58 protein-coding genes (2 of these 58 running past the window's edge) are annotated in these 57,671 nt (G+C 37.8%); 28 read left to right on the top strand and 30 right to left on the bottom strand.

What is annotated here, in order from left to right:
• Window positions 1-250: the beginning of an FAD-binding oxidoreductase gene (locus ASC84_RS16555; RefSeq protein ID WP_056516795.1), read on the bottom strand. Its footprint begins 1,235 nt before the window's first position; the window shows 250 of its 1,485 coding nt (coding positions 1-250); the start codon lies at window positions 248-250; its stop codon lies beyond the left edge, outside the window.
• Between the two features lie 153 nt (window positions 251-403).
• Between ASC84_RS16555 and ASC84_RS16550 the strand changes: the two genes are divergently transcribed.
• A complete protein-coding gene (locus ASC84_RS16550) occupies window positions 404-922 on the top strand; it encodes a 3'-5' exoribonuclease (RefSeq protein ID WP_056516792.1) in 519 nt (172 codons plus the stop codon).
• A gap of 55 nt (window positions 923-977) precedes the next feature.
• On the opposite strand, the gene ASC84_RS16545 is transcribed toward ASC84_RS16550, so the two are convergent.
• Window positions 978-2,288 (bottom strand): tetratricopeptide repeat protein, encoded by a 1,311-nt coding sequence (locus ASC84_RS16545; RefSeq protein WP_056516789.1) that lies wholly within the window; start codon window positions 2,286-2,288, stop codon window positions 978-980.
• Between the two features lie 415 nt (window positions 2,289-2,703).
• Here ASC84_RS16545 and ASC84_RS16540 point away from each other — a divergent pair, with 415 nt between their 5' ends.
• From ASC84_RS16540 to ASC84_RS16515, 6 genes are all read left to right on the top strand, one after another.
• Entirely contained in the window at window positions 2,704-3,096 is a 393-nt protein-coding gene (locus ASC84_RS16540) for a hypothetical protein (RefSeq protein WP_056516786.1), read from the top strand.
• 106 nt (window positions 3,097-3,202) lie between these two features.
• The gene (gene glyQ, locus ASC84_RS16535) at window positions 3,203-4,180 is read left to right on the top strand and encodes a glycine--tRNA ligase subunit alpha (RefSeq protein ID WP_004718182.1); all 978 of its coding nucleotides are present in this window, start codon (window positions 3,203-3,205) and stop codon (window positions 4,178-4,180) included.
• Window positions 4,180-6,249, top strand: coding sequence for a glycine--tRNA ligase subunit beta (glyS, locus tag ASC84_RS16530; protein ID WP_056516783.1), 2,070 nt, complete (start codon window positions 4,180-4,182; stop codon window positions 6,247-6,249). Before glyQ ends, glyS begins: the two co-directional genes overlap by 1 nt.
• A 2-nt stretch (window positions 6,250-6,251) precedes the next feature.
• The gene (locus tag ASC84_RS16525) at window positions 6,252-6,845 is read left to right on the top strand and encodes a DUF6036 family nucleotidyltransferase (protein ID WP_004718185.1); all 594 of its coding nucleotides are present in this window, start codon (window positions 6,252-6,254) and stop codon (window positions 6,843-6,845) included.
• Between the two features lie 5 nt (window positions 6,846-6,850).
• Window positions 6,851-7,240 carry a hypothetical protein gene (locus ASC84_RS16520; RefSeq protein WP_004718187.1) on the top strand — a complete coding sequence of 130 codons (390 nt, stop codon included), beginning with the start codon at window positions 6,851-6,853 and terminating at the stop codon, window positions 7,238-7,240.
• 323 nt (window positions 7,241-7,563) lie between these two features.
• Window positions 7,564-7,947, top strand: coding sequence for a hypothetical protein (locus ASC84_RS16515; protein WP_056516780.1), 384 nt, complete (start codon window positions 7,564-7,566; stop codon window positions 7,945-7,947).
• A gap of 53 nt (window positions 7,948-8,000) precedes the next feature.
• On the opposite strand, the gene ASC84_RS16510 is transcribed toward ASC84_RS16515, so the two are convergent.
• Window positions 8,001-8,393 (bottom strand): hypothetical protein, encoded by a 393-nt coding sequence (locus ASC84_RS16510; RefSeq protein WP_056516777.1) that lies wholly within the window; start codon window positions 8,391-8,393, stop codon window positions 8,001-8,003.
• A gap of 313 nt (window positions 8,394-8,706) precedes the next feature.
• Between ASC84_RS16510 and ASC84_RS16505 the strand changes: the two genes are divergently transcribed.
• Window positions 8,707-9,420: a hypothetical protein gene (locus ASC84_RS16505; protein ID WP_056516775.1), complete on the top strand. Its 714-nt coding sequence runs from the start codon at window positions 8,707-8,709 to the stop codon at window positions 9,418-9,420.
• A 205-nt stretch (window positions 9,421-9,625) separates the two neighbouring features.
• Window positions 9,626-10,273: a hypothetical protein gene (locus ASC84_RS16500; protein ID WP_056516772.1), complete on the top strand. Its 648-nt coding sequence runs from the start codon at window positions 9,626-9,628 to the stop codon at window positions 10,271-10,273.
• Window positions 10,274-10,426: 153 nt separating this feature from the next.
• Here the strand turns inward: ASC84_RS16500 and ASC84_RS16495 are convergent, their stop codons facing one another.
• Together ASC84_RS16495 and ASC84_RS16490 are read right to left on the bottom strand one after the other, a co-directional pair.
• Window positions 10,427-11,383, bottom strand: coding sequence for a 2-hydroxyacid dehydrogenase (locus ASC84_RS16495; protein ID WP_056516770.1), 957 nt, complete (start codon window positions 11,381-11,383; stop codon window positions 10,427-10,429).
• A gap of 33 nt (window positions 11,384-11,416) precedes the next feature.
• Window positions 11,417-12,115 carry a TetR/AcrR family transcriptional regulator gene (locus tag ASC84_RS16490; protein WP_056516975.1) on the bottom strand — a complete coding sequence of 233 codons (699 nt, stop codon included), beginning with the start codon at window positions 12,113-12,115 and terminating at the stop codon, window positions 11,417-11,419.
• A gap of 82 nt (window positions 12,116-12,197) precedes the next feature.
• Between ASC84_RS16490 and ASC84_RS16485 the strand changes: the two genes are divergently transcribed.
• On the top strand, window positions 12,198-13,301 hold the full coding sequence (locus ASC84_RS16485) for a fatty acid desaturase (RefSeq protein WP_056516768.1): 1,104 nt from the start codon (window positions 12,198-12,200) through the stop codon (window positions 13,299-13,301).
• Between the two features lie 122 nt (window positions 13,302-13,423).
• Entirely contained in the window at window positions 13,424-13,867 is a 444-nt protein-coding gene (locus tag ASC84_RS16480; protein WP_056516765.1) for a hypothetical protein, read from the top strand.
• A gap of 77 nt (window positions 13,868-13,944) precedes the next feature.
• On the opposite strand, the gene ASC84_RS16475 is transcribed toward ASC84_RS16480, so the two are convergent.
• The gene (locus ASC84_RS16475; protein ID WP_004818705.1) at window positions 13,945-15,234 is read right to left on the bottom strand and encodes a hypothetical protein; all 1,290 of its coding nucleotides are present in this window, start codon (window positions 15,232-15,234) and stop codon (window positions 13,945-13,947) included.
• An 89-nt stretch (window positions 15,235-15,323) separates the two neighbouring features.
• On the opposite strand from ASC84_RS16475, the gene ASC84_RS16470 reads away from it, so the two are divergent.
• The gene (locus ASC84_RS16470) at window positions 15,324-16,100 is read left to right on the top strand and encodes a class I SAM-dependent methyltransferase (RefSeq protein ID WP_056516762.1); all 777 of its coding nucleotides are present in this window, start codon (window positions 15,324-15,326) and stop codon (window positions 16,098-16,100) included.
• A 29-nt stretch (window positions 16,101-16,129) separates the two neighbouring features.
• Window positions 16,130-16,687: a hypothetical protein gene (locus tag ASC84_RS16465; protein ID WP_004718211.1), complete on the top strand. Its 558-nt coding sequence runs from the start codon at window positions 16,130-16,132 to the stop codon at window positions 16,685-16,687.
• Window positions 16,688-16,781: 94 nt separating this feature from the next.
• Here ASC84_RS16465 and ASC84_RS16460 read toward each other — a convergent pair whose 3' ends face one another.
• Together ASC84_RS16460 and ASC84_RS16455 are read right to left on the bottom strand one after the other, a co-directional pair.
• Window positions 16,782-17,189: a protease inhibitor I42 family protein gene (locus tag ASC84_RS16460; RefSeq protein ID WP_056516760.1), complete on the bottom strand. Its 408-nt coding sequence runs from the start codon at window positions 17,187-17,189 to the stop codon at window positions 16,782-16,784.
• A 79-nt stretch (window positions 17,190-17,268) separates the two neighbouring features.
• On the bottom strand, window positions 17,269-17,859 hold the full coding sequence (locus tag ASC84_RS16455; protein WP_004818701.1) for a hypothetical protein: 591 nt from the start codon (window positions 17,857-17,859) through the stop codon (window positions 17,269-17,271).
• 183 nt (window positions 17,860-18,042) lie between these two features.
• On the opposite strand from ASC84_RS16455, the gene ASC84_RS16450 reads away from it, so the two are divergent.
• Complete coding sequence (locus tag ASC84_RS16450) at window positions 18,043-18,666, top strand: class I SAM-dependent methyltransferase (RefSeq protein WP_056516757.1); 624 nt, start codon at window positions 18,043-18,045, stop codon at window positions 18,664-18,666.
• Window positions 18,667-19,118: 452 nt separating this feature from the next.
• Here ASC84_RS16450 and ASC84_RS16445 read toward each other — a convergent pair whose 3' ends face one another.
• Window positions 19,119-19,586, bottom strand: a complete 468-nt coding sequence (locus tag ASC84_RS16445) for a Holliday junction resolvase-like protein (RefSeq protein WP_056516747.1) — start codon at window positions 19,584-19,586, stop codon at window positions 19,119-19,121.
• A gap of 129 nt (window positions 19,587-19,715) precedes the next feature.
• Here ASC84_RS16445 and ASC84_RS16440 point away from each other — a divergent pair, with 129 nt between their 5' ends.
• From ASC84_RS16440 to ASC84_RS16425, 4 genes are all read left to right on the top strand, one after another.
• Window positions 19,716-20,360 (top strand): ParA family protein, encoded by a 645-nt coding sequence (locus tag ASC84_RS16440; protein ID WP_056516742.1) that lies wholly within the window; start codon window positions 19,716-19,718, stop codon window positions 20,358-20,360.
• Between the two features lie 100 nt (window positions 20,361-20,460).
• Window positions 20,461-21,579, top strand: coding sequence for an AI-2E family transporter (locus ASC84_RS16435; protein WP_004718224.1), 1,119 nt, complete (start codon window positions 20,461-20,463; stop codon window positions 21,577-21,579).
• Between the two features lie 276 nt (window positions 21,580-21,855).
• On the top strand, window positions 21,856-22,410 hold the full coding sequence (sodC, locus tag ASC84_RS16430; RefSeq protein ID WP_004718225.1) for a superoxide dismutase family protein: 555 nt from the start codon (window positions 21,856-21,858) through the stop codon (window positions 22,408-22,410).
• A gap of 606 nt (window positions 22,411-23,016) precedes the next feature.
• Window positions 23,017-23,985 (top strand): omptin family outer membrane protease, encoded by a 969-nt coding sequence (locus tag ASC84_RS16425; RefSeq protein WP_056516739.1) that lies wholly within the window; start codon window positions 23,017-23,019, stop codon window positions 23,983-23,985.
• A 304-nt stretch (window positions 23,986-24,289) separates the two neighbouring features.
• Here ASC84_RS16425 and ASC84_RS16420 read toward each other — a convergent pair whose 3' ends face one another.
• Window positions 24,290-25,513: a DUF2252 family protein gene (locus ASC84_RS16420; protein WP_056516736.1), complete on the bottom strand. Its 1,224-nt coding sequence runs from the start codon at window positions 25,511-25,513 to the stop codon at window positions 24,290-24,292.
• Window positions 25,514-25,697: 184 nt separating this feature from the next.
• Between ASC84_RS16420 and yccS the strand changes: the two genes are divergently transcribed.
• The 3 genes from yccS to ASC84_RS16405 all read left to right on the top strand — a co-directional run bounded on the left by yccS (window position 25,698) and on the right by ASC84_RS16405 (window position 28,887).
• Complete coding sequence (gene yccS, locus ASC84_RS16415) at window positions 25,698-27,848, top strand: YccS family putative transporter (protein WP_056516733.1); 2,151 nt, start codon at window positions 25,698-25,700, stop codon at window positions 27,846-27,848.
• A 30-nt stretch (window positions 27,849-27,878) separates the two neighbouring features.
• On the top strand, window positions 27,879-28,433 hold the full coding sequence (locus tag ASC84_RS16410) for a hypothetical protein (protein WP_056516730.1): 555 nt from the start codon (window positions 27,879-27,881) through the stop codon (window positions 28,431-28,433).
• Between the two features lie 166 nt (window positions 28,434-28,599).
• Complete coding sequence (locus ASC84_RS16405) at window positions 28,600-28,887, top strand: DUF3817 domain-containing protein (protein WP_034615366.1); 288 nt, start codon at window positions 28,600-28,602, stop codon at window positions 28,885-28,887.
• A 63-nt stretch (window positions 28,888-28,950) separates the two neighbouring features.
• On the opposite strand, the gene ASC84_RS16400 is transcribed toward ASC84_RS16405, so the two are convergent.
• Window positions 28,951-30,192, bottom strand: a complete 1,242-nt coding sequence (locus tag ASC84_RS16400) for an MFS transporter (RefSeq protein ID WP_056516727.1) — start codon at window positions 30,190-30,192, stop codon at window positions 28,951-28,953.
• Between the two features lie 344 nt (window positions 30,193-30,536).
• Here ASC84_RS16400 and ASC84_RS16395 point away from each other — a divergent pair, with 344 nt between their 5' ends.
• Window positions 30,537-30,929 carry a hypothetical protein gene (locus ASC84_RS16395; protein ID WP_004718237.1) on the top strand — a complete coding sequence of 131 codons (393 nt, stop codon included), beginning with the start codon at window positions 30,537-30,539 and terminating at the stop codon, window positions 30,927-30,929.
• A 34-nt stretch (window positions 30,930-30,963) separates the two neighbouring features.
• On the opposite strand, the gene ASC84_RS16390 is transcribed toward ASC84_RS16395, so the two are convergent.
• From ASC84_RS16390 to ASC84_RS16365, 6 genes are all read right to left on the bottom strand, one after another.
• On the bottom strand, window positions 30,964-31,845 hold the full coding sequence (locus tag ASC84_RS16390) for a pirin family protein (RefSeq protein ID WP_056516971.1): 882 nt from the start codon (window positions 31,843-31,845) through the stop codon (window positions 30,964-30,966).
• 31 nt (window positions 31,846-31,876) lie between these two features.
• Window positions 31,877-32,641, bottom strand: a complete 765-nt coding sequence (locus ASC84_RS16385; protein WP_056516724.1) for a nucleotidyltransferase domain-containing protein — start codon at window positions 32,639-32,641, stop codon at window positions 31,877-31,879.
• Between the two features lie 343 nt (window positions 32,642-32,984).
• The gene (gene ddlA / locus ASC84_RS16380) at window positions 32,985-34,082 is read right to left on the bottom strand and encodes a D-alanine--D-alanine ligase (RefSeq protein ID WP_056516721.1); all 1,098 of its coding nucleotides are present in this window, start codon (window positions 34,080-34,082) and stop codon (window positions 32,985-32,987) included.
• Between the two features lie 57 nt (window positions 34,083-34,139).
• Entirely contained in the window at window positions 34,140-34,511 is a 372-nt protein-coding gene (locus ASC84_RS16375) for a hypothetical protein (RefSeq protein WP_056516717.1), read from the bottom strand.
• A gap of 77 nt (window positions 34,512-34,588) precedes the next feature.
• Window positions 34,589-35,404, bottom strand: coding sequence for a DUF4375 domain-containing protein (locus ASC84_RS16370; RefSeq protein WP_056516716.1), 816 nt, complete (start codon window positions 35,402-35,404; stop codon window positions 34,589-34,591).
• A gap of 152 nt (window positions 35,405-35,556) precedes the next feature.
• Window positions 35,557-36,966: an FAD-binding oxidoreductase gene (locus tag ASC84_RS16365; protein WP_004718247.1), complete on the bottom strand. Its 1,410-nt coding sequence runs from the start codon at window positions 36,964-36,966 to the stop codon at window positions 35,557-35,559.
• A gap of 372 nt (window positions 36,967-37,338) precedes the next feature.
• On the opposite strand from ASC84_RS16365, the gene serA reads away from it, so the two are divergent.
• A complete protein-coding gene (gene serA / locus ASC84_RS16360; protein ID WP_004718250.1) occupies window positions 37,339-38,571 on the top strand; it encodes a phosphoglycerate dehydrogenase in 1,233 nt (410 codons plus the stop codon).
• Window positions 38,572-38,844: 273 nt separating this feature from the next.
• On the top strand, window positions 38,845-39,717 hold the full coding sequence (locus tag ASC84_RS16355) for an EamA family transporter (RefSeq protein WP_056516712.1): 873 nt from the start codon (window positions 38,845-38,847) through the stop codon (window positions 39,715-39,717).
• Between the two features lie 44 nt (window positions 39,718-39,761).
• On the opposite strand, the gene ASC84_RS16350 is transcribed toward ASC84_RS16355, so the two are convergent.
• The 3 genes from ASC84_RS16350 to ASC84_RS16340 all read right to left on the bottom strand — a co-directional run bounded on the left by ASC84_RS16350 (window position 39,762) and on the right by ASC84_RS16340 (window position 44,365).
• Window positions 39,762-41,801 carry a PKD domain-containing protein gene (locus tag ASC84_RS16350; RefSeq protein ID WP_056516709.1) on the bottom strand — a complete coding sequence of 680 codons (2,040 nt, stop codon included), beginning with the start codon at window positions 41,799-41,801 and terminating at the stop codon, window positions 39,762-39,764.
• A gap of 399 nt (window positions 41,802-42,200) precedes the next feature.
• Window positions 42,201-42,920 (bottom strand): metallophosphoesterase, encoded by a 720-nt coding sequence (locus ASC84_RS16345; protein ID WP_056516706.1) that lies wholly within the window; start codon window positions 42,918-42,920, stop codon window positions 42,201-42,203.
• Window positions 42,921-42,934: 14 nt separating this feature from the next.
• Window positions 42,935-44,365: an SEL1-like repeat protein gene (locus tag ASC84_RS16340; RefSeq protein ID WP_056516704.1), complete on the bottom strand. Its 1,431-nt coding sequence runs from the start codon at window positions 44,363-44,365 to the stop codon at window positions 42,935-42,937.
• A gap of 169 nt (window positions 44,366-44,534) precedes the next feature.
• Here ASC84_RS16340 and ASC84_RS16335 point away from each other — a divergent pair, with 169 nt between their 5' ends.
• Entirely contained in the window at window positions 44,535-45,404 is an 870-nt protein-coding gene (locus ASC84_RS16335; RefSeq protein ID WP_056516700.1) for a DMT family transporter, read from the top strand.
• A gap of 232 nt (window positions 45,405-45,636) precedes the next feature.
• On the opposite strand, the gene ASC84_RS16330 is transcribed toward ASC84_RS16335, so the two are convergent.
• The 3 genes from ASC84_RS16330 to truB all read right to left on the bottom strand — a co-directional run bounded on the left by ASC84_RS16330 (window position 45,637) and on the right by truB (window position 48,051).
• Window positions 45,637-46,098, bottom strand: coding sequence for a hemerythrin domain-containing protein (locus tag ASC84_RS16330; RefSeq protein ID WP_056516695.1), 462 nt, complete (start codon window positions 46,096-46,098; stop codon window positions 45,637-45,639).
• A gap of 164 nt (window positions 46,099-46,262) precedes the next feature.
• Entirely contained in the window at window positions 46,263-47,030 is a 768-nt protein-coding gene (locus ASC84_RS16325) for a TSUP family transporter (protein ID WP_004718268.1), read from the bottom strand.
• 115 nt (window positions 47,031-47,145) lie between these two features.
• Window positions 47,146-48,051, bottom strand: coding sequence for a tRNA pseudouridine(55) synthase TruB (truB, locus tag ASC84_RS16320; RefSeq protein WP_056516693.1), 906 nt, complete (start codon window positions 48,049-48,051; stop codon window positions 47,146-47,148).
• Window positions 48,052-48,189: 138 nt separating this feature from the next.
• On the opposite strand from truB, the gene ASC84_RS16315 reads away from it, so the two are divergent.
• From ASC84_RS16315 to ASC84_RS16305, 3 genes are all read left to right on the top strand, one after another.
• Window positions 48,190-49,224: a lipase secretion chaperone gene (locus tag ASC84_RS16315; RefSeq protein WP_056516691.1), complete on the top strand. Its 1,035-nt coding sequence runs from the start codon at window positions 48,190-48,192 to the stop codon at window positions 49,222-49,224.
• A gap of 392 nt (window positions 49,225-49,616) precedes the next feature.
• Window positions 49,617-50,591, top strand: a complete 975-nt coding sequence (locus ASC84_RS16310) for a triacylglycerol lipase (protein ID WP_056516688.1) — start codon at window positions 49,617-49,619, stop codon at window positions 50,589-50,591.
• A 264-nt stretch (window positions 50,592-50,855) separates the two neighbouring features.
• Entirely contained in the window at window positions 50,856-51,824 is a 969-nt protein-coding gene (locus ASC84_RS16305) for a triacylglycerol lipase (RefSeq protein ID WP_056516686.1), read from the top strand.
• A 70-nt stretch (window positions 51,825-51,894) separates the two neighbouring features.
• Here the strand turns inward: ASC84_RS16305 and rplS are convergent, their stop codons facing one another.
• The 7 genes from rplS to ASC84_RS16270 form a co-directional block, all read right to left on the bottom strand.
• A complete protein-coding gene (gene rplS / locus ASC84_RS16300; protein ID WP_004718278.1) occupies window positions 51,895-52,266 on the bottom strand; it encodes a 50S ribosomal protein L19 in 372 nt (123 codons plus the stop codon).
• A 272-nt stretch (window positions 52,267-52,538) separates the two neighbouring features.
• The gene (trmD, locus tag ASC84_RS16295) at window positions 52,539-53,279 is read right to left on the bottom strand and encodes a tRNA (guanosine(37)-N1)-methyltransferase TrmD (protein WP_056516682.1); all 741 of its coding nucleotides are present in this window, start codon (window positions 53,277-53,279) and stop codon (window positions 52,539-52,541) included.
• Between the two features lie 42 nt (window positions 53,280-53,321).
• Entirely contained in the window at window positions 53,322-53,870 is a 549-nt protein-coding gene (gene rimM, locus ASC84_RS16290) for a ribosome maturation factor RimM (protein WP_004718282.1), read from the bottom strand.
• Window positions 53,871-53,897: 27 nt separating this feature from the next.
• A complete protein-coding gene (rpsP, locus tag ASC84_RS16285) occupies window positions 53,898-54,155 on the bottom strand; it encodes a 30S ribosomal protein S16 (RefSeq protein ID WP_004718284.1) in 258 nt (85 codons plus the stop codon).
• A 145-nt stretch (window positions 54,156-54,300) separates the two neighbouring features.
• On the bottom strand, window positions 54,301-54,765 hold the full coding sequence (locus ASC84_RS16280; RefSeq protein ID WP_056516679.1) for a type IV pilin protein: 465 nt from the start codon (window positions 54,763-54,765) through the stop codon (window positions 54,301-54,303).
• Complete coding sequence (locus ASC84_RS16275; RefSeq protein ID WP_081409381.1) at window positions 54,759-55,220, bottom strand: type IV pilin protein; 462 nt, start codon at window positions 55,218-55,220, stop codon at window positions 54,759-54,761. The genes ASC84_RS16280 and ASC84_RS16275 overlap by 7 nt, the downstream gene beginning before the upstream one ends.
• 9 nt (window positions 55,221-55,229) lie before the next feature.
• On the bottom strand, window positions 55,230-57,671 hold the 3' portion of the coding sequence (locus tag ASC84_RS16270; RefSeq protein ID WP_056516675.1) for a pilus assembly protein. 1,248 nt of this gene lie beyond the right edge of the window; the window shows 2,442 of its 3,690 coding nt (coding positions 1,249-3,690); its start codon lies beyond the right edge, outside the window — the gene reads right to left on this strand; the stop codon is at window positions 55,230-55,232.

The following is a 57,671-nucleotide window of genomic DNA, read 5'->3' as shown; positions in this document are numbered from 1 at the left end:
CAGCTGCATATTTAAGTAAAGTTTTAAGTTGTTGTTGAATCGCTTCGGGTGTACTTTCTACATCGACAATTTTATGCACTTTTGTCAAATTAAGATGACTGGCATCATCCCGATAACCTATAGGAATATGCTCAATTCCCTGTTGCTCATTGATTTTTGTTTTAAAAAGATGAATTGCAGGAATAGAAATAACTGCCAATAGAATAAGGAGAAGGCTTAGCCAAAGTTTGTTTTTCTGTATTTTTTGCATAAGGGATGATTTAAAAATGTTTTAAATTTATTCAATAATTTATAAGCTATAAATATTAAAAAAGCAAAATACCGATAAAGTTTGTCAGCGATCAGAATCATCATTTATAATGACTTCCAGCATAAAAACAATATCTTAAAATAAGGAGAATATATGGCTTATATTATGGTGGACATCGAAGCAGATGGTCCAATTCCCGGTGATTACTCAATGATTGCGCTAGGTGCAGTGTTGGTCGAAGATCATTTACATCAACAATTCTACGGTTTACTTAAACCAATTTCCGAGAATTATATTCCTCAAGCTCTCGCAGTTTCAGGCTTTAGTCGTGAAGAAACCCTAAGCTTTAACAATCCTGAGCATGTTATGAAAGACTTTGCCAAGTGGGTGAGCAAAGTCAGTAAAGATCGCCCTATTTTTATTAGCGATAACAATGGTTTTGACTGGATGTTTGTCTGTTGGTACTTTCATCATTTTACTGGCAGTAATCCCTTTGGATTTAGTTCACAAAATTTAGGCAGTTTGTATAAAGGACTGGTCAAAGATAGCTTTCAAAGTTTTAAGCATTTACGTAAAACAGCACATACCCATAACCCTGTTGACGATGCCAAAGGCAATGCAGAAGCTTTATTGGCAATGAAAAAGGATTATGGATTGAAGATTAAGTTTTAGATATCGCTAGATTAGCCAGTCATGACTCAAGACTAATCTTTGCTAAAGAAAGTTTTTAATACATTCGCTGCATTAATCGCAATTCTTCAGGTTTTGGAATCTCACCTGTTTGTCCTAAAGCATGATATTTTTTAGTTAAATCTTCACGAACTAACTTCGCTTTTTCAGGATTTTTAGCAATGCCTTTGGTTCCATTTTCCAAACGATCTAAAAAGTAGATACCCACTAATATATTGTCCTGTTCATAATATTTTTGATACAACTCCATCGCTCTTTTTGGATCTGCCTTGATCAAATTCCCTTGCTCATAATAGAGTGGTAGGTTCAACTGTGCGCGTTCATGCCCTGCTTCAGCTGCTTTTGCCAACCACTCCATTGAAAGTTGAGGATTGTAAATTTTCCACTGCTCCTGAGCATATAATTCTGACAAAGTAAAATAAGCAGATTTTGGGTCTTGATCATGCTTTGCGTTTTCAGTTTCTTCAAATAACTCTATTTCATAAGTCAGATCTTCAAACTTTTTATCCGTTTTTAATAATCTTACAATTGCCTGTTGTGCTGGAATGTTATTTTCATCTGCTCGGGTCGCAATTTTGTAATAATTCATAGCTTCACCCAAATGTGCTTTTAAATAAGGCTTTTGTTCTGCCATTTGTCCCATCATAAAACCGACAAAACCACCTGCATCAAATTGTAACGAATAGATACGCCAAGCTTTTTTCCAATATTTTAAAGCCTTTGCTTCATCCACCTCTGTGCCTACACCATACGCATAGGCATAACTTAAATATGCCCATATTGGAGTTGGATAATCATCATTATCCCCCATGTGTTTTTCGATGGTATGAAATATACGAACTGCTGTTTCTTTTCTATCTGGATCAGCACAATGCTGATTAAGTACAGGGTAGAAAATATAGGCTTCTGAATTTCTCTTTCCAACTGCATCAAGCAGCAACTCAAAAGCCTGTTGTTGATCAATAGTAACTTTATCGCCGTAATATAATTTTTGTGCTTTAACCATTAAGTTATAGGCTTCTAATTCTTCAGGCTCTACTTCAGATACATCTTTTTGGATCGGTTTCATCTGCTTTTTCTGTTCTTCTGAGAGCCCCAATTGACCAAATAAAGTCTCTAAAGTTTGATTAATCATTTTTGCATTTGGATAACCTTCTATGGGTGATTGAACATACAACTCCCACAATACTTTTTGATCAAATCCTTTATTTATTTGATAAAACTCTTTAAAAATAGGCGCTGTTTGTGGGGCGAAACAAGGGGCTTCTTCTATATTTACTGCATAACTTGATGTTGCAGATATAAAACCTAAAGTCGCTATGTACATAAAATAATTAAATTTTTTCATATTAAGATTGCTCATTTTGATATAAAAATTAAATTTATAAATTTTTAAAAAAGTATTTTTCAAATTATATATAAAATAATTCAATTAGTTAATTTTATTTTAAAACAAATTATTCAATATTTTGACAAGAACCGCTAACATTGAAAAACCCTGCAGTTTGAAAATTAAGTTTTAATTAGCCCTTTCTAATTTTGCTACAGTCCAATAATGATCTTGTGCATTTTATCATCCTCTAAATTCGCCCCTATGATTTCTAAATAATTCATTTACTTAACATTGAATGAAGCGTTGTGACATCGTCATAATGAACTTCCGACATTCAGCTTTTGAAGCGCCCTCTACCTTTAAAAAGTTTATAAATATAAATTTTCCATGTTAATATCAAATATATAATTTAACTTATTTAATTTTACCAATGAACAAAATAATCCATTTCATCATTTTAACTTCTTCTTTTTTCCTTGCTGCATGTAGTACATCAAATGAACCTGTAATTTTAGAAACAAAGCAAATTGCAATGACGGGCGAACCATCAAGCACACTTGAACTTACGCTGATTAAAAAAGATAAAATCTGCATCTTAAAAGCAAAAACCACTTCTAAAAATATACCAACAATAGAAAAAGATTGGGCTTTTTTTAGGGATGATCTCATTTTAATATCTGAAAATTCAAGCTCGGAACCCGTAATCAATAGTGATGCTCCAGATGCAAAAATTGAAGAGCACATTGAGGAAATGAAAATAAGAAAAGAGGCCAAAGAAATAAAAAGCTTTATCTCAAAAGAAAATCTGAAAAAATGCACATAAGTTGATCTGCGATAAGAATCAATATTTATAGACTAACCTTTGCCACACCTCCCCAAAATCCTTATACTTAGAACCAATTTTTTCTAATACTTATAGTGGATGCTGCATGAGTCGCGCCATATCGCATATTGATACATTCCAAGGCTTAATTCTTGCCTTACAAAACTACTGGGCTGAACAAGGTTGTGTGGTGTTACAGCCTTACGATATGGAAATGGGCGCAGGGACATTTCACACTGCAACATTCTTACGTGCGCTTGGGCCAGAAACATGGAACGCAGCATACGTTCAACCCTCACGTCGTCCTAAAGACGGTCGTTATGGCGAAAACCCAAACCGTTTACAACACTACTATCAATTCCAAGTGGTGCTTAAACCGAACCCTGACAATATCCAACAACTGTATCTAGACTCTTTAGAAGCGATTGGTATTGACACGCTTACACATGACATTCGTTTTGTAGAAGACAACTGGGAATCTCCAACATTGGGCGCTTGGGGCTTAGGTTGGGAAGTGTGGTTAAATGGTATGGAAGTGACTCAGTTTACTTACTTCCAACAAGTTGGTGGGGTTGAATGCTACCCGGTCACAGGTGAAATCACTTACGGTCTTGAACGTCTGGCAATGTACTTGCAAGGTGTTGATTCAGTTTATGATTTGGTTTGGACCAAAGGTCAATTTGGTACCGTCACCTACGGTGATGTGTTCCATCAAAATGAAGTAGAGCAATCAACTTATAACTTTGAATATGCCAACGTTGAAAAAATGTTTGAACTCTTCGATTTTTATGAAGCTGAAGCAACCCGTTTAATGGAAGCGGAACTTCCACTTCCAGCATATGAGCAAGTCATCAAAGCATCACACAGCTTTAACTTACTCGATGCACGTGGTGCTATTTCTGTCACTGAGCGTCAACGTTATATTTTACGTGTGCGTACTTTGGCACGCTCTATTGCACAAAGCTATGTGGCTGCTCGTGCCAAACTCGGTTTCCCAATGGCTGAACCGCATTTACGTGACGAAGTGCTTGCACAGTTAAAGGCACAAGTTGAAGCAGAAGCAAAAGCTGAGGAGAATAAATAATGTCTAAACATACAGTTTTATTCGAACTTGGCTGTGAAGAATTACCGCCTAAAAGCTTAAAGACCTTACGTGATGCGTTACAAGCTGAAACGGTTAAAGGTTTAAAAGACGCAGGTTTGGCATTTGATTCAATTGAAGCTTATGCAGCACCACGTCGTTTGGCATTAAAAATTGTCAATGTTGATGGTGCACAAGCAGACACTCAAAAGCGTTTTGATGGTCCTGCCCTACAAGCTGCTTATGATGCAGAAGGCAAACCAACCAAAGCCTTAGAAGGCTTTATGCGTGGTCAAGGCATTACTGCGGATCAAGTATCAACTTTCCAAGCAGGTAAAGTTGAAAAAGTTTGTTATTTAAAAGATGTGAAAGGTCAAAGTCTTGACGCTTTACTTCCACAAATTTTACAAACAGCATTGGATAATTTACCCATCGCAAAACGTATGCGCTCTGCGGCAAGCCGTACTGAATTTGTTCGTCCAGTGAAATGGGTCGTCTTGTTAAAAGACAATGATGTGATTGATGCAACGATTCAGGATCATAAAGCGGGTAATCTGACCTATGGTCACCGTTTCCATGCCCCTGAAGCGATTTCATTAACAAACTCAGATGATTATTTGCCGAAATTAAAAGCAGCACATGTCGTAGCTTCTTTTGAAGAGCGTCAAGCAATCATTGACCAACAAGTTAAAGCTTTGGCTGATGAAGTCAATGCGATTGCCATCGTTCCTGCGGACCTACGTGATGAAGTGACTGCATTGGTTGAATGGCCTGTTGCGCTACGTGCAAGCTTTGAAGAACGTTTCCTTGCTGTACCTCAAGAAGCTTTGATTACCACGATGCAAGACAACCAGAAGTATTTCTGTTTGGTCAATGCAGCACATAAATTACAGCCTTATTTCATTACTGTTTCCAATATTGAGTCTAAAGATCCAACTCAAATCATTGAAGGCAATGAAAAAGTTGTACGTCCTCGTTTGTCTGATGCAGAGTTTTTCTTCTTACAAGATCAAAAGCAACCCCTTGCTTCTCGTAAAGAGAAATTAGCCAATATGGTCTTCCAAGCACAATTGGGCACACTTTGGAACAAGTCTGAACGTATTGCAAAATTGGCTGTGGCGTTATCCGCAATCACGGGTGCAAATTCTGTAGATGCTGAAAAAGCTGCTCTGCTTGCAAAATGTGACTTAACTTCAGAGTTAGTCGGAGAATTTCCTGAACTTCAAGGGATCGCGGGAACTTATTACGCACGTATTGAAGGCGAAAATGATGAAGTTGCTGAAGCTTTAGGTGAACAATATTTACCTAAGTTCGCTGGCGATGTTCTACCAAAAACGAAAACAGGTACAACCATTGCCCTTGCTGATCGTTTAGATACCCTCACAGGTATCTTCGGGATTGGTCAAGCACCAACAGGTTCGAAAGATCCATTTGCTTTACGTCGTTCTGCGATTGGTATCTTGCGTTTGGTGACTGAAAACAATCTTGATGTTTCGATTGAAGAACTGATCAAGCTTGCTTTGGCTGCTTATGGCGATGTATTGAAAGATCATGCGAAGACTTTAGCCGATGCTGTCGCATTCCTTGAAGGTCGTTACCGTGCTAAGTACGAAGACCAAGGTGTTGCCGTTGATGTGATTCAGGCTGTTCAAGCACTTTCTCCAAAATCTCCACTTGATTTTGATAAGCGTGTGACGGCGGTAAATCATTTCCGTGACTTGCCAGAAGCTGCTGCTTTGGCTGCTGCCAATAAGCGTGTTGCCAATATCTTGGCAAAAGAAGCTGCACCTACAGGTGAGATTGTTGAAGCTAAATTGCTTGAAGATGCTGAAAAGGCGCTATATACCGAAATTCAAAATATCAAACCTGCAGTTCAACCACTTTTGGACGCGAAAGACTACACCACTGCGCTTTCTAAGTTGGCTGCGCTTCGTGCACCGATTGATGCATTCTTTGAGAATGTGATGGTCATGGCAGATGATGCAGAACTCAAAGCAAACCGTTTACGTTTACTTGCACAGTTACGTGACTTGTTTACAAGCGTTGCTGATATTTCGGTGTTACAGCACTAAGTATGACGATCTATAGTAATTCTCCAATTACTATCGCTATTCTCAAGCTCTTTCAAGAGCTTGAGAATTACATATCCAAAAATCATAAGAATCTACCTAATGGCGCTGTAAAAGCATTTATTTTTGGTGGTTGTGCATTTCATATTCATACCAATGCTCGTGGTAGCAATGATATAGATGCTGAAATTCAGGCAATCCAGCAATTAAAGAAACACGATATAGTTTTGTTTTTAGAAAATAATGACGTTGAATATTTAGATGATAATAATCTTGAAACTAATTTAGAGTTTGATCGTAGTTTTAACACCAGCCTTGCATCTGTCGACCCTGACTATCCTGAAAGAGCGATTCCTTTAGTTGCCAATAGCATTGTTGAAGTTTATTTAGTATCCGGTTTAGATTTAGCCATTTCAAAACTTGCTCGTTTATCTGATAGAGATATCGAAGACATCAAAAAATTATACCTTAATGGTAAGTTTTCTCTTGAAGCGTTTAAAAAATCAGCGAATAATGCTGAAATGTACTATGCGACTCCTGAACAATTACACTCGAATATTCAATATATCGTGTCAATCCTTTCGGAGTTAAGAGGTTAACTCATATGATGAATCAGGTAGAGTTTGAACATGCTTTGAATACGTTGTTAAAACAACCATTATCATCGGCAACATTTAGTGAAGTGAAACCAGTTGCTGAAGCTTTACTCTATTCAGAGCTTTTACCTTCTATAACAAATAATCTAAGTACACTTGAAACACGCCGTTTAGTTTTCTTACTTGAAAAATTTAGACGCTATTCGTGTTCTAGCGTGTCTCGTAGACAACAGTTAAAGTCTTTTTCAAATGATTTGTCTTTACAGACCACTCATCTTGACTCAAGCCACTTGGTTGATCCTCTAGCGCAAAGATTTGGTTTAGATGAAGATTTAAATCATTTAAAATCACAATTACTCACACTTCAAACACGCCATTATCATCAAGAGCATGGGTAAAAATCATTTGTTCTGTTGTCTTTTACATTAGGCGACGAATACGTTCTTTGAGAATCAGGGATTCAGAGTTGGGAGCAAACCGTTTACGTTTACTTGCACAGTTACGTGACTTGTTTACAAGTGTTGCGGATATTTCGGTGTTACAGCACTAAGTAGAAATATAAATTATAACCCGCTTTCGAGCGGGTTTATTTTTAGTCTCCGCTTTCCAAAATGCATGAATAAATGAAAACATAACAATAAAAATTAACAATCTAAAACTAAATATTCCCAATACATTGTATAGACTCAATTGATCAAGTTAAGTTTAAGATCAAAAGCATATGAATTCTAAAATATTATTATCTGTACCGTTAATAGTGATCGCCCTCTCTGCCTGCTCAACCACACCCACCAATCCAAATGCTCCAACTGTTTTAGAACAACATAAAAATATCTCTGCTGAACCAAGCACAAAACATAACCTTGCCAAACTCATCAAACAAACAGACAACTGTGTCATCGAATTTACTGGCAACTTTGAAACAGGAAAAGCCACAGAACATTGGATTTTTAAAGGTGATCAGCTCATCTCAGCATTTTCAAATGTAGATGCTGAAGTCGAAAATAAACAAACTGTTTTTGACCCAAAAGATGCTGAAAAGCTAAAAAACTTCAACTCACTTAAAAATAACTTTAAAACATCAAATCTGGAAAAATGTAATTAATCTCGGCACTTCACTTTGATACGTCGTCGAAGCTAAAAGGGCTAAATGCAAAATTATTTCGCTCTTTTAGCCACATAAATCACGGGATAAATCCAAACAAGGACGCCAATGAATCCAATCGCAGCAAATATGAAACTATTTGGGAGGTAATCAGCAAACCAATAATAAATTGGATTTAAACCCAATTTAAACGAATTCATCATTGCGTAGAGCATCGCAATCATCAGCACATGAGACAAAATCAAATGCTCAATAGATAGCTGATATTTCCTAAAATATTTTGCAAAATAAAGGCTTGGAATCAAATAAATTAAAAAAACCACGCCCATCACAATCCAACTCATTATTTGATGGCTGGAAGACAATTCATCACCACAGCCGCAGGCAAAACTGGGTTTTAAACTCAATATAAAGGTGAGAAATATCAAGATTATTATATTTTTCATTATGATGATTAAACCAACAATTTAACCCAAAGCTTATGTCGTTTTTGTTTTAATAACAAGCTAGAAATTCTTACAGAAAATGCTTTTATCATCGTTCTCATATTCTTATAAGCATCAGAATTTAAAAAATAAAAATGCCCAAGTCTTCCAAACACGTCTAGTCGTAACATTCATTCACAATTCTTACACTATTGTTAAAACTCTGTAGATAAGCTGTTGCTGTTTTATCTCTAAGGCTATTTTTATACATATTTCACATTATTATAGGCAACACTCAAACTTGAACTCATTCAGGTACAGGATAAAACTAATTATGAAAATGCTTAAAACAACAGTGATCGCCACAGCACTTCTTGCCAGCTCTCCTCTTTTTGCCAATACAGATGTAAGTGCAAATGCTTCTGCTGAAGTCGGAACCAATGGAGGCATTCTAAACAACATTGGTCAAGGTATCCATAACACAGCAGATAAAGTAGGTAATGGTCTCGAAAAAGGTGTTGATAAAACCCGTGAAGTGTCTAAAGACGCTTGGGATGGCACTAAGAATACTGCTGCTAAAGTAGGTACAGGTCTCGAAAAAGGTGTCGATAAAACCCGTGATGTGTCTAAAGATGCGTGGGATGGCACTAAAAATGTAGCTGATAAAGTCGGGACAGGTGTTGAAAAAGGTGTCGATAAAACCCGTGATGTATCTAAAGATGCATGGGACGGCACTAAACATGCTGCTGATAAAGTCGGGACTGGTGTGGAAACAGGCATAGACAAAGGTAAAGTCGCAACGAAAGGTGCGTGGGAAAATACCAAGAAACTAAGTTCTGAAGCGGGTCACAACACCAAAGAAGCAGCTGTTAAAGTAAAAGACAAAACCAAATCAGCGACAAGTAAAACTTGGCAGAAAACCAAGGATTTAGTTAAACCTAAACCAGCAAATACAGGTGCAAAAGTAAATTCACAAACCCATGTGAAAACACCAGTAGGTAGCGCTAAAGTCGCCGTATCTACAGACGCTAAAGTTGCTACAAAATAATTTAGATTTAATGCCCATTTAAAAAAGCTCACTTAGGTGAGCTTTTCTTATACATCTACTAGTAATTTGGTATGCAATGTATACATATGTTTTCTTGCTGTAGGATTTTTCTTTCCATTTTACTTTTTATCTAAATAAAACAGTATGATAATCCCAATTAGCACTGAGCGAATCGCTACAATCATCATAAAGGGATCAAAACATCATGAAGATGATCAAAAGTCTATGTGTGATCACTGCAATACTTGCAACACCATCACTCTATGCGCAAACCAATACTCAAAATCAGCCATATGGTGATAATCCAAATATTTTTAAAGTGTTGGCACATAAGACCGGTGAAGCTGTACAGAATACCGCTGAAAAAGTAGGTGATGCGACCGAAAAAGGGATTCAAAAAATTAAACCGTCTTTGGATGAAACCATTGAAAATACCAAAAAATATACCACTGAAAAAGCCACTGAGGCTCGTGATAGTACTCGCCAAGGCATAGATACTGCGGTAAAAAAAGTTGAGCAAACCAAAGATCGAGTGATGGGTAAAACCAATTTAAATGTTCCGATTGAACAAGGCAGCTTAAGCCAATCTTCGACCACACCCAATACGACGAATACTGTAACTGCTGCAACTACAGCAAACGTTCAAAATACGCCGATCACCACACAACCTGTTCAACCCGCAGTTCAAAATCAATTACCCAACAATGGGCAAGAAGAACTTGAAATTAAAAAACAGTCATTACCAATCGAAAACCAAGAGCGTGATGTCAACACCAATAACACAGGTTCAAAAGATACCAACTCAAGCAATACGCAAAGTTCAACAGATGATGAGGTTGGTGTACCAAGATAAGCAGCTAAACACACTTAATCCGTCGATCTCCACACCTTGCACTACCTATGCTCAAGGTGATAGCAGTAAAACGAATATAGCTATTTAACGGTGTTTCTTTAACGATGCCTTTTTAATTGCGCCTTTTTTCATTGTGCTTTTTCACTCGGCTCTTTAGCCATTCACCTGACGAATCACTTTACCCCGCTTAAATGCCTCAACATTTTCAAGCATTTGATTCACAATACGTTGACGTGCATCTACACTACCCCACGCACTATGCGGTGTGACAATCAGATTTGGAATATCATCTGCAAGTAAAATATTACCTTGTGTCGGAGGTTCAACAGAAAGCACATCTGTTGCCGCACCTGCAATTTTACCTTGTCTTAATGCATCGACCAAAGCCTGTTCATTAACGATACCACCACGGGCACAATTGATTAAAAATGCAGATTTTTTCATTTTATCAAAGGCTTGAGCATCAATTAAATCGCGTGTTTCCGCTGTTAGAGGACAATGCAAAGAAAGAAAATCGACTTGAGTAAGCAACTCGACAAAAGGTGTCCGATCCTTATGCGTTGGTCGATTGGGTAATGATGCGACCAAAATTTTCATCCCAAAAGCTTCTGCCAATTTAGCAACCGCTTGACCAAGCTCACCATAGCCAATAATACCAAGAGTTTTTCCAGATAATTCAACAATTGGAAAATCCAGTAAGCAGAAAATTGGCGATTTGTTCCATTCGCCTTGTTTAACTGCATGCTCATATTTGAGTAAAGATGTTGCTAATGCCAACATTAACGTCAGTGTATGCTGTGCAACTGCAGATGTGCCATAGCCCTGACAATTACACACGACAATACCTTTTGATCGTGCAAAATCTAAATCAATATTGTTGGTCCCCGTGGCCGAAATCAAAATTAATTTTAAATTTTTACATTGCTCCATCGCCTCAGCATTTACAATCACTTTGTTGCTTATCGCCACGTCTACATGTTGAATGCGTGCTAGAACTTGCTCTGCTGTGGTCGATGGATAAAGTATTAAGTCATCAAAAGCTGCTTTTAGCTGACTAAAATCCAAATCCTGTTTATCTAAAGATTCATAATCTAAAAATACAGCTTTCATTGCTTTTCCTTAATGATAGAGAGCCAGTTTTACTTACGAAGCAGATGCTTCTGGAAAACCAAAAGAATTATTCTTTAAAGCCAATAAGTATGCATTGGTCATACGGTAGGCCTCTTGAATAATGGCTTCAGAAATATAGCTTTCGTTGTAATAACCATGCTTCATACAAGTAAAAACCAATTCCATCAAAATCGTCAATGTATCAGGCTCCTGTGGTACATATTCATCCACTTTAATCATTTCCAATGCTTTTCGGACACCATGACTGACCTTTTTTAATTCTATTTGGTATTCCAGATAAGCTTGCCGGGTAAAAGGTCCACTTAAAATCAACAAGCTCGCCGTTTCAGATTCATTAAAATATTTGGCTGTGGTACGAATCATACTCTCTGAGAGTAACTGTCCGTATACTTCTATGGGTGCATTTGGGTTTTCCGTCAACACTCGAACAGCAGCTTGTCCGAGTTGTTTGACTAAATCGTTTAAATGCGTCAGTGCAATATGACGAAAAATATCGTATTTCGTCGGAAAGAACTGATAAATACTGGTCCGTGGAACGCCAGATGCATTGGCAATTTCAGGAATCGAAATCTTTTCAATTCCAATGGATAACAGTAACTCTTGCGTGGTTGCCAGCATCTTATCCATTCTTTTTTGGGAACGTTCTTGTTTTGGTTGGCTCACCTTTTTCGTCATTTTTTTTAAAACTGACGTTGACGTTATTTTAATCATCAGATAATCTCTCATAAAACCCAACAAATGTTGGTTTTAAAAACTTCCTTGTAGTACTACAAAAATATAGAGGAAACCGGAGATGAATTTACCCCTTTCCGATGTACAAATGTCCATACAAAGCAAAACTAAACTTTTTGCTGATCCAGAAGATGAACAACGTAGCCACCGAATTCGTAAAACAATTTTGGAAGCTGGAAATCAATTACGCGAACGTCATCCTTGGCTGGTTCAGCACCAAGACCAAATTGGCCTAGCCATCCTTGTAACAGCTGTAACAGGGATTATTTTCAATATAACACAATACACTCGTGGGAAAATGCCTTGGTATGTGGCAATTCCGCTTTCTGCATTTTGGATGTCGCTCTTACATGAACTAGAGCATGATCTTATTCACCAAATGTATTACCGTAAAAACAAAAAAATCAATGATGCCATGTTGGCAGCCGTTTACACCTTTCGCCCAAGTACTGTGAACCCATGGATACGTCGCGAGGTACATCTACATCATCACAAATCATCGGGTACCAAAACAGATTTAGAAGAACGCGGTATTAACAATGGTGATCAATGGGGCTTAAAACGTTTGCTGATGACTGGTGACAATATGTTGGCGATCTATTTACGCCCCATCACCATGATGAAAACCACCAAGCGTTTTATTCATGCTCAAAAGCATTTATCCCAAGCAGATAAACTCAAATTAAAAGCAAAACTTTCTGCGAGTTATGCACCCTTTGGACATATTCATTATGTCTTATGGCATGGTTTCTTATTGATCAATGCTGCCAAATTGGCAATGAAAGCCACAGGTATAGCACAACCTAAAAATAGCTTATGGAGACTTGCAGACAAAACCACAAAGTTTTATGCCGTAAGCATTGCAGCACCAAATTTCTTACGCACCTTAAGTCTGCATTTTACCAGTTCAAATATGCATTATTATGGCGATGTTGAAGATGGCAATATCGTTCAGCAGTGTCAGGTCTGGACAGATTGGCGGATGAAACCTTTACAAGCCTTCTGTTTTAACTTTGCTGGTACACATGCCATTCACCATTTTGTTGTACGTGATCCATTTTATATTCGTCAAGCCATTGCCCAAGACTGCTATCCAGTGATGCAAGAAAATGGGGTTCGTTTTAATGACTTTGGGACGTTTAAACGAGCGAATCGTAGGTTCTAAACTTGATAACTTGTATCTTCGTCTTATGAGTTGATAGAGACTTCTGGTATGGATCTTTTATATTTTAAAACACCTGATTACGCCTTATAGTGAGTTAAACAATCAACAAAAAAGACTTTACAATGAATTGGACAGTTTATCCGTCACTTATGCTCGCTCTGCTTGGTTTTGGCTTATATTCACCAGCCTATGCAAAAGCATATATTTTACAATCGATTAATAACTTGGATGAAGCAGAGTTTAGAAGTTCTGAGGGAAATGAATTTAAACTGATTAAATTAAATCGAGGTTGTCGTATTCAAGCTCGATATTATTTGGAAATGGAAAATCGTGTGTTTAATTATACCTTCCTTCATCAACCACCCATGAAGCAAAAACTACTCCACGCCACGCAAAAAACCTTCCGTTATCATTATAAAGACCGTGAAGAAGGTTCTCTGGCAGCAGTGACTGATGTTTATCAACATTCTAGCGAAGTCTATAAAGTCAGTGACTTAGACGTTCAAAATGAATTTAAAAAATATACAGCTTTATTTCCAATCGCCTATTTAAAGCAATGTAACTAAAGCGGTATCTGTCTATTTAAATGGCTCAAATGTCAAATGGTTAGACACCAAATGGTGTTTCAGCTCAACCGCTGACTTTAAGCAACCTTAAAGTGGCAAAACTCATTTAAGCTTTCATCATCAAAACTCACCAAACCTTGAATATCACAACTCATATAAAAGTTTTTATAGGTCAATACATAAAAGTCTGTGGTTTTTTTTATCACAATTGGATTCATATCCAAAGATAACGCTTCATCTTGCTTAAATAATTTGGTCACACGGCGATCATTCATACAGATCAAATAGGTCTGCTTTTTGATCTCGACTTGTGCCAAACCATTGTTTTCAACGTGCAATGGAATAATGTATTTGCCATTCACATCAATTACTTGTTGATCATAGCTTTCTAGCTTTTGCGTGATCACGTTAAATACTAAAATATTGCCAAAACTGTCTTGTAGCTGCGTTTTATCTTCAAAAGCAAAATTGACTTGGATACCCAGTTTCTGCAAATCTTGCTCATCTACTCGTTTATTGGTCAATAAAATACGCGTAATGGTCTGCTTTAAACTGGCATCAAAGAAAGTACTATCCAGTTGAATATCTGTACCTTTTAGAATTTTACCCAAAGCTTCGTTATGTGTCCCCAATAAGTGAGCAATCACACTACGATAATAAAATTTGCTGTTTTTCTTTACTTCACGAATCTGCTTATAAAAATAAGTTTGATCGTATTCACGTTCAATAAAATCATGTAGTAGCGCAGAGTTGGCTAAAACTGCAATCGCATCATGACCAGTATACGGTAAATGTAACGTATGCAATTGAGGGATCAATGGCTTAATTTTTAAATAATGTTCTTTATCATTTTCAAAATAAGGATCATAAACAATGATATATTCACAGTCTGCAACGATGTCTTGTGCCTGAATACGCATATCCGCATTTAATTCAGCATCATAGAAATCTGTATAACGCTTGTCCTCAACCTCTAAAGGATCGATTGAATATTGTGGAACCATGGCAACCACTCGATTCATTTTTAAAGCTTTGGCATATTTGATTGCCGCGTAGCCACCCATCGAACCGCCATAGCCCACGATATTTTTAAATTGTTTTAAAATGGGATCTAAGTGCTCTAACAATGCAGCCATGCTTGAGGCAGGAAACCAAGACTTCTGTTTTGGCATAATCCCGACCACGGCATAGTTATATTTCATCAAAGACTTTTCAGCATTGATGGAAAGTCCTTTAGCTCTAGAAATCAAGTCACCAAATGACAGGACTAAAGTGTCAGAATCGCCTTGTAAATAGATTGCTCTAATATGATCATCTTCAAAAATTATTTGCTTATCCATTCGCACACCGAGCACTAGCTCTATCATTGGCTGAAATTAAATAAATAGGCACTTGCCTATTGATTGCTTCAAGTGTCATATTTTATAGAGTCTAGTCAGATAAAAAAGCGCAAAATATGACACATTCCCTACATCCTGCTGCTCAAAAAGGCTTCAGTACTGCTGCTGAACTTTATCAACAAGTCAGACCCAATTATCCACAAGACGTGGTCAAATGGTTAAAAGAAGATTTAGCCCTTGGCCCAGACTCAAGCGTTGTTGACTTAGGTGCAGGTACTGGAAAATTTCTCCCTTACCTCAAACAAGCAACGCCCAATATTATTGCTGTCGAGCCCGTCACAGAAATGTTGGAACAATTGAAAATAGTACATCCTGATGTACAAACGCTTCAAGCAAAGAGTGATCAAATTCCGTTAGAATCTGAAAGTATTGATGCTGTTTTGTGCGCGCAGTCATTTCACTGGTTTGCCAATATTGAAACCTTGAATGAAATTCACCACATTTTAAAACCTGAGGGTCACCTTGGTTTGGTCTGGAACCAGCGCGATGAGACGATAGACTGGGTTAAAGCATTGGCAGATCTGCTCGCGACGATCGAAGGAGACACACCACGTTACCATAGTGGGCAATGGAAATTGGCGTTTGAAAATCAATTTTTATTCCAACTTGAAACAGCCAAAGTCTTTTCACAAGTACAAACTGGAACCGTGGAAAACGTGGTCAGTAAGCGCTTATTATCCACCAGTTTTATTGCAGCAATGTCTGAAGAAGAGCAATTCAAACTAAAACACAAATTCGAACATATTGTCTTGGAATATACGGGTAAACATGCGCAAGATGAAATAGACTTCCCTTATGTCACCTATGTTTATAACTTTAGGAAACTGCGCTAATCGAAACGCTTTAATGAGGAATGTTTATCATGAATTTAATACTTCGCCCTTTACTCCTTTCAGGTTTACTTACATCCGTCGTTTTCATGGCAGCATGTTCTCCTAAAGATAGTCCACAGCAAAACAATTCATCTGAACCTAAAGATGCCTCTCAAGAGATCATGGATCAATTGAAAACCAAACCGATTAAAAGCTTTCCAAGTACACCAGACGATGCTCACGATATTGCATTACTTGAAGAATATGATCAGAAATTTACCGAAAATAATAATGCTTTAGAAGCTGACCTTAAAAAACGTGCAGCTGAAGATACGCTGACCTACGAAATTGATCAGCAACTCAAACGTGATAGCATTGAATCTGCGTTGAATATGCTTAAACAACTGGATCTAAAAACTGAACAAGGTCGCTATATTCAAGGTTTAATTTATCAATTTTGGGAGAATCAAGCCAAAATCTATGACGAGAATAAACTGTCTAAAGATGGTCAATCTAAAAACTCAGCTGATGATGTAAAAGGTATGGGGGGGATGTTCACAGCCAAAGATCAACTCGATCACTGGAAACAATTGACCGATAAAAAATAAAAAACTAATGCTTTAATCTTCTCTTGTACTAGATCAAATGGCACAAGAGAAGAAACGCTAATCATGTTTGAACCAGTACAATTAAATTGAAATCCTAAGAAACCCGAATACGACAACGCCATTGTTGATCTGGTTGTTTTGAAGATTCCCATGAACGAACATGCACCAATTCAATATAATCTTGTCCTGGTTTTTCAGCTTTAAAACGGAAAGTCTTGGTGCCACCGACACCCACTGCTCCCTCTTCATTATCATTTTGCAAATAGGTTTCTTCTGTTTTAAATATTTTAAGTGGTTGTAATAACTGCCATTGATAACCTGTGCTTGGATTTTCAGGTGCATTGAATACAAGCACTTCACCCACTTTCATATCCATCAAAGTTGGGCACTTTTGTTTCAATGTATACTCATGTGTTTTACCTTCCACTGTAGGACTTGAACTTTGACAAGCGACTAAGCCCAAACTGCAAACAAACAAAGTAAAACCCACTAAACCTTTCATTTATCACACTCTTTATGATTCAAACTGGCTAAAATTATAGCAAACCTTATCATCTTCTCTGATGCGGCTCAATTTGAATTTAGATATTTTGCTTTTCCAACCACTGAATAGAATTCACCCGAATCAGTTTACACGCCCCATCACCGACACCATTCCAATCCAAAGCAGATTTCCACACCAAATCTTTATCATTCACTTGAACCAAATCACCAGTTAAACGAACTAAATCACCACGCTTTACCTGTTTGATTTGTTGAGCAATTTCAGGATTAGCAGGAATAATATGCATATTACTGACCAATTGAGTTGCCAATTGAGCAGGAATTGGTGGTCGAGCCATTTTCCAATTTAAGAAACGATCATATTGATTGATCGAAATCTGGCGGGCAATTTCAGGCTCAGTAAATAAACCACGAGTTACTGCATAATCAATTGGAGAAAATTTTGCTTGCTCATCATCCTTATATTCTTTTGAACCGAGGATCCGAAACTCCCCATGAAAAGGTTCCAAAACAGAAATCTTCTGATGTTGATCGATTGGTGCTAAACCATTGGCAATATTAAATGCTGGGTTGGCTTTTGAAACTTTAGAAGAATCAGTAGATTGAAAGGCATAGACCTGAAAAGCACTCAGTGCCATCAACGCTGCACAGATTAACTTTTTACTCATATCATGCTCCTCAAACCACACTTAAAAATTGTACAAAATCTATAATCCTAGTATTAATATAAAAACTTAAAATAAAAATCGAGTTTCGGTAACAAAATACAGAGATTTCGTCCTATTTTTGTCTTATATTCAAAGCAGGCTTTGGTTAGAATTTAGCTTATATTCCTATAATTGCATACAATGATGATTTATAAATTTTACCAACAACGTATTTTCCCGCATTTGCTTAATCAGGTGATGCAAACACCAAGCATGATGGATGGACGTGCAGAATTACTTGGAAAAGTTCGAGGTGAAGTCTTAGAAATTGGTTTTGGCACAGGTTTAAACCTGCCATTTTACCAAGAGGTTGATCAAGTTTATGCGCTTGAGCCAAACCGAGATGTCTATCAACTTGCTCAAAAACGGGTATTTGATGCACCTTTTCATGTACAACACATTCAAGCCAGCGCAGAAAAGCTGCCTTTTGCAGATCATTCAGTCGAAAATATCGTCAGTACATGGACCATGTGTAGCATTGCCAATTTAGACAAAGCCATTCAAGAAATTTATCGCGTTTTAAAACCTCAAGGGACACTGCATCTAATTGAACACGTTCAATATCATGACAATAGCACCTTAAAAAAATTGCAAGATATTTTAACGCCTATACAAAAAGTTATTGCTGATGGATGTCACTTAAACCGTAATATCGAACTTGAACTTTTAAACGCCAATTTTAAGTTTTCTGAAAAATATTATTTTGATGCTGAAGATTTGCCAAAAATTGGACGACGTATGTTTATGGCCAGAGCACACAAGCTCTAAGCTTTCGCCATTGAATAGAATAGATAAATGTAATAGAAAATTTGATATAGTCAAACCACCTAATTATTCATACAAGTGATTTCCATCAAGTGATTGATCATCAATGAAGCTTAGGTTTTTGTATGAACTTTTAGAAGTTTTTGGCTATGAATAAGTTTTTGTGTTTTTGAATCCTAGATGGTTATTCTACCGCGGGGCGACATGGATGTCGCCGTTGGGCGGGGGTACAGGACGTACCCCTCGCCTAACATGAGCAAAAGCAAAGCACAGCTTTGTTTGCAGCGCAAGGTTTGGCATCAGCTACAAAAAGTGAGGGATCGCCTACGCAAAGGTATTTAAACTTTGAATGTAAAATGTGGCATTGCAAGCCTTTTATATTCAAATAATTTATTTTTCCATACAATTGATTTAATTAAAAATCTACACACTCGATGCAACAACACTTCAACCTTCTAATCTTCAAAATCAATCCGAATCGTTTCAAAGCGGACTCGTCCGTCTTGAATTGCTTGGGCAATCGCTTGTTGCCCTTTGGTCAAACGTGCCCCACCACTCTTAATATCAATCAACACCACTTCAATATCTTCAGCCAAACCTTCACCATCTCGAAAATAGGTATAGCCATCAAACACGACATAATCAATAGGATCACCTAAAAACTTGGCATCACTGGGTAAATAACGAAACTCAGGCATGATTGGTGCAAGTTGTTCCGCCATTTTGCCTTTCAGCACAGCACGACTGGTATTTACACTACGCTTTTGTGCGCTTGCTAAAGCCTGCTGATGCTCTAATTCCAACTCAGCAATATACTGCTCATACTCTGCTTTGATTTTGCCATTACGCGTACTTGATAACACGATTGTGGTTAAAACGATGCCAATACATGCACCAATTAACATCGCCATCCAGATGGACATGCTTTTTCCTTTAACTCGATATCTTGCACAATGTAAACAACTACTAAAGTTTTGTCATGTATAACCTATATGCTAAAAATTAATGCTAAAGTAAGGTGAAGGTTAGCTTACAGACTTAATTGATCAATCATGAAAACAATACTTGTTGCAAATTTGAAAGGCGGTTGTGGGAAAACGATTACGGCAATAACATTAGCAACGGCGCTTGCACAAAAAGGCTATAAAGTGGCCTTGGCTGATGCAGATGGACAAAAATCAACACTGCAATGGTTAAAGCAACGTCCTGACACTGCAGCAACAATTCAAAGTCTGGATTGGCGTCATGAAAAATCAATTGGAGATGCACCTAAAAACTTAGATTATTTAGTGATTGATGCACCAGGTGCTTTAACTGGTGAACATGCTGAGCAATTGATTAGTGAATGCCATGCTGTAGTCACTCCGTTACAACCCTCTTTTTTTGATATCGACAGTACTCGACGTTTCCTTAAACACATCCAAGACATTAAAAAAATCCGTAAAGGCAAAGTTTCTGTATATCTGGTTGCCAATCGAATGAAAGCCAACAGCTCAAGCTCGAAAGATATTCAGCAATTCTTTGATAAAATCGAACAAAAACCTGTTGCATGGATATCTGAACGTACTGCCTATAGCCAATTAGCAATGCAAGGTCTAAACGTTTTTGATAAAACGCAAAAGAACTTTTTAACCATTCAAGAACAATGGCAACCCTTACTTGATGCTTTAATAGACGATCCAAGCGATTGGTTCTAAAACCAATTCAATAAAGATCAAATAAATTGTGCTTAAAATTTGCCACACTTTATTTTTCAGTTAATATTGAGTCAATCACTCACAATTTTTAGAGTAATTAGTGCAAGAATTCACTTCGAACTTACAACGTATCTTATTGTTTGGATTATTGTTCATCCTTATTTTTTTGGGTTACGATATTCTCAAATATTTCATTGTACCTGTGTTATGGGCATGTATTATCGCCTATATGACTTGGCCAATGTACAAACGCATCTTAAGAATGTTTGGTTCGAATCGACCAACTCTCAGTGCATCACTCATGATTACACTGGTGGTTTTGGTGGTTGGAATTCCACTGACTTTTGCTATTTTTATTTTACAACATGAAGGACGAAATCTTTATTTCGACCTACAACGCCAATTATCTTCAGGTCATTTGACTGTTCCAGACTTTATCCGTGAACTCCCCATCATTGGCAAAGAAGTCAGCCGTACCGTACGTGAAATTAATGCCGATCCTACCAGCCTTTCGCAAACCATTGGTCTTTGGATTCAAGGCCATATGAACTATGGTAAATTCGTCCTGAACGAAATTACCAAGAATCTGGTTAAGCTGGGTTTTGCAATCATGTCGTTATTCTTCTTCTATCGAGATGGTCAAACCATTTTGGAGCAAGTCAGTAAAGCCTTACAGATGTTAATTGGTCCACGTATTCACCATTATCTTGACACCATTTCTGAAACGACTCGTGCAGTGGTTTATGGTGTTGGTTTAACTGCAGTTGCTCAAGCATTTCTTGCTGGTGTGAGTTATTTTGTTGCGGGTGTTCCAAATCCAATGGTACTCACCATTGTGACTTTTTTGATGGCACTGATTCCATTTGGCCCTCCAGTTGCTTATGGTGCAGTTTCATTATGGCTGTTTTCACAAGGTCAAACTATGGAAGCAATTGGTGTAATGGCTTGGGGTGTTTGTATTGTTAGTACTGCTGATAATGTGATTCGACCTTTGGTTATTTCAGGTGCAACCAAGATTCCGTTCTTGTTGATCATGTTTGGTGTACTTGGTGGATTAGCAAGTTTTGGACTGGTTGGACTGTTTATTGGCCCTGTCATTCTTGCAATTCTCTTGGCAATTTGGCGTGAGTGGTTACATGAAACCACTGAGCCAGAAATCCTAATGCCAGATGCCACGATGGCCTATGACATTGATGATGATCAGCCTACAAAACCTTAGCCAAATACAGGCAAGTGACAATTAAAATTTCAATATGAGTCAATCGTATATTCGCCAATAAGCTTTAATTGGCGAATATACCTTGTATAGCGATCTATATATCGTAGATATTCTGCATAATTATTTTGTTTATTTATTTTTAGCCAGCATAATCAATGCCAATCAAATTTACTGTTAAATAAATTCATACAATCAGACATTTAATTCACATTGTTTATCAGGCCGTGCTTTGTTTGAATAGTGACTAATCATAATCAAATACTTTGGATGCGTTCGATGACATCTACTTTTTTTAAAACTTCTATACTTTGTACATGTATCGCACTTTTTACAGCGGCATGTAGTACAACAACGGTCAAACCTAAGCTTAAAACACCGCTACAAACAGTGGATATGCATGCGGTCTCTGCACAAGGCATTGGTGCAAAAATTGGTACAGTAAGCTTGCAAGACTCTCCAAATGGTTTAACCATCAACACCCAACTTAGCCAATTACCTTCTGGTTATCATGGTTTCCATATTCATGAAAAAGGCTCATGTGCCCCTGCTGAAAAAGACGGGAAAATGGGCGCTGCTTTAGCTGCGGGTGGTCATTTCAATCCGCAAAAAACGGGACATGGTACCCCCAATGATGGGCATATGGGCGATTTACCTGTACTCAATGTAGATTCAAATGGAAATGCCAAAACAACCTTAATTGCGCCACGTTTAAAACTGGCTGATATTCAAGGCTTAGCCATTATGATTCATGCGGGTGGCGATAACTATTCGGATCATCCAAAGCCACTTGGTGGCGGTGGAGATCGTATTGCCTGTGGTGTGATTCAATAATTTAAATCATTAATTGTGGATAAGTATGCTCTTATCCACATTGTCTTTATTTTAGATGTGAAAGCGCATAACGGCGACAATGTTCCAAATAACCTGCCTCATGTAGACTCATGAGTTCAATAATACTGCGCCATAACCAAAATGGCGCATCAAGGGTTTTAGATTGATTACGATTTAGCGCTTTTAACCAAGCATTGCTATATTCTCTTTAGGCATCGGTGTATTTGAATAGTGTGATACCAATCATGTTCATATTGTCACAGTTTAATGATAATAGAGTGAACTTTTATACTCGATTGAAAAATTATTTAGATAAGATATAACAACTTAAAATCATTTTTTTCACACAGCATTATGGATATTCTCATTAAGATATCTTATAAGTAGATTATGTTTAAAATATATTTTTTAACGACCAATATCTACAAAAATATTAGCTGAGCTACTTATATATAGAGCTATAACTATTTTTAAATCCATCAATAAAATATTACTTTTCAATAAAAATAAGATTTGCAATTTTACAATCTAATATAAATCAAGTAGATTACATCCGTAATTTTGAGAATCAAATAAGTAATCAATATACAAAAGGCTTTTGTTTTAATGAAAAAAATAGTAATACCAATACTTATGTTGTGTGTAAATCCTACTTTTGCTAGTGAAAATAATTGGTCGAGTCAATTTACGCCTGATGATTTGGCTATGTCTTTATCTTCTGGCCTTTTACTTAAATCTAAAGCGAAAGAACTCGTTTATATGGATGATCAAAGCAAAGCATCTGAGCTTGCTTGGGACACCAATAGCGCCAATATCATAAATGCTGAGATAAATTGGCAATTTCATCCTAAAGTTTCTTTTAATGCTAGAGGCTGGAGTACATTATCTAAAAACTCTGCTGTTATGAATGATTATGACTGGACCTCTGAAACAGATAGAGATTTATTGACAGATTGGTCTCATCATGATCGTACACCTCTCAACTATGCAAATGAATTTGATTTTAATTTCAATGTAAATTTACTCAATACTTCACATTATAAGCTAGGTGCACTATTAGGTTATCAACAAAATAAATACTCATGGTCGGCTATTGGTGGCTCATATCATTATTCAGACGTAGATAGTGATGGAGATTATGTAGAAGGGTCAGCACTAAGTAATACTGGTGAGTTTGATCCTAATGAAAAAGTCATTGGTTATCAGCAAAAATTTAAAATGCCTTATATCGGCATCAATGGTAAATTTGAATATAATAATTTTGAACTTACTACCACGCTGAAATACAGCAATTGGGTCAATGCTTCAGACCATGATGAACATTACTTACGCGATATTTCATTTGATAATAAAGCCAATAATGGGACATATTATGGCGCCATTGTAAATGCAGGTTATAACATTAGACCAGATACAAAATTATTTACTGAGTATTCTTGGAATGAATATAAGCGTGTTACAACTGATTCAGTAATCGTGGATAACGAAACAAATGAAATTACAAGGTATAAAAATGGCGGTGGTATTTCGAATAAAGCCCATAGTGCAAGCATTGGTGTAGCTTATACTTTTTAATGATGGTGCAGTTCATTTAAGTCATTGACATATTCGATTTCAAAAGTCGATAAAGTGATGAAATCATGACTGCCTTATCACTTGATTTAAGCAAAAAACCTGAGTCTAAAATAGTTAAAATATAAGTACCAACAAATATTTTCACGACATGGGCTCAGGATTTTTCACATCAGAAACTGCATTCCACCAGATACTAAAATCAATGTCACGGCGTTATTTTGAAAGTCTTGCAAAGTAACATCATCTAGGATAAAAACTCAGATCTATAAAATGTGGATAACAATAGACTTATCCACATCCTTTTTTATTTCAGATGCGAAAGCGCATAACGGCGGCAATGCTCCAAATAACCAGCCTCATGTACACTCATCAATTCAACAATACTACGCCATAGCCAAAATGGCGCATCAATAGTTTTTGATTGATTGCGTTTTAGCTCTTTCACCCAAGCATTACGTACTGAATCATCCATCTGTCGAGCATGTGCACGACCAATGACAAAAGCTAAATAGAAAGCTAAATCTTTGGCTTCAACGTCATTCACCCCTTCTATTTCGAGTTTTAAATCTTGTGGTAATAACTCTCGAATAAAAACCGAAGTATCTAAAAACTTGCTTGCTCGCATCCGCTCCCCTAAAAAGGGTGATAAGTGTCTTGCACCTTCAACAATTCTTGCTGCATTGTCTTTTGGCATCGGTGTATTTGAATAGCGTGGTGCAAGTGCTGTTGTGGCTTCTTTCAGATCCATTAAACATAGGCCTTTCCCATCTCTGACAATATGATTCGATGAATCCATCAGTACGATATAGCGCAATAAACCTAAAGAACTGCACCCTTTAACCCAATATGCTGAATCGATGACTTTCAACTGAGCTGATTGATCACGCTGACCAATCATTGTGACCAAGTCTTGAATATCGGGCTGATTAAAAACACTATGAATTTCGAGATGTTCTTTTTTCAATAAGGGCCAAAATTTCTTCCCCAAGGTTATTTCTGGCGTTAAACCTTCTAAACGCTCTCTTGCTAAATTTTTCCAGGTTCGCTTAAGTGCTTTTTGCATCGCACTATGCACAAATACTGGTCGCTGTAATTTATCAATCCCTCGACCATTGTGTACTAAGGCATTCACATAACCTGCATACAATGCTTCAATCATCTGCGCGGTGACCACACCAGGTAAATCTGAACTACGCACAGCTGTGGCTAAGGATAATCCTAAACGAATAACATCATTGGCAGGATTACCAATCACTGTTTGATCTAGGTCACGAATTTCAATATCAATTTTACCCTCAGCATTGGCAACAGGGCCCAAATTCCCAGTATGACAATCTCCACAAATCCAAATCGCAGGCCCCTGTGGGATCGAGCTTATTTCAGCTTGCTTCAACCAATCATAATATTTGGCCGTATTGCCACGTACATAGGCATGGATCGAACCTGCCATTTTTAAATTACGACGTTCTGTTAGTTCAGCATTGCGATAACGAGGTTGTTTTATTTCAGTGTTTTGCTGGTTTGGCATTTTTGCTATTTTTAAGTATTTGATCACTTATTCTGAGTATTTTTAAATATTTAAGTAAGGGCTAAACTGTATATAAAATGTTGAATATTACCGTTTATTTTTTACATTTTTACATGCAATAAATCGTATCGCCTTTTCAGAAATGAGTAAAATATTAAAACGCCCAAGCCACTGAATTGACACTGTGAATAGTTATCAGCAAATCTTTCAAAATATAAAATCAAATTCAACTTTGATTTATTGCCTACAGATTTTGATTGTTTTAACTGGAACAACGCTTGGACTGTATTTTCTAGGTTATGAACAGCTCATTGTTCCAATTACGCTTGGTGCAATTGCAACAGCACTCACAGATTTTGATGACCGACTGAGTATCCGTTTAAGAAATCTTGGCTTGGTCTGTGTGCTGTTTTTTACTGTCAGTAGTATTTTAGATTTTTTACATCCCTATAAACTTTTATTTTTAATTTACTTATCTCTGTCCAGCGCAGCTTTTATCTTAATGGGTGCATTGGGACAACGCTACGCCACCATTTCATTTGGTACCGTGCTCTTGTCAATCTATACCATGTTTGGCTTGGGTGAATATACTGAGTGGTATCAACAGCCCAGTTATTTTGTCATGGGCACATTATGGTATGGTTTGACCTCTATCATTTTCTATCTACTTAAACCGACACAGGCTGTACAAGACAACTTATCCAATAGCTTTAATCTTCTTTCCGAGCTGTTGATGTCAAAAGCGAAACTGTTTGATCCTGATAATGTCGACAATGTTGAACAACTTTTATATGATCTTTCTTTGCAAAACAGTCAGTTGGTACAAAACTTAAACCAAACCAAAGCCTCATTACTGACCCGATTAAAAGCCTCTCGTGCCAATAAAAACACCATTTACTGGCTCAATTTATATTTTCTGGCTCAAGATATCCATGAACAAGTTACTTCCAATTATTTGCACTATGAAAAGATTCACCAGAACTTTAGCCGCACAGATTTAATTTATCGTATTCAGAAAAATGTACGTTTGCAGGCGCGTAATTGCCAGCAACTTGCCGAGGCAATTTTAAAGCGCCAAATCTTTCAAACGCATACAGACAACAATATTGCTTTAGCCCATTTAGAAAACTCAATGCAGGAATGGATTCAACACAATCCGCATAATTTAGAAGTAAAAAACTTACTGTTGGTATTAAACAATCTGAAAAATGTGCAAGATCAATTTGTTAACCTGAGTATTGAACAACGTAATTATCAACAAAGTTATAGCCAACATCGAGATAATCTCAATTTATTGGATGATGATATCCATGATCTACCAGACCTTTGGCTCAAGATTAAACAACATTTAACCCCAAATTCTGCATTATTTCGCCATGCCGTGCGTATCGCGTTTGTGTTTGCTGTGGGCTATGCCATTTCGCTACTACCCTTTGCCAAAAACGGCTATTGGATTTTACTCACCAGTTTATTTGTGTGCCAAATTAGTTATTTTGCCACCAAAAGTCGTTTAAAACTGCGCACACTAGGGACTGTATCAGGGGTACTTTTGGGTATTCCGATTTTATACTTTGTCCCCAGTATTGAAGGCCAATTACTCCTTACCATTATTTTTGGGGTGTACTTTTTCTACCTACGCTCAAAAAAATATGCCATGGCGACTTTAATGGCAACGCTAATGGTCTTGTTGATCTTTAATTTAAAAGGCGCAGGCTATGCCATTATTTTACCGCGCATTATCGACACCCTCTTGGGATGTTTAATCGCATGGTTTGCGGTCAGTTTTATTTGGCCAGACTGGAACTTCCGTGATATTTCCAACAATATCCGGAAAAGCAGTAAAGCAACCTTAGACTATTTCGATGCGGTTGTTGAACAATATCAACATGGCCGTACCAACAGTATTGATTATCGTAAAGCACGCCGAGCAGCACATAATGCACAGATTGAATTATCCACGATGATTTCCAGTTTAAGTGCTGAGCCCAATCCCAATCCGGATTTGATTCACAATGCCTTTAGATACTTGGTCTATAGCCATAGCCAGCTCAGTTATGTTTCAGCTTTAGGTAGCCATCGTGAACATGTACATGATCAGCAGATTTTAGATTTGATGTTATGGTGCAATCATACCTTAACTGATGTTTTGCTCAATCAAACCGCTGTAAATGAAGCCTTAATTGAAACAAAACTCACTGAAATTCAGCACATCAGTGATCAAGAAAATTTGTCAGATAATTTACTTTTGGTGCTTAAACAAATCAGTTTATTATTGGAAACCTTACCTGAGTTGTTAAAACTAAAAACAACCTTACTTCGATTAGAAATTAAATAGCAAGAATGACCAGACATTTAGAGGCTTCACATGAAACTTAAACATTGCCTAGCGTTTTTATTCTCTGCATTGACCATCAGTACTGCGCCCAGCACTTTTGCAGATTCTCAATTTAATCAAGACTTAGAGCAATTTTTAGAGTGTAAAAAGACACTGAAAAATTATTATGACTTAGGTTTTGAATTTGAGGATGATCTGAAAAAGAATGGCTGGATCAAACAAGGTGAAGAATATAGCTATGTCAGTAAAGTTCCCATTACGGTATTCGGTCAATCTACAGATCAAATTAGTTTGGTTTCTGGTGGAATGTTGGCTGTTTTAAAAAATGCGAATACCAAAGACCTCGCTAAAAAGTTTCAAATCACGCAAAACCCGTTCTTTAAAGATATGCCGTATTTTTCAGGAGAGAAAGTTGTAAAAACAGATCTTGAGACCAAAGAAACCGAAAAATCTTTGCGTAAACTGACTTTGGCTGAATCGAATCCCGTTATAGATGAAGGTGAACATAAAACCTATATCGGGTGTGTTTATATTACTGAATTTGAACAGCAACAGCAGGACGCTGCAATCAAAGCATTACAATAGTTGATCTTAAATATTGGGCTATATCTATCTGGTCTGGAGACTAAAAACTTATTCTCCAGAACGATCTTCCATCTATTTAAATCAATCGATTTTATTTACTATTTTTTTCAAATCATTTAGATAATTCGGTTAGACTCAAGCTTCATTCTCATTTGACTAAGTGACCATGAATATCAAATCTTTACGTATTGTTGGTTTTCTTGAAGGTATTTCCTTTCTCCTTCTTCTCTTTATTGCGATGCCTTTGAAATATATTTGGGATATGCCTATTTATGTGAAATATATTGGCATGGGACATGGTGTGTTATTTCTTGCTTTTCTTGCAGTGTTATTGATTGTATGTGGAAAACAGAAGTGGTCCATTCACATGTTTATTTTAGGTTTAATTGCTTCAATTTTACCTTTTGGGCCTTTTGTTTTTGATCATAAATTAAAAGCATTGCAACAGCCTTAACCTGTTTTATTTAAAAAGCAAAGCTCCCTCCCCTTTTACAAGGAGAGGGAAACTCAAGTGAGCTTAAAACTCACCATTTACTTTACGTTGCTGCATAATTGTTTTTAATAATCCACGTGGAATAGTGAACCACAAAGCAATTAACGCAAAACACGACAACGCATAAGCCCAGAGATGGAAATGCTCATACAGAATTCGAATCAGTTCAATCACAAAGAAGAAAGTGAACATCATCAACACTGAAACAGCAGCAGCGACAGTGCCTTTAGAGACTTCAGATGACATTAACGCAAAACGATAAAGCACTGAAAAACTAATTCCTTCACCAAAGCTGACTAAGGTCATGCCTAAAATAACGCAGTGAAGAAAATATTCGCGCCAAATGATCCCGACCACCACAATTGCGGTACCTAAAAGCATCAAAGGTAAACCAATCAAAACTGTTTTACCCAGTGGCAAACGATCAATCACTTTAATCAGCACAATATTACCTAGAATCAATCCACCCAATACAGGGAATTGCGCCAGACCATATTGCATACTACTGAGTCCCAGTTCTTCAACCAACATCACTGGAGACAATGCGATCCATAGCATCAAAGGCATCGCCACCATCGGCAAGCCGAGGGTCATGCCTATGAACGTCTTATTTTTCAAGACTTGCATATAATCATCCCAAATATAACTCAACGGTTTTTTGGGAATACTGCTTGTACGTGCTGGCATCTTGGCTTTTAGACCGAACCAACTTAGAAAAGCTAAAAAGGCAATCGCAATAAATCCCCAGTGCCATGACACATGATCAATCAGGAATGCGCCGACAACAGGGCCAATCAAAGGGGCAAGCAAAGAAATATTTGCCATCAGTGCCATGACTTTAATGGCATCACGCTCTTCAAAGGTTTCTTGAATCGCGGCATAACCCACTGCTGCGATCACAGATAAACCAAAACCTTGCAAGAATCTTAAAACAAGAAAACTTTCAATATTGTGGGTGAGTAAAATTAATAAACAGGTGATGACAAAGAATGCAACACCTGACAATAAAACTTTCTTACGTCCTAATCGGTCAGACAAAGGTCCGAGTATCCCTGCGACGCATGCCCCGCCGAGGAGATAAAATGACATAGATGATGGCGCCCATGCACTGCTCACACCAAATTCTTTGGTGATTGCGAGCATCGCAGGCTGAACCAAATCATTACCGATATAAACTGAAAATTCAAATAACACCAACGCCAATGGAAACATAAGCGTAGCGCGACTCAAACTTGCAGTTTGTTCTTTTTGCACTAAATTTTGCATTATTTTCTACATATCTTTATCGGCTTGCATCGCTCACACTACTTTTTAAAGATAAGCGTTCGCCCAATGACAAGCACTGAAATATAAATATTAAATTGTGGAATTTACGTTGAATAAAGGCAGTTCAACACCGTATTCACAAGGTGTCTAATTCAATAGGTAAAGTAATTGCTGAAACTATATTTGTGAGATTTATAACTTAAGCCGATCTATGAGAAAGCTCACAGAGGTACACACAGGGTTAAGTTTTACTAGTCTAACACAGACAAATTTTCAGTGAAAGTTGAACATTTATTATTCTTAAGCTACTCTAAATGCTGTATAAGCGGATATAAATAATTTAAATGAAAAATAAAAACCCAATATCGCTGATCATTATTGGCGTGATTTTATTGTTGGTGGGTGGAGGACTTTATTTTATTAGTTCTGCACCTAAAATTAGTGCTGAAGATCAGGCGCGATGTGAACAATTGGTTCAAAATAAATATGCTGAAAACTCAAGCACCATCATAGGAAGCTGTAAAACAGATACAGGCTTTGTGGCATTGATGGATAGTCAAGCCAATGCGACCGCCTCGGCTGAAGATACGGCGAAAGCAATTAGCTCCGCCAACCATAAAGAATTGGGCTTGGGTATATTTGGCAAGTTCCTAATGGGATTATGTGTGGGTATCGGGATTGCATTACTGATCAAAGGCTTGATTGCACTCAAGAACAAACCACAATCGATAAATTAATTATCAAAGCAAATTGTAATTCTCACAGTTTGCTTTATTCATCATCGCGCACTGTTGATTTGATAAATGTACCACGCTTAATATCGTCATATGCTTCAAGAATTTCTGCGTAGTTGTTCATGACGAATGGCCCATGCCCATTGATCGGTTCTTGAAGCGGTTTGCCTGTAAGCAGCAACAATTTACACTGTTGTAATGCCGTCATTTCAAAATCTTGTTCCAAACTCGACATTACAGCAAGCCCTTGCTCTTCAAATATCTCATCTTCAGCTTGAAACTGTGCCTTGCCCGTTCGTAAATAGACCAGTGTAGTTTCTCCTGCGCCTGCGGGCAATCTGACCTTATGCCCTGCTTGGATTTCAATATCCAAAACTTGAAGTGGTGAATGCGTTTTTGCTGGCCCGTGTTGCCCTTGGTAGTTCCCAGCAATCACCCGTACCGTTCCAGCACTATTCGTAAGTTCAATCACAGGAATATTGGCTTTTCGCAAACTTTGGTAACGTGGTGGATTCATTTTATCTTTGGCAGGTAAATTCACCCACAGTTGCACCATTTCAAAATAGCCACCCGTTTTTGAAAATGCCTCACTAAATACCTCTTTGTGTTCCACACCTGAAGCTGCGGTCATCCATTGCACATCACCCGCTGAAACAATACCGCCACCACCCGATGAATCACGATGTTCTAATTCACCAGCAAAAATCAGGGTAACCGTTTCAAAACCACGATGAGGATGCTCACTCACCCCTTTGCGTAGATTGGTCGGTTTTAAAACACCAGGTCCTAAATGATCCAGTAACAGAAAGGGAGAGACGGTATTGCCTAATTCATAGTGTGAAAATACAGAAAGTACAGGATAAAAATCCCCTATCGCAAAGCGAGTGTCATTACGATGAATAAAGGCAAGGGTTTTCATAGTGTCACTATTCTCTGATTGAGTAAAAGCATTAGCCATAAAAATGTTGTTTTAAATTAAAGCTATATTCGGTGAGGTATTGCTTTAATTTTTCAATATCATTGGTCGGTTCAATCGCTCTTAGATTTAAAGCCTCAATTTTATTTTCTAACAGTTTTAAGATTTGCGCTTGTTCCTCTACAGGTAATTGCGCTTTTTCTTTTTGCTGCTTTTTGATTTCTAAATAATCTTCTGCCCAATGCCGTAAGGGATCATGGGCGTCGATTTGATCAAACAATTGCGTAATCAGGAGTTCAGGCATAATTTGCTGTGTTGCCAACTCTGCTGACATCAGACCACGAATAGAATAAAACACTTTTTTATAGGTAAAATTATCTGCGGTTTGCATGACATGCATACCACCTTTAGCCAGCGACAAGTAATGATAATACAGCGCTTTATAGTCTATTCGTTCAAGTAAGCCATCTCTAAATTTTTCCCATTCAGGAAATTGATTAAAATAGACTATATGTGCACGTACCCACTCTAAAACAGTCGGATTACTTTTTGCCAAAAGCCCAAACATTTTATTTAAGTCGAATGAAACAAAGTCAAAGTCGCCATCCATGATCTCGATTAAATCACGATGTTGACGATAATCGTAATATTGTGCTTTGGAGGGTAGATGGAAACCACGTACATCGTAATCGCTGTCTGGACTTGCCATGCCCCATAAGCGACTACCGCTTTCGATATAAAACAGTGGATGTTCATCTCGATTTTGGAATAAGTTTTGAATTTCTTGTTGGATGTTCATTGTGTTCACATTTTGGGTAAATCTATAAGTTTTATATCATTAATTTCAGTGCTTTTTAAATTTTCTTTGAATCCAAAATCGACTTCCCTTTATTTTTAATTCAAAAGCTTTATCAACATTCGCTTTAATTCATCCTGATATTTACCAGCATAATTTGCTTTGTGTTGGATATATTCGACTCCTTGAATCAGTCAAAAAACGTGAAGGATCAAAAGCATTACTCATAATTAAAATATTCATTTATTGTGATTTCCCAAATAAAAAAACGTACCAAATCTGATACGTTTTTATCCAGTATTTCTATCTATTTTTCAATAAGAAATATAAAAACAGCCAAAGATAATTATCCTTTAGATACAAATTTTGAATTTCTTAATAAATTTTCATGACGCTCTAATGCTAATTCTATGAGTTGAGTAATTAATTCAGAATAAGTGATTCCACTTGCCTCCCAAAGCTTTGGATACATACTGTTATTGGTAAAGCCTGGTAAAGTATTTACTTCATTTAGTAAAACATCACCATTTTCAGTCAAGAAAAAATCGACACGTGCAAGTCCCAAACAACCCAAAACTTTAAAAGCTTTAATCGAAATCTCACGAATCTTATTAGTTTCCTCTTCTGAAATTGAAGCAGGAATCACCACTTCAGAAGATTGATTATCTATATATTTTGCTTCATAAGAATAAAAACTAGACTTTACAACCACTTCACCACAAACACTGGCTTTTGGATAGTAATTACCCAAAACACCGCACTCAATTTCACGACCTTGAATAAACTTTTCAATCAATACTTTGCTGTCATATTGAAACGCGTTTTCTAAAGCAACAATAAACTCTTGTTCGTTTTCAACTTTACTGACACCCACAGAAGAACCTTGATTCGCAGGTTTCACAAAGACTGGAAGGCCTAAAGTATTTTGAACCTCATGGAAGCTTACTTCATCTGGGTGGTAAGCATGAACTGTTAAAAATGGTGCAACTGCAATACCAGAACCTTGTAACAAACGCTTAGTGACATCTTTATCCATACAAATTGCCGAACTTAAAACATCTGAGCCAACAAAAGGTAGATCTAAAATTTTAAGCATGCCTTGTAATGCACCATCTTCACCTAAAGTCCCATGAATAATAGGGAAAATAACATCAATGGGCGGTAATCCTTGCGCATTTTCAATTTCAAAAATTTGAGATTGTTTTGACTGCAAATAATCTTCATGTTCACGAGGGACGAGAGAAATTAATTTAGGATCATGACCATATTCTAAATAATGAGTAACATCTAAAATACGCCAAGCACCATCTTGGTCTATCCCAATCAAACTAAGATCAAACTTTTGCAGATCTATTGCATCCACGATATTTTGTGCTGATTGTAGTGACACACGATGCTCTGATGATTTTCCACCAAAAATTATTCCAACTCTAGTTTTTGCCATTTTTGTTTGTACCCTGATTTTAATCTTCCAAATCTTTAAATCCCGATAAATAATTGATCAAGGACATTTTGCCTTTTGGAAGGTCTTAGTGTTTTTACCACGGTAACACTGATATTCCTTCTGCATATCTATACGTTTCCACTGACCATCAATATTTTTAAAGCTATACACACTACGAATTGAGCGCACCGAATCATCCATCAAACCTGTTTCAGTCAACTTCACTTCTGCGACAGTGGGTGATTCCACACTATTAAAATACTGACGCAACTCAACAGTCGCGAGATCCTTACGCAAATCAGGACGTTCATTTAAAACCTGACTTAATGGTGTATCTGAACCACCTACTTTATTCATTAAATTTTGTGTTGTTACACAGCCAGACAAAGCCACTAAACAAAATACTGAAATTAAACTCAAACGATTCATTCTGATCACCCTAAAACTAAAAGCATAGCCTAATGATGCTATGCTTTTTAAACGTACACTATTTAAAAACTGTGTCTTTATGACTCATCTGCAATATGGCTAACATCGAGCGCTATGATTTGTTGATCATTTTCATTAAACATCAAGGCTTGATCACCTAGATCCAGCATATAAAAATGCCCTGCATCAGTTAGAAAATGCCAAGCAACGATCTCTTGCCCATTATACTCATGTGATGGATCACCAATGGTAATACGATCTAGTTCCTGACCTGCTTGCAGGCATAAAGCTTGAATAATTTTAAAATAACGTGGGCTGTTTTCAGCTGCTTGCTGTTTACGTTGTTCTAAATTTGGAATTTTGGCTGCAACCTGCTCTACAATCGTCAAAATCTGATCTTCATCGACAACCTGTAACTTTGGATGTTGCTTTAACCATCGACTATTTATTTTAATCAAATCTTCACTATCATTCAATGCATAAAACTGGTCATCAAAAGCATTGAGAATATCTCGTTGCTCATTTTCACCAAAGTATTCACCCTCTAAGAACTGTTCTAATTGCTCATCCGAAAACTGATCGATTAAATCCGCACTTTGCTCAAAGAGAGCCGAATGCGCAGTCGCATTCATAGCTTTTAATCCTTCACGAACATGTTTCACCATGAACGCATCCCAACCCGTGTTATAAACGAATTGTGAAAAACCACCATTATTGACTTGAGCAAGATAGTAATCGACAAAATAACTGTATAAAGCCTCTGCGGATACTTCATCATATTCGACATAATGTTCAAATAAGCCATTTAAGCTATCAATATTGGACATAATCACATCATAGTGATCATCACTGTCTAAACTTTGTTTAGAAATTAAAATGTTATCAATGAGCATAGTTTTCAGTTTCTTATCAATATTTAAGCGCAACCAACATAACAAATTTTCAGCAATAAATGGCGACCAGCATGTAACTTTATTTTATCTTTTGTTCGGCAATAAAAAAGCGCTTCTCTCGAAGCGCTTGTACAAATGAGCTATTTAAATCATTACAGATCAAATAACTTACCTGGGTTCATGATGCCATTTGGATCGAACACTTTCTTCAAGGCTTTCATATATTCAATTTCTTCAGCAGTCCGTGTGTAATCCAGATAAGGCTTTTTGGTCATGCCTACGCCATGCTCTGCAGAAATTGAACCGTCATATTTCTTCACAGTTTCAAACACATACTTATTTACCACCTGACATTTAGCAAAGAATTCATCTTTAGATAAATTCACAGGTTTTAAAATATTTAAGTGTAAGTTTCCATCACCAATATGGCCGAACCAGCAGATTTCGAAATCAGGATAATTTTCAGCAACAATTGTATCAATTTCCTTAATAAAAGCAGGAACATGTGTAATCAATACTGAAATATCATTTTTATACGGAGTAAATGGGGCAATCGTTTCAGAAATGTCTTCACGTAAACGCCATAAGCTTTGAACTTGTTCAAGATTTTGGCTCATCACTCCATCAAGCACCCAGCCTTGTTCCATGCAATGCTCGAAAATTTCCATCGCAGCATCCATAATCGGTTCATACGGCGCTTCAAATTCAAGTAAAACGTAGAATGGGCATTCTGTTTCAAATGGACGTTGTACATGACCACGATCCAAAACTTTTTGCATCGCCAGTTCACCAAAGAACTCAAAGGCAGTTAAATCAATTTTGCTTTGGAATGCATGTAATACAGGCATGATTGCATCAAAATCAGGAACACCCAATACCATCACTTGTAGATCATGCGGTTGGCGTTCAAGTTTAATTTCAGCTTCAGTCACTAAGCCTAAAGTCCCTTCACCACCGATGAATAAATGTTGCATTGCATAACCTGTAGCATTTTTAATCATGCCTTTGTTTAAACGCAATACATCACCTTTACCCGTCACCACTGTCAGACCAAGTACCCAATTACGAGTCATCCCGTATTTGATCACTTTAATTCCGCCTGCATTGGTTCCAATGTTGCCCCCCAATTGTGATGAACCCGCAGAAGCAAAATCAACCGGATAATACATCCCTTGTTCTTCTGCATAGTTCTGCAACTGTTCAGTCACCACACCCGCCTGAATACGCACCATACGGTCAGCTGGATAAAATTCTAAAATTTGGTTCATTTTGTCGAAGCTCACGACAATTTCACCATTGGCAGCAACAGCACCTGCTGATAAACCTGTACGGCCACCCGATGGGGTAATCGCAACATTAAACTGATTGGCCAATTGAACAATTGCTTGCACTTGTTCTGTGCTCGATGGGAAAACGATGACCGATGGCTGCGGATCAAAATGCTTAGTATGGTCTTTGCCCCAATTTTCTAAGCTGTCAGCATCGGTTTTAATTCGGTTTTCACCGACGATTTGCGTCAATTGGGTCAATAATTCAGGTGCTATCGTTACTGGAGCATTCATCGTTTTGCGGACCTAGCAAGAAGTAAATAAGAGGTTGTGCTATACAACATTCGAGATTTTAAATCAGTCTGTGAAAATTTTTCAGCATTTTTTATAGCTGAAATCGGCAGCTTTACTGATTTTAGCAGTATTTTACCTAGATGACTGCTGAGGATAAAGCACAGATTTGATTCACATTATCCACACTTTGTGTATAAAATATGCTTCAAGCATTATAAAAATCAATGCATTAGCATTTCATTTAATTTTTGAATAATGCTTATCAGAAATCGTAGATAAAATATCCACTGTACTGTCACAATCGAAATATCTATAGAACAAGGTCTATGTTATCATATTGCGACTAAATTTGGCCTTTGTAGCGGAGCCGTAATGAGCCAACATCTTTCACTACCTAAAGATAAAATTCGTTTCTTGTTGTTAGAGGGCGTTCATCAAAACGCAATCGACACGTTAAATGCTGCTGGATATACCAATATCGATTACCGTAAAACTGCGCTTGAGGGTGAAGCGTTGAAAGAAGCGGTTAAAGATGCACACTTCATTGGTATTCGTTCCCGTACACAATTAACTGAAGAAGTCTTTGCAGCTGCGAATAAATTGATCGCAGTGGGTTGTTTCTGTATCGGAACAAACCAAGTGAATTTAAATGCAGCCATGATTCGTGGTATTCCTGTATTTAACGCACCATACTCAAATACTCGTTCAGTTGCTGAATTGGTTCTTGCAGAATCAATTCTTTTACTTCGTGGTGTGCCTGCTAAATCTGCTTCAACTCACCGTGGTGGTTGGAACAAGTCTGCGGTAGGTTCATTTGAAACACGTGGTAAAACTTTAGGTATCGTGGGTTATGGCTCTATTGGCTCTCAACTCTCAGTTTTAGCTGAAAGCATGGGTATGCATGTCATTTATTATGATGCTGTGACTAAGCTTCCTATGGGTAATGCACGTCAAGTAGGTTCTTTAGATGAACTACTTGCAAATGCAGATGTTGTTACACTGCATGTACCCGATGTTCCTTCAACTCGTAACTTCTTTGCAAAAGCTCAATTTGCGAAAATGAAAGAAGGTTCGATCTTCATCAATGCTGCACGTGGTACATGTGTTGTTATTGAAGATTTGGCAGATGCAATTAAATCTGGTCATATTGCTGGTGCAGCTGTTGACGTATTCCCGAAAGAACCTAAAGCCAATGGTGAAGAATTTGTTTCTCCACTTCGTGGTCTAGACAATGTGATTTTAACACCTCACGTTGGTGGTTCAACCATGGAAGCGCAAGCTAACATTGGTCTAGAAGTTGCTGAAAAATTTGTTGCTTATTCGGATAAAGGTATGACTTTATCTGCAGTAAACTTCCCTGAAATCGCACTTCCATTGACTGAAGGTAAACACCGTTTACTACACATCCATAAAAACGTGCCAGGCGTGTTATCTAAAATTAACAACCTGTTCGCTGAACATGGTATCAACATTTCTGGTCAGTCATTAATGACTAAAGGTGATGTCGGTTACTTGGTAATGGATGTAGACGCAACTGCATCTCAAGAAGCGCTTGATACACTTCATGAAGTTGAAGGTACAATCCGCGTTCGCGTATTGTTCTAAGATGACTTAAGCTAAAAAACCACAGGTATTTGCCTGTGGTTTTTTTATGGGGTTTATAAATCTGTCACTTCTTTCAGATAGCATATTTTTGAGTTAAATTATTTGATTAATAAACTATTTAGCATCTTCTCTCGCCCTACACTACAAAGACAGTGTACTATCTAAAGCACAATAAGCTTTGCAAATTACATGAGCATTTCATCTAAATTGTTTTATATAAGAAGCTTATTGCGGATATTTTCCTCCAAGCCCTTATTCTAAATTTCAGAAACAATGCCAAATTTAAAAAATGCACCACACCTGCAAGCTTTAGTTCTATTGTTCATTGCCATGATCAGTATGCAAAGTAGTGGCGCATTAGCAAAAACATTATTTGATCAATTTCCAGTCCTTACCATTTCCGCTATGCGGTTATTGCTCGGCTCATTGATTTTGGCCGTGATTTTTAAAATTTGGCAGGTCAATTTTAAACAGGTGAAATGGCCTTCCATCATCAGTTATGGTATTGCCTTGGCAGGAATGAATGCTTTATTTTACTTATCGATTCATCGTATTCCGCTCGGCATTGCCGTAGCGTTTGAATTTATTGGACCGCTCAGTGTGGCCCTGTTTCATGCACGGCAAAAATTCGATTTTATTTGGGTCGGACTTGCGATACTTGGACTAGTTTTACTGTTTCCATTTGATCAGGCAAAGCAAAGCCTCGATCCTATTGGCATTGCCTTTGCCTTAGCTGCTGGCGCTTGCTGGGCGCTGTATATTATTGCAGGTCAACGACCTTCAGGGGTTTCTGGAAACCATACTGTATGCTTGGGAATGTTTGTAGGCATGTTGTGTTTAATGCCAATCGCCTTATTTTCGGGGATGCCTTTACAGGTTTTTGAACCTTCAAGTTTAATTTATTTTATTGCGTTGGCGATCTTGGCAAGTGCTTTGCCGTTTTCATTGGAAATGATTGCATTAAGAAATTTATCTGCTTTAAGTTTTGGCACGTTAATGAGTCTTGAGCCTGCAATTGCCGCATTCTCAGGGTTTATTTTCTTAAATGAACAATTATTATGGACACAATGGTTGGCCTTAGCCACCATCATTAGTGCATCGATTGGTTGCACTGTAACCACACAAAAAGCACGGCTTAAAGAATAAAAAACCATCTCGAAAGATGGTTTCTAAACAGTTAATTGTATGACTTACCGAAAAGGCATCCCCATAAATAATTTTATCAAGACATTCGGATCTAACTCTGACTCATATGCAATTTGTGCAATCAAATCTTTGTCATTGTCTTTGATCAGTGCATAAATGCTTAAATAAGTAATAGGGCCTTTTCCAGCTGAATCAAAACCTGAATATTTACTTGGTAATTGAATGTGCGTCGGTTTTCCATAGATTGCATTATAAGTTAAAGTCTCCTCTGTACCATCTATGCTATATACCATGATTTCTATATTGCACGACTTTCCAATTAATTCAGGAACAACTTCCCAATTGCCATTAGGTTCTACAGTGGTTCCATTTGAAGGATCCTCAATCATACTGGTACAGACAATAGGGAAACTCAAGCCTTGATTACTCGCATAAACAACTTCACGATCCGTCAAGATAATATCAACATTACCTGTTAAACCTGAGGTTTGCTGGCCTTTAAAACGTACCCATTGATTATTTTCAAAAATGACATTGGTTTGCGCAGACCAATCCAACTGCCCGTCTGGATCTTTAATACCTGTGAGTAAACGACCACCATCTTGTGATATTGAAAAATCAAACTGGCCATTTATTTTGCCAAAACATGCCACGAATGTCCCATCGGGAAATGCACATTTTACAAAATGATCTGTGGTTGATTTTCCAAGATCAATAATCACATTACCTGATGTTGTCGATGTTTTTTCACCCAGCATTGTGCCTGTTAGATCTTTTGCAGTCCAATAAATTGAACCACTCGAAGGCATATTGACCACCGTCAATCCTTCTTTAGGAATACTGTTGGATTTGGTTAAAGATGAACCGTCATTTAAGCTGATTCTTGCAGTCACATTGCATGGAATCCCCTCACCATTGGATTGACACTGCACAAAGACTGAACCTGCATTTACAAATTTCAAATCCCAGTTCCATGTTGAAAAGTGCTTCACTGTTGCATGTACAGCAAGGCCTGTAGATGATTGGTTTGACAGCATTACCTGCCCAATACCTTCTTCAATCCACAATCCACTCACTTGGTCAAAATACCACATTGGAATTTGTGTACCTATTTTCATTTCTTGATTATTGATACTCTTTATCGGCAGGTTCATTTGAAGGTCTGCTGTTTTACCAGCTGCAAGTTGTAATTTCTGACCACCTGCATCTTTAAATGTGGCTGTAATCATTCCCGCACTGATCAGATCCACGATGTTGCCTTGCGCATCGCGTGCTACACCATTGGCAGGCATTGCATTTAAATCACGATTGGTAATATCCCATGGAGTAAATTCAACAGTCACTACGCCTGTGGCTAGGCTGCCATCTGCTTTTACAAAAGCATTGGCGGGGATGCTAATGCGTGCACCCAAATTTAAGGATTGAATCACTTGAGCGTCAGAGATCTCTGACACAGGAACAATTTGTTTAATGGCCAATAAATTTGCTGAGATTGCTTTTAAATTGGCAACATCATGAACAATTGACTGCGTGATAAAGCCTTCTTTTTCAAATTTAGCCACCACTTTTTGTGTGTTTTGAGGAAGCATCAGCTTCAACGTCGCATGACCATTTTGATCTGTTTTAACACTTTGCCCTTGTATTGTAATATTTGTATTTGGAATCGAAGCGCCATCAACCGTTTGAGCTGAAACTAAAACCTCTCGGTTTATCGTTGTTGCTCCCTGCTTTACTTCTATTTTCTGTGTAGTTGAGTCAGTCCGACCTGCTAGGTCTGTTATCGTCAGGCTCACGGTATATTGACCAACTTTGGTATAAGTATGTTCAACTGTAGCACCTGTTCCGCTTGAACCATCTCCAAAGTTCCAAGCATAGCTACCAATTGCACTGGCTTCTTTTGCTTGATCAACCGTACTCTTGGTTGCATCAAATTTTACAACTTCACCGATACTTGGCGCTGTTGGACTATATTCAAATTTGGCTGTAAGACCCTGTTCAAATTTTGTTGAAGAGTTACAAGCCAACAAAAGTAAGCTTACCCATGCAAAAAGAAACCATTTTATATAATTTTTCGATCTCATCATTCTGATCACCTTATTGTTATTTAATTCGTGATATCCATCACGATATTTTATTTTACTGTTTATTAATTATTAATAATAGCTATTTAATCTTAAAAATATTTCAATATCTTTCTCAATCAAACATCGTTGATACTTGCTGTATCAAAGCAAGTGATGACAAAAAAATTGATTTAATCTCGATAAATGAAAAAATGACTTTGATCAGAAATAAATATTTTTCTTTACAATTCAAAATCTTATACTCATGTATTTAATAGTTAATGCTTTTATATGTATGTATTTTTTAATTAAAGACTTATTTTTTCCACTACACAGATAAAATTTAAGTAATAGCCATATAAAATTCACTGCAATGAATAGCCTGAACTCTTAAAAATATTTAAACAATAATAAGCAAAATTATGACTTCAGGACAAACACTTGTTTTTCTATTGGGCGGTGATGATCTATTTCAACAAGGCTTAACTCACTTCCAAAACAAGCGCCCGTATCTAGAAAATAGCAATTATGCTTCTTGGTGACAAAATCAACCACGGTATGACCTAGAAAAACCTGCTCCACACCGACAACTGTTGAATAACGCATAAAGCGTTTATTTTTAATTCGTCCTCTGCCCCATAACGCCAATTCGCGACTTTTAGATCGTGTCGCAACTTTAAACGCGTCCCAATCATTTAGATCTATATCGGCATGAACAAAGCCATACTTCTTATTTTGATAAATGACTTCTAACAATATCGGTAAAGTGTTTAATTGATCGATGACTTGTTGCTGCTGATCTGGACTTAATGCATAAAACCATTTTCCACCATGATGCGCATGCATATCTTTCATCATCGGATCGATCTGCGACAATAAACACATTTCTTCATGATTGCCTAAAACAGCTTTAAACCAAGGCTCTGCAAGCAGATGCAAGCATTTCAAACTGTCAGGACCACGATCAACAAGATCCCCTACAGTAATCAATAGATCCTTTTCAAAGTTAAATTGAACACGCTCAAGCTGTTGCATCAACAGATCATAACAACCATGTATATCACCTACCACAAACAAGCGACCTGTCTCATGGATATAGGTCGCTACATGCGCGAGCTTGTGTTGCGATAATTCAGACATAGACTGATCTTTGATTAAAACTCAATTGAAGCTGCTTCAATATGCTGGTTGTCTTTGGCTAAATCCAAATATTTACTGGCAGTTTTTTTATTTTTACGCACCCCGATTCCATCTTTATAAATTTTAAATAATTCAAAATAAGAGTCGATATCACCATGATCAGCAGCTTGTTTAAACAAATCTGCACTTTGGGTTAAATCAGCCTCTACACACTTACCTTCCTGATACATTTGTGCCAATAAGAAGAAGGCACGTGGAACTTTCAACTCTTTGGCTTTGTTTAGCCAGAATAATGCCCCATCTGCATTGTTTTGGCGTTGCTCAAAAATCGACATACACAGCATGGCCTGAACATGGCCTTTCTCTGCGGCTGAATTTAGTAATGGAAGGTGATGTTCATGTTCTAAAGGCAATAACATCGACAATTCAAACTGGGCATCTGGATGGTTTTGCATTGCAGCACGTTCTAACCAAGAAATACCCTGATCAAGATTCTTCTCAGTTCCCATACCATAGCGTAAACACTGTGCTAAAGAGTATTGAGCTGGAACATTACCTGAAACAGCAGCATGCGATAATAAATCAAAAGCGAGTGCTGCATATTCTTTTTGCTTTTGCTCAGTTTTGGCATTTTCCGAATTTTTTAACAGTGTCACTGCAGCTAAATAAGCAGATTCGATATGTCCATTTTTTGCAGCTTTAAGTAAAAACTCTTGTACAACTGTCGCATCCGCTTTAGCACTTTGTTGCTCAATAAGTGCGCGAACGTAGCAGCCAAATGGATCATTATGTTCTTGCGCGATATCGGCATATTTTAAAGCTGCATCAAGATTGTTCTGTTTTAAATAACTAAACGCCAATAAAGCACAGGAAAAATGGTCTTTTTCAGCGATTTTTAACAATTCATTTTGTACTTTGATCGAATCAAACCCTGAAAACTCTACAAAAAACTTCAGGCTGTTTTGATGCTGATTTTTTAAATAATTGTTTAAAAGTAATAAGTATGCTGACTGTGGATCCTGTGACAATTGTTGTTGTGCATAAACAAAAATTGCTTCTGGATGATTCAATTGAACTGCTTGTTGCAAATGCATTAAGGCTTGTGCTTTTGTCAATTGATCGGTTGCATTGTTCAAGCCAAGATAAGCAAGTTCTAAATGAGCCAGTGCATGATTAAGCTTTGCTGCATGTTGAAAAAAAAGAATAGCTGACTGCACACTTTGATTTACATAACGGCCTAAAACATGCCACTGCCCTAACAGAGTACTTGCAGGTGCAAAATTCTGATTAGAGGCATTAACCAACAAATCAACACGCGCTTGAGCGTCTTGCTCATTTTGAGCAAGACCTTGTTGTTCTAATTCAAGTACATCGATATACCAAGCTTCTGCTTGCTCTGTTGCATTTAAGCCTAAATTTTCAGTTTTATTGGTATTTCCTGACATCTTTTATTCCTAACACATGTGCCATTGCAAGTATAATCATTCCCATCTTACAGAGGACTCGGCTGAATCTCAAAGGGAAATGTTGAATCAATATTCATCTATTCGCGAAATACTCAAATAAATCCGAGAAAGTGTTAAAATCTGTGCAATATTTTTCCTCACCTTAGATATGCCAAATTCTCAACTCACTGCTGTGCTCTTCATGGTTTTATCTATGGTGGCTTATCAGATCAGTGCCTCATTTGCTAAACAGTTATTTGAGGTTTTAGATCCGATTACCGTCGTGACCTTAAGATTATGTTTTGCGTCTATTTTAATTATTTTAATGTTCCGTTCATGGAAAATTATCAAGCGTTTACCTTACCTAAGATGGAATGAGCTACTTTATTATAGTGGTTCAGTCTGTTTGATGAATGTGCTGTTCTATGCCTCTTTAGGCAAATTGCCTCAAGGTATTGCTGTTGGATTAGAATTTTTAGGGCCTCTGACTTTGGCACTGCTCTCGATTAAACAAAAAACTGACTATATTTGGGTATTTCTTGCCATCATTGGCATTGCTTTGATGGTGCCTTGGCAAGATGCGACCGCACATAACTTTTCCTATCTTGGTGCTGCCTTTGCTTTAGGTGCGGGTGTCTGTTGGGCAAGTTATATTTATTTTGGGCAAAAAGTTGTACGACAAAATATTGGTATGCATGCACTAAGTATTGCAATCGTCTTGTCTGCCTTGGTTATGCTGCCAATCAGTGCTGTACATAACCCAGATGCCTTGCTACAAACACAGTACTGGGGCAAAGCTTTGCTGATTGCACTTTTAGCAACAGCGATTCCGTATGCCTTAGATCTGCTTGCTTTAAAACAATTAAGCAAAATGAGCTATGGTACTTTATCGAGTCTATCCCCTGCACTTGCCGCAATTTCAGGTATGGTTTTACTGAATGAACATATTACTGCTTGGCAAACCGTTGCTTTAATCTGCATTATGATTGCATCGGTAGGGGTAACATTTAGAGCGGCGAAAAGCTCAAATGCTCACTAAAACATTCTCAATACTGACCCACTGCCAGTCATATAGAATCCCGACCATATTTACGCGATCTTAAGGAAGAGAAGATCAGTGTAAATATATGATGGATGAGAAGCATCTCATTAATTTAAAAAAAATTGTAAATATCGTTCAGCGAGCTGCTCATCATTCTCTGGGTACTTTATAGCTTCAATTTTATTTAGTTGCCTTTGTAGACAAGTCAACGAAATACAAGCCAACAGACTTAGCCAACCAAGCGGATAAGGTCTTTTGCTTTATACTTTTTATATTCCGATAAATATTTCTTTGCTAAGATTAATTTTTGATTTTCATCTAAAATCTTTAGCGCTTTTTGAAAAAAAGAATGCTCTTCTTGATGAATATGATGCGCGATGATTTCAGATAATCGTTTCGCTAAAACCAGCCAGCGAGAGTGGCTAAAATCTGTTTGTTCTAGCGATTGTAATATTTCATCCATCTCATGATGTTCAGCCAGTGCCAAACGGGTAATATTTAAACCTGAATCCGTCATCATTAACGGAATATAAAAATAGCGATCTTCTGCAACAGCATGGGCAAATAATTCATTTTTCAATAAATTAAAAATTTTCCTTCGTTCAGGACTATCGCCTGAGGTATGTGTTAATTGTTCTGACAAATCCTTCTGAATGATATGACTTTCTCTCAAAGCCTCAAATATATTCATCTAAATCCCTCTTTTTATAATCCTATTTGATATTTACCTTCCATTGCTTCGGTTTGTGATTTTTCGATCAAGAAACCAACAATCTTAGAAGACAAATCAAAAAAAAGCCTTACAAAATTTAAGCTTTTTTGTATCAAAAAAAATTAACCAGAGAATCTAGCAAATTACGCGACAAACATTTGATAGGCCAAGCGACAAATCAAAATGCTGACCAAAATCAAAAATAGAATACGAATAAAACCACTGCCATATTTCAGTGCCATTTTCACACCAACCAATGAACCACACACATTGGCAACAGCCATCAGCAGGCCCAATTGAAATAACACATGTCCAGTGGGAATAAAGAAACTCAGTGCGGCAAAGTTGGTCATGAAATTGCCAATTTTGGAAAGCGCCGATGCGTGCAAAAAGTCAACTTTCAGATAACGAATAAAATAGAAGATGAAAAAACTACCTGTACCTGGGCCAAATATCCCATCATAAAAGCCGATCAATAAACCACCCACACCCGCGATCAATAACATTTTACGCGTGATTTCTTGTTGAAAATGGACTTGTCCAAATTGCTTCTTAAAAAATGTATAGATTGCGATCACAATCAGCATAAATAATACAAATGGCCGCAAAATTTCTTGGGGGATCAGTGAGACACAAGCAGCACCACCAAATGAGCTAATAAATGCAGTGATTCCAATCACTGCCAACAGCTTCCACTGAATTTTGACTTGTTTTAAATATGAAAAAGCAGCCGAAGCTGTTCCACAAATCGAAGCCAGTTTATTGGTTCCAAAAACTGTGGCGGTAGGATAATGCGGTAAAGCACCCATCAATGCAGGAATTTGAATCAACCCACCACCTCCAACAGCGGCATCAATTGCCCCTGCACAAAAGGCAAAGAACACTAAACTGAGGATGATATCAAATTCCATAACATTCACTTATCTTTTAAATGCGTCTATTAAAAAGGCGCTGAGAGACTTAACCTTGCTTTGGCTTAATCAGGCTTAGATTTAAACTGAGTTATTTTCTAACAATGAAACGAAATTAAAGGTTTAGCACGCGTTTAGGCACTAAACGCTTTTTATCGGTAATTTCAGCCAAGCCTAAACATTTATCACCATCAAAAACCAAGACTTCAGCTTCGGCAACATGCTCAATATTACTTTCCATACCACTGCTAAAATATTCCGCACGTCCTTCAGGTACCTGAACTTTAGGAAAATGATCAATTGGTGCATAGACAGGCAGCAACAAGGCTTCACGCGCTTGTTCAGTCAAGCTTTCCAAATGCTCAATGGTATATTCCGGAATCAAATCAAAATGACCAGTTTGAGTTCGATTTAAATACGTTAAATGCCCGTAAGTTCCCAATGCTTTGGCAATGTCTTCACCCAAAACACGAATATACGTTCCTTTAGAACAAGTAATATCCAAGGTCAGGCTGTGCTGATTAATCGCAATTAGCTCAATGGCAAAAATATGAATTGGCCGTGCATCACGTTCAATCTCAATTCCTTGACGCGCCAACTCATATAAAGGACGGCCTTGTTTTTTTAAGGCTGAATACATTGGCGGAACTTGTTGAATATCTCCGGTAAATTGCGCTAAAACCTGTTGAATACTGTCTTGGTTTAATTCAGGCACAGCCTTTTCAAGTAGAACTTCACCTTCAACATCACCTGTGGTCGTGCTATGCCCGAGCTGAACAGTCGTTTGGTAACGCTTGGTCGAATCTAACAGATAGTGTGAAAATTTAGTCGCTTCACCTAAACAGATTGGTAAAAGTCCAGATGCCAAAGGATCAAGTGCCCCTGTATGCCCTGCTTTTTGAGCGCGATACAACCACCGCACTTTTTGTAGCGCCGCATTTGAACTTATGCCTAAAGGCTTATTCAATAAAAAAACACCACTGATATGGCGACGCGGTATTTTCTGAGCTTTTGAAGACATATTGGTCTGGATACGGAGAATAATGCGCTATTTTAGCAAAAACCATTCGTCTATTTTTACAAATTTTCTGTTTGAAATTTCGAATTCTGTGGCAAATTATTTTTTCAATAAAAAATCTAAAAATAGTAGGAATATTAGATGGATCTATCTAAAAAAATGATTGGGATCATCATTGGTAGTCTCTTGATCATTCTTATAGCCGTGATTTTTTGGCTAAAACCTAATACAGAATCGACTGAAACACCACCAGCTTCTGAAAAAGCACTCGAACAACAGATGGGACAATTGGCCTCAACTCAGCTCCCAGCATCTCAAGCACTGGGCTTTGCCAGCAAAAGCCAACAAGACACGCAAATTAACTGCCAAATCCGTGCTGATGCCTCCAATCGCTTAATTGTCAATGAACAAACCAAAGACTGTTTTGAATACTTCATCACTCAATATGGTGAAAAAAGCATTGAGCAAATCAAAGCAGATTTTCTCAGCTATACCAAAATCAGCTATAAAGAGCCTGTGCTATCACAGTTAAATGATCTCTGGGCACGCTATATCGATTACAGAAGCAAATTAGGTGATTTACAAGCACCTACCGCAGATAAAGAAAGCGCAAAGTATTATCAGCAGATTTTAGTCAATACTCAAAACTTAAGAAAAAAATTCTTCTCGGATTATGAAATTCAAGGCTTATTTGGCACACAAGATACCTATGACCGATATACGGTAGACCGCTTAGAAATTATGGATAATCAAAAATTATCTGCGGCTGAAAAAGCACAAAAACTCAAAGAGCTTTTCGAGCAACTCCCCGAAGACTGGAAAGAGAATTTACAACAACTTAATCAACTTGAAGACTTAAGAAAGCTGACAGCAGAGATCAAGGCGCGTGGTGGTTCTGCACAAGAGATCCGTCAAATGCGCACCAATTTAGTGGGACCAGAAGCGACACAACGCTTAGAAACGCTTGATGTACAAAGAAATGATTGGAAAGGCAAAGTTAATCAATACCTTGCTGAGCGTGACAATATTCTCAAAAGTAATCTGAGTGATTCAGCCAAACAAAGTGCTGTAGAACAATTAAAATCACAACAATTTGCAAATCAACAAGAGCAACTCAGATTACAGACTTTTGAAACTGTGCATGATCAAGGAGGAAAATTACCCTTTGCAAATTAGCCATTAAATACATAGCCCATCGCTATAATGATGAAAAAAGCGAAAATAAAAAATATTTAGATTATGCATTTATAGCGCGTTTTATGGCTTGAGTTTGCAAGCCAGACTCAAGGATCTCTGTACATTTATGACTCAGGGATATCTTCAAGTCTGCTGATACAAAGTGGAAAATAATATTTACAACACCCTATAAGGAGGAACAACACAAACTAAAAAAACTTGCTCGGGATTGACACGATTTTAATGCAACTTGCACCTTTGGTTTAGAGCAATAACGATAATGATGGTATGCCAATCGCTTGAGATCATAAGGGTTGTAAGTAAATTTTAGCTTGCAACATAGACTTCATGTCAATCAACAATTCACTTAAAAACAACAAGAGTATTTTAATATGAAATTTAAAATCAATATTTTCGCCCTGAGTTTAATCATTGGATTAAGTTCGATGGCTGCATCTGCATCTGGCTTACAAACTGTAAATCCACGTTATGTCAGTTCAAACTATGCAAAAACCAAATATCCAATTGTATTTAATCATGGGATGTTCGGTTTCACACGTCTGGGGACTTCCTCCTTTGGCATAGATTATTTCTACCAGATCCTCCCTGATTTAGCTCGTAATGGTGCAAAAGTTTATGCGGCACAAGTCTCCCCATTGGAGTCGACACAGCTTCGTGGTGAACAACTCTTACAGCAAGTCGATGAAGTCATCGCACTGACTGGCTCACCCAAAGTCAATCTGATTGGGCATAGTCATGGTGGCCCAACGATTCGCTATATTGAAATCGTTGCACCCACAAAAGTTGCTTCTTTAACTTCTGTTGCAGGGGCAATTAAAGGTTCTAAGATCGCGGATGATATTTTAAGTAATCGAGGTGCAAATACACTTCTGACTATTTTTAGTCAACATATCTTAGCACCAGTGATCACGCTTCTCGAAGGTAATCCATCCCTCCCCCTCAACCTAAATAATTCTTTACAAAGTGTGAGTGAAAAAGGGGCTGCTGAATTTAATGCAAAATATCCAAGTGCTGCGATTCCCAAAGACTGTGGCAATGGTCAAAAACTAACAGCCAATGGTGTTTATCATTATTCTTGGACAGGTAGAGCTCAATTCACCAACATTTTTGATGTTATGGATGGGGTCATTTCTACACTCGCGCCTTTGTCTTATAAAAATCTAGACAATGACGGCATGATGAATCGTTGCAATACCCATTATGGACAAGTGATTCGAGATAATTATCGTCAAACGCACATGGATGAAATCAATCATGTTTTAGGTCTACGTGGAATATTTTTTGCACCAAACCCACTTGCTCAATATCGTCAGCATGCCAATCGTCTGAAATTACAAGGCTTGTAAATATTGCCGATGAGAGGCGATAAAATGTACTGTTCATTCAGTATATTTTATAGTTGAATAGTAAATGATTCTGGATTCAAATTTTATATTGAACATCGTATTGAATTTCGAATTCCAGAATCTGATTTGATATAAGATTTAAAAAAACAAAGAAGTTTAAAGTTTGCGTTCCTGCAAACGTGATCAGAATCGAGGCTTTACACTCAATACATTTAAAATTGAGGTATGTAAATCGCCCAATAATAAAATAGATGGAGTTTTAACATGAAATATGGACGTATTATCGCGAGTCTACTACTGGCGAGTACATTATCAACCACATATGCATCTAATAATGCGCAAAAAGTGACTGTCAGTAAAGTGAACTCGGACTATGCAAAAACCAAATATCCTGTGGTATTTGTGCACGGTATGGCTGGGTTTATTCGTGCTGGCGATGTTTTAGGATTAGACTACTGGTATCAAATTTTACCAGATTTGGCTCGCAACGGCGCCAATACATGGGCTACACGAGTATCACCCTTTAATTCTACTGAAGTCCGTGGTGAGCAATTGGCTCAGCAAGTCGAAGAGATTCTGGCAATTACCGGTAGTCAAAAAATCAATCTGATCGGACATTCGCATGGTGGTCCAACCAGCCGCTATGTCGCAGGCATCATGCCTACCCAAGTTGCATCTGTAACTGCTGTTGGTTCACCACAAAAAGGCAGCCCTGTTGCAAACGTTATCTTAAGTATAGAAGGCACGCCGCTTCAAGGCCCATTGGTGAGTGTGGTCAATTTATTTTCAAAAGCAATCGTCTGGGCGCAAGGTCTTAACCCGAAAGAACTTCCTCATGATGCGTTAGCAGGTGGGAAAAGCCTCACCATTGAAGGTTCTGCACTATTTAACAGTAAATTCCCGATGGGTGTCGGTACCACAGCTTGTGGTGAAGGGGCTTATCAAGAAAAAGGAATTCAATTCTATTCATTTACGGGCAATACAGCCGTCACAAATCTTTTAGACTTGGATTCTGCTCTACTTGGCACAAGTTTATTAATTAATGCTGGTCGTGATAATGATGGTTTAGTTCCACGGTGTAGTGCTAAATTTGGCAAAACGATCCGTGATGATTATCGTTGGAATCACTTAGATGAGGTCAATCAAATTTTAGGATTGCGTGCAATTTTTTCACCAGATCCAGTACAAGTCTATCGCGAACATACCAATCGCCTAAAACTACAAGGACTTTAACCTTTAACTGTAGCAAGAAACAAAAAATGCGCCAAATGGCGCATTTTTTAGCTGTAAAGCAAAGTTAAAATTAACCTTGTTTACGCGCTGGTAATTTCTCACGAATACGAGCAGCTTTACCAGACAATTCACGTAGGTAATAAAGCTTAGCACGACGAACGTCACCACGACGTTTCACTTCGATTTTAGCAACGATTGGAGAGTGAGTTTGGAATACACGCTCAACACCAACACCGCTAGAAATTTTACGTACTGTGAACGCAGAGTTCAAGCCACGGTTTTTCTTCGCAATAACTACGCCTTCAAAAGCCTGAAGACGCTCACGATCACCTTCTTTTACTTTTACTTGAACGATAACTGTGTCACCAGGAGCAAAAGTTGGGAGGTCAGTTTTTAACTGTTGGTTTTCAATTGCTTGAACTAAAGGATGTTTACCACTCATTGTGGGAATCTCCGTTTTGCGGGACAGAAGAGGTCTGCACAACCGCTGGGGATAGAGGCTAAATCGCGTATCAACCCGTTTATCTTTCCCTTTATTGCTGATGTTATCCAGATCAATAAAGAGCCTAATATAAGTACTTAATCATAAGTATTTTCTCGAAGCCGACTTCTTATGGAACTCACATTCCGCAGGACAACAATAATGACTTGTTGTATTCCTGATAAGAAGTACAGCTTCTGACGTGCGTTGAAACAAACATGATCAATGCTTGCCTACCCTCGCTCATCTTTTAGCCATTTTTTTTGCTGCTTGGTCAACTCAACTTTTTCCACCAACTCCGGTCGGCGTTCTAAAGTGCGTTGATAGCGTTGCAAAAACCGCCATTTTTCAATATTGGCATGGTGCCCTGACTTAAGTACTTCAGGAACATCCAAACCTTCAAAATGATCTGGCTTGGTATATTGTGGGCAATCTAAAAGACCATCCACAAACGAGTCTTGCACTGCTGATTGTTCATCTGACATGGTATTCGGCAAACGTCGAATAATACTGTCCAATAAAACCATCGCAGGGAGCTCACCACCTGATAATACGTAATCTCCTATTGACCATTCCTGATCAACATATTTTTGGATCAAACGCTCATCAACCCCCTCATAACGTCCACACAGCACAATTAATCCGTCATATTCAACAAATTGTTGTACTGCTGGTTCATTTAAGGTCTGCCCTTGTGGTGACATATACACCACAGGAACCTGAACTGCACCTGCTTGCTTTGCAAGCTCTTTGGCGTGGTCGATTGCTTTTGCCAAAGGCTCAGCCATCATCACCATACCCGGGCCACCACCAAATGGACGTTCATCCACTCGTTTGTAGTTACCCTCAGCAAATTCTCGCGGATTGATACAATGAACTTGTACAATGTCACGCTTTGCCGCTCGCCCGCTAATTCCGTACGCTGTAATCGCTTCAAACATTTCAGGAAAAAGCGTAATGACTGCAAAAAACATCGCAGACTCCTCTATTTTCCTGCTGCGCCAATCCTTATCGGATTAGAAATCTACGCCCCAATTGACATAGATACGACCAGCTTCGAGATCAACGCGTTGTACCACATCTTTATGCCATGGAATCATTCGCTCTTCGCCATCGATGCTATCTGCTGTTGCACGAACAACCATGACATCATTGGCGCCTGTTTCAAACAATTCGTGGATTTGACCAAGATTTACTTCCTGTTCTTCTTCATTCAGACCTAATACGATTAGACCTTTTAAATCAGACCAGTAATACTCGTCCACACCTGCTTGAGGCAGTTGCGATTTTGAAATCCAAACATTCGCGCCAACTAAGCTGTCTGCTGCAGTGCGATCACTCACACTTTTCAACGAAACAACCAAGCCTTTACCATGTGGTTTCCAACGTTTTACGTCTACAATTTGCCAACCTGCTTTGGTCTCAATGTACCAAGGGAGGTAGTCAAATATGTTGCTCATAGGTTCTGTATTGGAATAGACCCAGAGCCACCCATTTAATCCATATGCTGAACGTAGCTGTCCAATCTGAATACGATCTTCGGGCACATTCTGTGCTGGTGTCATGGGCTTACTGCCTAATTAAAGATTTAATTATGCAGTAGCTGCAGCTTTCTTAGCTTGAGCAGCTAAAGAAGCAACACGTTCAGACGGTTGAGCGCCTTGAGCAACCCAGTGAGCAAAACGATCAGCATCTAAACGAAGTTTTTCTGCTTTACCTTGAGCTGTAGGGTTAAAGAAACCAATACGTTCGATGAAACGACCGTCACGCGCATTGCGGCTATCAGTTACGATTACTTGATAGAACGGACGTTTTTTAGCACCACCGCGTGCTAGACGAATTACAACCATGATAGAACCTTATAGTTTTTACGGATTATCCTTGTACCGACCATCGATACATTTCAAACCCCTTTCATAGAGGGCAATATTTTACGTTATCTTTGTCATGAAAGAAAGATCAAATTTTATTTATCCACAATTTTGAATTTAATTTTTATTTGCCGTCCCAGTTTGTGGTCGCGGAAGGGGTGCATGGCGTGCCGTTAAGATCTGTACCACGCACCCAACATCGCTCACCTTTTGAGTTTAATACAATATCACCATACCCTTTTTGCCCTCCAGTTGTGACTGGCGTGGCTACTATAGACCATGAATTAGATGTAACCTTTCCTGCATTATCTACTGGTGAAATACTCACTGTGTATAAAGCTGCTCCTTGAATAGGATAATTAGCTTCAATACCTAAATCACTTTTGGTTGCACCTATCAGGGTAAAATTTGCGATTTTATATCGTTGAATTTGAGAAGCGATTTGTTGCATAGAGGCTTGCATATCTACCCGTTTGGTACGGCGCACAGATTCCTGATACGAAGGATAAGCAAAAGCGACCAAGATTGCGACTATAGCAACAATGATCATGAGCTCAATCAATGTAAAGCCACTTCGCTTATTTACCATGCTTCAGCTCCTACACAATTATAGCTAATTGTTTTTCCTATTTTTTTACAGCGTAATCCTGTACTACTCAGCACATAACTAAAGTTTTTAGCATCCGTTGATAACGCTCTAATGATGTAATCTTGACCAGCGGCTGCAGCATTTGTTAATGGCCTAGAAGAATCAGTTCCATCCATGACTGTGATTATATACTTTACAGAGTCTCCAGTTGAGCCTATGGGAATAACAAAAGGATCAGGAGTCAAAGTAAAACCAAGATAATTAAAATTACGGCTTTTATTGCGCTCTAAAAGTGTAACAATTCGCTGAATTTCTTGTTGTGCCTGAGCTGTGGTAGATCTACGAATAAAGTTTTGATAGCTTGGAATAGCAATTGCTGCAAATATTGCAATAATTGCCACCACAGCCATAAGTTCAATCAATGTAAAGCCCAAAGAACGAGATTGTTTCATCATACATTCGTCCTATCTCGAAAGCTCATACCAACGCTGAGGAATTAAACACATTTTGCTCCCACCCGCAGATATGATCCCATCTTTCACAAGCACCCCCCGATCACCCGTTGAAATACAATAATTTTTGTTATTGCTGCCATCATCTGGTTTAGGATCAGGATTCTTTTTACCTTCACAATCTTCTTTAGCTGAGTCGCAATTCTCTGGATCTGGATCTGGATTTGGATCTGGTACAACTGTTGTAATCTGCAAGCCTGGACCAATTGAGCAACCATCGCCTGTAGAACACTCTATATTGGTAGACTTTGGGCATTGGCCAAACGGCATACAAAATTGTTGAAGGAAACTTTCACCTTTAACACCAGCTCCACAAGCACCAGAAAGACCATCTTTACTACCATCAAAAACCGAAACAAACATACGATAATTTAAGACAATTGGAGTAGAAAATACTTTTGCACTTTGTAATTTGTATGATTTAAATCGATAGTACCAACCGTTTGTTGTAAAAGGGGCAACTATAGTCGTATCATCAAGCCTCTTCGCTTGGGTTACTTCATTTAAATTTGCCAAAGTAGACGTATTGGTGAGATATGTATAATTTGTCTTAAATAAGCGTTCAGCAACGACATCTTTATCATAAATATTATAGACAATATCATAATCATAACCAGTTGTTCCCACTGTATATTCTTTTAATGGTGCACTACGATTTCCACTACCAATTGAAATAACAGCAAAGTTTTGCCCAGCCTCTTTATAGGTTGAAAATGCGGGCATTTCATAAAAACGAGGGCTTGTACCAGCAGTTGAAGAATTTAAATTCAGCAATAAACGCGGTGTTTTTACAAGTGCAGTATCTGAGCCCGCATTATTATCAAGATCGATACGAAATACCTGCCCCCCCAAATCACCAAAATATAGATGGTCTGCTAACCCATCATTATCACGGTCTTCTGTACGTATCTCACTCACTACACTATACTTAAGGTCTGGCGTATTGGTAAAAGTTTCAGCTCCGTCTGCTGCTGTAGCATTTGCACTTCCCCACCACAATAATTTTCCAGTATCCGCATCAAACATATATACACCACCACCAATTTTATTGGTTTGGTTATATGTGTCACTCTCATAACCTGAATATGCTTCTTTTACCCCAGCTGTATTATGTGCATCACCATCAACACCACCTGCATCATAACCACCGCCAACAAACATAACTCTCTTGCGCTTTTTCCCCCAATTGACCCAAGCAATTGTTGGCTTAGACCAACTTTGCCCCATATACTTAAGTGCCTCAATCGAGTTACTAGAACCATTGTAGTAAATTTTCTTATCCGCTGGCGCGATTTGAAATTGTAGTTTTGGACTATCAATATTACTTAAATCCAATGCATAGTAACTACGTCCACCCATACGTAAGCCACCATATGCAAACTGTTTTCCTTTTTGACTGTTTCGTCCAGTACCAACCGTCAAAGCACCATTCGAATCTGCCACGTACTCTGTATAAGTTGTCCATGGCCCATCAACGCCATAATATAATTTATTTAAAGCGCCTGTAATTTCTGCCTTTGTATAATCTAAAAATGCATTTTTTTGATTTACCACCATTTCATTTGGTACAAAAGCAAATTTTTCTTTACCTGATTCAGCATCTACAACATGTAAAAGCCCTTGTGTTGTTCCAAAAAGAACATAGTCTTCTCGATTTGAAGATCCCAATTGATAATTTGTATAAGTAATTTTACCTTTATTGGTAATCAAAATTGGCGAAGAATGCATTACAGCCCCAACTTGCCGAAGTTCACTCGTATTTGCTAAAGATGTTGAAGTAATTGAATCTGGGTTTTCTGCATCTACTTTATAACCAAGTAAAGAAATTAAATAACCTCTGTTAACATCATATTTATAGTCAGTTGTTAGATCTGAAACTTTAACCTGTCTTAAATTTGTACTATTGACGAATTTGGCTGTGCTACCAGTACCATCTATCATTCGATTGGTTAATAATTTACGATTTTCGGTATCTGCAGTAGTGCGTAATTCTAATTGGGATTTTGCCCCCCCCATTAAAGCAAATTTCGTACTTCCAACCGTATTTTCATCTGCGTCTTTCACGCTCTCTACAACTGCCTTAGCCCAATAATCATAATTATTTACAAGGTTCCCGGCTGAATCTGTAATTGCTTTATCATTTTTATCTTTTAAAACACCTCCAACAACCTTATATTTTTTAAGATTTCCAACCCAAAGTTGATAGTCTTTATCAGGCGTAGGTTGAAATTGCGGATAAAACGCATTTTGTAAAAGCACAGAAGGGTTTAAAGAATCTTTTGGTACAGTTGGAGCCCCTGTGGTTACTTTTGGAATTTCGCCGCCTAAACCATTAATAAATGTATTAATACTGTTTACAACATCCTGTGAGTTAGCGCCTGAAAACCATCCCCC

Origin of the sequence: Acinetobacter sp. Root1280, assembly GCF_001425285.1 — a bacterium.
GTDB lineage: Bacteria > Pseudomonadota > Gammaproteobacteria > Pseudomonadales > Moraxellaceae > Acinetobacter > Acinetobacter guillouiae.
Note: the sequence above shows the minus strand (reverse complement) of the source record. Positions and strands in the feature narration are given on the sequence as shown.

Bases quoted from the DNA above. Each gene is read 5' to 3' on its own strand.
- ASC84_RS16550 (WP_056516792.1), top strand. From the start codon at position 404: ATGGCTTATATTATGGTGGACATCGAAGCAGATGGTCCAATTCCCGGT.
- ASC84_RS16545 (WP_056516789.1), bottom strand. From the start codon at position 2,288: ATGAAAAAATTTAATTATTTTATGTACATAGCGACTTTAGGTTTTATA.
- ASC84_RS16540 (WP_056516786.1), top strand. From the start codon at position 2,704: ATGAACAAAATAATCCATTTCATCATTTTAACTTCTTCTTTTTTCCTT.
- glyQ (WP_004718182.1), top strand. From the start codon at position 3,203: ATGAGTCGCGCCATATCGCATATTGATACATTCCAAGGCTTAATTCTT.
- glyS (WP_056516783.1), top strand. From the start codon at position 4,180: ATGTCTAAACATACAGTTTTATTCGAACTTGGCTGTGAAGAATTACCG.
- ASC84_RS16525 (WP_004718185.1), top strand. From the start codon at position 6,252: ATGACGATCTATAGTAATTCTCCAATTACTATCGCTATTCTCAAGCTC.
- ASC84_RS16520 (WP_004718187.1), top strand. From the start codon at position 6,851: ATGATGAATCAGGTAGAGTTTGAACATGCTTTGAATACGTTGTTAAAA.
- ASC84_RS16515 (WP_056516780.1), top strand. From the start codon at position 7,564: ATGAATTCTAAAATATTATTATCTGTACCGTTAATAGTGATCGCCCTC.
- ASC84_RS16510 (WP_056516777.1), bottom strand. From the start codon at position 8,393: ATGAAAAATATAATAATCTTGATATTTCTCACCTTTATATTGAGTTTA.
- ASC84_RS16505 (WP_056516775.1), top strand. From the start codon at position 8,707: ATGAAAATGCTTAAAACAACAGTGATCGCCACAGCACTTCTTGCCAGC.
- ASC84_RS16500 (WP_056516772.1), top strand. From the start codon at position 9,626: ATGAAGATGATCAAAAGTCTATGTGTGATCACTGCAATACTTGCAACA.
- ASC84_RS16495 (WP_056516770.1), bottom strand. From the start codon at position 11,383: ATGAAAGCTGTATTTTTAGATTATGAATCTTTAGATAAACAGGATTTG.
- ASC84_RS16490 (WP_056516975.1), bottom strand. From the start codon at position 12,115: ATGATTAAAATAACGTCAACGTCAGTTTTAAAAAAAATGACGAAAAAG.
- ASC84_RS16485 (WP_056516768.1), top strand. From the start codon at position 12,198: ATGAATTTACCCCTTTCCGATGTACAAATGTCCATACAAAGCAAAACT.
- ASC84_RS16480 (WP_056516765.1), top strand. From the start codon at position 13,424: ATGAATTGGACAGTTTATCCGTCACTTATGCTCGCTCTGCTTGGTTTT.
- ASC84_RS16475 (WP_004818705.1), bottom strand. From the start codon at position 15,234: ATGATAGAGCTAGTGCTCGGTGTGCGAATGGATAAGCAAATAATTTTT.
- ASC84_RS16470 (WP_056516762.1), top strand. From the start codon at position 15,324: ATGACACATTCCCTACATCCTGCTGCTCAAAAAGGCTTCAGTACTGCT.
- ASC84_RS16465 (WP_004718211.1), top strand. From the start codon at position 16,130: ATGAATTTAATACTTCGCCCTTTACTCCTTTCAGGTTTACTTACATCC.
- ASC84_RS16460 (WP_056516760.1), bottom strand. From the start codon at position 17,189: ATGAAAGGTTTAGTGGGTTTTACTTTGTTTGTTTGCAGTTTGGGCTTA.
- ASC84_RS16455 (WP_004818701.1), bottom strand. From the start codon at position 17,859: ATGAGTAAAAAGTTAATCTGTGCAGCGTTGATGGCACTGAGTGCTTTT.
- ASC84_RS16450 (WP_056516757.1), top strand. From the start codon at position 18,043: ATGATTTATAAATTTTACCAACAACGTATTTTCCCGCATTTGCTTAAT.
- ASC84_RS16445 (WP_056516747.1), bottom strand. From the start codon at position 19,586: ATGTCCATCTGGATGGCGATGTTAATTGGTGCATGTATTGGCATCGTT.
- ASC84_RS16440 (WP_056516742.1), top strand. From the start codon at position 19,716: ATGAAAACAATACTTGTTGCAAATTTGAAAGGCGGTTGTGGGAAAACG.
- sodC (WP_004718225.1), top strand. From the start codon at position 21,856: ATGACATCTACTTTTTTTAAAACTTCTATACTTTGTACATGTATCGCA.
- ASC84_RS16425 (WP_056516739.1), top strand. From the start codon at position 23,017: ATGAAAAAAATAGTAATACCAATACTTATGTTGTGTGTAAATCCTACT.
- ASC84_RS16420 (WP_056516736.1), bottom strand. From the start codon at position 25,513: ATGCCAAACCAGCAAAACACTGAAATAAAACAACCTCGTTATCGCAAT.
- ASC84_RS16410 (WP_056516730.1), top strand. From the start codon at position 27,879: ATGAAACTTAAACATTGCCTAGCGTTTTTATTCTCTGCATTGACCATC.
- ASC84_RS16405 (WP_034615366.1), top strand. From the start codon at position 28,600: ATGAATATCAAATCTTTACGTATTGTTGGTTTTCTTGAAGGTATTTCC.
- ASC84_RS16400 (WP_056516727.1), bottom strand. From the start codon at position 30,192: ATGCAAAATTTAGTGCAAAAAGAACAAACTGCAAGTTTGAGTCGCGCT.
- ASC84_RS16395 (WP_004718237.1), top strand. From the start codon at position 30,537: ATGAAAAATAAAAACCCAATATCGCTGATCATTATTGGCGTGATTTTA.
- ASC84_RS16390 (WP_056516971.1), bottom strand. From the start codon at position 31,845: ATGAAAACCCTTGCCTTTATTCATCGTAATGACACTCGCTTTGCGATA.
- ASC84_RS16385 (WP_056516724.1), bottom strand. From the start codon at position 32,641: ATGAACATCCAACAAGAAATTCAAAACTTATTCCAAAATCGAGATGAA.
- ddlA (WP_056516721.1), bottom strand. From the start codon at position 34,082: ATGGCAAAAACTAGAGTTGGAATAATTTTTGGTGGAAAATCATCAGAG.
- ASC84_RS16375 (WP_056516717.1), bottom strand. From the start codon at position 34,511: ATGAATCGTTTGAGTTTAATTTCAGTATTTTGTTTAGTGGCTTTGTCT.
- ASC84_RS16370 (WP_056516716.1), bottom strand. From the start codon at position 35,404: ATGCTCATTGATAACATTTTAATTTCTAAACAAAGTTTAGACAGTGAT.
- ASC84_RS16365 (WP_004718247.1), bottom strand. From the start codon at position 36,966: ATGAATGCTCCAGTAACGATAGCACCTGAATTATTGACCCAATTGACG.
- serA (WP_004718250.1), top strand. From the start codon at position 37,339: ATGAGCCAACATCTTTCACTACCTAAAGATAAAATTCGTTTCTTGTTG.
- ASC84_RS16355 (WP_056516712.1), top strand. From the start codon at position 38,845: ATGCCAAATTTAAAAAATGCACCACACCTGCAAGCTTTAGTTCTATTG.
- ASC84_RS16350 (WP_056516709.1), bottom strand. From the start codon at position 41,801: ATGATGAGATCGAAAAATTATATAAAATGGTTTCTTTTTGCATGGGTA.
- ASC84_RS16345 (WP_056516706.1), bottom strand. From the start codon at position 42,920: ATGTCTGAATTATCGCAACACAAGCTCGCGCATGTAGCGACCTATATC.
- ASC84_RS16340 (WP_056516704.1), bottom strand. From the start codon at position 44,365: ATGTCAGGAAATACCAATAAAACTGAAAATTTAGGCTTAAATGCAACA.
- ASC84_RS16335 (WP_056516700.1), top strand. From the start codon at position 44,535: ATGCCAAATTCTCAACTCACTGCTGTGCTCTTCATGGTTTTATCTATG.
- ASC84_RS16330 (WP_056516695.1), bottom strand. From the start codon at position 46,098: ATGAATATATTTGAGGCTTTGAGAGAAAGTCATATCATTCAGAAGGAT.
- ASC84_RS16325 (WP_004718268.1), bottom strand. From the start codon at position 47,030: ATGGAATTTGATATCATCCTCAGTTTAGTGTTCTTTGCCTTTTGTGCA.
- truB (WP_056516693.1), bottom strand. From the start codon at position 48,051: ATGTCTTCAAAAGCTCAGAAAATACCGCGTCGCCATATCAGTGGTGTT.
- ASC84_RS16315 (WP_056516691.1), top strand. From the start codon at position 48,190: ATGGATCTATCTAAAAAAATGATTGGGATCATCATTGGTAGTCTCTTG.
- ASC84_RS16310 (WP_056516688.1), top strand. From the start codon at position 49,617: ATGAAATTTAAAATCAATATTTTCGCCCTGAGTTTAATCATTGGATTA.
- ASC84_RS16305 (WP_056516686.1), top strand. From the start codon at position 50,856: ATGAAATATGGACGTATTATCGCGAGTCTACTACTGGCGAGTACATTA.
- rplS (WP_004718278.1), bottom strand. From the start codon at position 52,266: ATGAGTGGTAAACATCCTTTAGTTCAAGCAATTGAAAACCAACAGTTA.
- trmD (WP_056516682.1), bottom strand. From the start codon at position 53,279: ATGTTTTTTGCAGTCATTACGCTTTTTCCTGAAATGTTTGAAGCGATT.
- rimM (WP_004718282.1), bottom strand. From the start codon at position 53,870: ATGACACCAGCACAGAATGTGCCCGAAGATCGTATTCAGATTGGACAG.
- rpsP (WP_004718284.1), bottom strand. From the start codon at position 54,155: ATGGTTGTAATTCGTCTAGCACGCGGTGGTGCTAAAAAACGTCCGTTC.
- ASC84_RS16280 (WP_056516679.1), bottom strand. From the start codon at position 54,765: ATGGTAAATAAGCGAAGTGGCTTTACATTGATTGAGCTCATGATCATT.
- ASC84_RS16275 (WP_081409381.1), bottom strand. From the start codon at position 55,220: ATGATGAAACAATCTCGTTCTTTGGGCTTTACATTGATTGAACTTATG.